The sequence below is a fragment of the Cumulibacter manganitolerans genome (genome assembly GCF_009602465.1).
GTDB lineage: Bacteria > Actinomycetota > Actinomycetes > Mycobacteriales > Antricoccaceae > Cumulibacter > Cumulibacter manganitolerans.
Genome location: NZ_WBKP01000024.1, coordinates 1 through 50,868, shown reverse-complemented (window position 1 = coordinate 50,868; position 50,868 = coordinate 1). Strand labels below are relative to the sequence as shown.

At 67.3% G+C, this 50,868-nt stretch carries 49 protein-coding genes and 1 other annotated feature; of the genes, 22 read left to right on the top strand and 27 right to left on the bottom strand.

The genetic code is table 11. From position 1 onward, the window contains the following. Positions 1-151: 151 nt before the first annotated feature. On the top strand, positions 152-892 hold the full coding sequence (locus F8A92_RS10455; protein WP_153505102.1) for a PDDEXK nuclease domain-containing protein: 741 nt from the start codon (positions 152-154) through the stop codon (positions 890-892). Here F8A92_RS10455 and F8A92_RS10450 read toward each other — a convergent pair. Next, entirely contained in the window at positions 830-1,723 is an 894-nt protein-coding gene (locus tag F8A92_RS10450) for a dihydrodipicolinate synthase family protein (protein WP_153505101.1), read from the bottom strand. The two genes, F8A92_RS10455 and F8A92_RS10450, sit on opposite strands and share 63 nt — an antisense overlap. A 98-nt stretch (positions 1,724-1,821) precedes the next feature. Then, entirely contained in the window at positions 1,822-2,769 is a 948-nt protein-coding gene (locus F8A92_RS10445) for a MerR family DNA-binding transcriptional regulator (RefSeq protein ID WP_153505100.1), read from the bottom strand. Positions 2,770-3,430: 661 nt separating this feature from the next. On the opposite strand from F8A92_RS10445, the gene F8A92_RS10440 reads away from it, so the two are divergent. From F8A92_RS10440 to F8A92_RS10430, 3 genes are all read left to right on the top strand, one after another. After that, positions 3,431-3,787: an ArsR/SmtB family transcription factor gene (locus tag F8A92_RS10440; RefSeq protein WP_153505099.1), complete on the top strand. Its 357-nt coding sequence runs from the start codon at positions 3,431-3,433 to the stop codon at positions 3,785-3,787. Continuing rightward, on the top strand, positions 3,784-4,860 hold the full coding sequence (locus tag F8A92_RS10435) for a cation diffusion facilitator family transporter (RefSeq protein WP_228389355.1): 1,077 nt from the start codon (positions 3,784-3,786) through the stop codon (positions 4,858-4,860). The genes F8A92_RS10440 and F8A92_RS10435 overlap by 4 nt, the downstream gene beginning before the upstream one ends. A gap of 125 nt (positions 4,861-4,985) precedes the next feature. Then, entirely contained in the window at positions 4,986-5,912 is a 927-nt protein-coding gene (locus tag F8A92_RS10430; protein WP_228389354.1) for a cytochrome c oxidase assembly protein, read from the top strand. Between the two features lie 337 nt (positions 5,913-6,249). On the opposite strand, the gene F8A92_RS10425 is transcribed toward F8A92_RS10430, so the two are convergent. The 6 genes from F8A92_RS10425 to F8A92_RS10400 form a co-directional block, all read right to left on the bottom strand. Continuing rightward, positions 6,250-6,576, bottom strand: a complete 327-nt coding sequence (locus F8A92_RS10425) for a hypothetical protein (protein ID WP_153505097.1) — start codon at positions 6,574-6,576, stop codon at positions 6,250-6,252. 55 nt (positions 6,577-6,631) lie between these two features. Continuing rightward, entirely contained in the window at positions 6,632-8,794 is a 2,163-nt protein-coding gene (locus F8A92_RS10420; RefSeq protein WP_153505096.1) for a heavy metal translocating P-type ATPase, read from the bottom strand. A 132-nt stretch (positions 8,795-8,926) separates the two neighbouring features. After that, the gene (locus F8A92_RS10415; protein WP_153505095.1) at positions 8,927-9,493 is read right to left on the bottom strand and encodes a DUF305 domain-containing protein; all 567 of its coding nucleotides are present in this window, start codon (positions 9,491-9,493) and stop codon (positions 8,927-8,929) included. A gap of 73 nt (positions 9,494-9,566) precedes the next feature. Beyond that, positions 9,567-10,304: a F510_1955 family glycosylhydrolase gene (locus tag F8A92_RS10410; RefSeq protein ID WP_228389353.1), complete on the bottom strand. Its 738-nt coding sequence runs from the start codon at positions 10,302-10,304 to the stop codon at positions 9,567-9,569. 119 nt (positions 10,305-10,423) lie between these two features. Beyond that, entirely contained in the window at positions 10,424-11,896 is a 1,473-nt protein-coding gene (locus F8A92_RS10405; RefSeq protein ID WP_194291445.1) for a multicopper oxidase family protein, read from the bottom strand. 9 nt (positions 11,897-11,905) lie between these two features. Continuing rightward, entirely contained in the window at positions 11,906-12,133 is a 228-nt protein-coding gene (locus F8A92_RS10400) for a hypothetical protein (protein WP_228389352.1), read from the bottom strand. A 145-nt stretch (positions 12,134-12,278) separates the two neighbouring features. Here F8A92_RS10400 and F8A92_RS10395 point away from each other — a divergent pair, with 145 nt between their 5' ends. From F8A92_RS10395 to F8A92_RS10370, 6 genes are all read left to right on the top strand, one after another. Continuing rightward, complete coding sequence (locus F8A92_RS10395) at positions 12,279-12,986, top strand: response regulator transcription factor (protein WP_228389351.1); 708 nt, start codon at positions 12,279-12,281, stop codon at positions 12,984-12,986. Between the two features lie 248 nt (positions 12,987-13,234). Next, the gene (locus F8A92_RS10390; RefSeq protein ID WP_228389350.1) at positions 13,235-14,110 is read left to right on the top strand and encodes a HAMP domain-containing sensor histidine kinase; all 876 of its coding nucleotides are present in this window, start codon (positions 13,235-13,237) and stop codon (positions 14,108-14,110) included. A gap of 267 nt (positions 14,111-14,377) precedes the next feature. Then, entirely contained in the window at positions 14,378-14,908 is a 531-nt protein-coding gene (locus F8A92_RS10385; RefSeq protein WP_194291444.1) for a TlpA family protein disulfide reductase, read from the top strand. Then, on the top strand, positions 14,905-15,678 hold the full coding sequence (locus F8A92_RS10380; protein ID WP_153505090.1) for a cytochrome c biogenesis CcdA family protein: 774 nt from the start codon (positions 14,905-14,907) through the stop codon (positions 15,676-15,678). Before F8A92_RS10385 ends, F8A92_RS10380 begins: the two co-directional genes overlap by 4 nt. A gap of 160 nt (positions 15,679-15,838) precedes the next feature. Further along, the gene (locus tag F8A92_RS10375; RefSeq protein ID WP_153505089.1) at positions 15,839-16,834 is read left to right on the top strand and encodes a prolipoprotein diacylglyceryl transferase family protein; all 996 of its coding nucleotides are present in this window, start codon (positions 15,839-15,841) and stop codon (positions 16,832-16,834) included. Between the two features lie 956 nt (positions 16,835-17,790). After that, positions 17,791-18,774 carry a M23 family metallopeptidase gene (locus F8A92_RS10370; protein ID WP_153505088.1) on the top strand — a complete coding sequence of 328 codons (984 nt, stop codon included), beginning with the start codon at positions 17,791-17,793 and terminating at the stop codon, positions 18,772-18,774. Between the two features lie 194 nt (positions 18,775-18,968). Here the strand turns inward: F8A92_RS10370 and F8A92_RS19345 are convergent, their stop codons facing one another. Continuing rightward, positions 18,969-19,034, bottom strand: coding sequence for a hypothetical protein (locus F8A92_RS19345; RefSeq protein ID WP_228389357.1), 66 nt, complete (start codon positions 19,032-19,034; stop codon positions 18,969-18,971). A 12-nt stretch (positions 19,035-19,046) separates the two neighbouring features. Between F8A92_RS19345 and F8A92_RS10365 the strand changes: the two genes are divergently transcribed. The 3 genes from F8A92_RS10365 (at position 19,047) to F8A92_RS10355 (ending at position 20,837) form a co-directional block, all read left to right on the top strand. Beyond that, a complete protein-coding gene (locus F8A92_RS10365) occupies positions 19,047-19,346 on the top strand; it encodes a hypothetical protein (protein ID WP_153505087.1) in 300 nt (99 codons plus the stop codon). Between the two features lie 535 nt (positions 19,347-19,881). Beyond that, complete coding sequence (gene cmtR / locus F8A92_RS10360; RefSeq protein WP_153505086.1) at positions 19,882-20,241, top strand: Cd(II)/Pb(II)-sensing metalloregulatory transcriptional regulator CmtR; 360 nt, start codon at positions 19,882-19,884, stop codon at positions 20,239-20,241. After that, a complete protein-coding gene (locus F8A92_RS10355) occupies positions 20,238-20,837 on the top strand; it encodes a cadmium resistance transporter (RefSeq protein ID WP_153505085.1) in 600 nt (199 codons plus the stop codon). Before cmtR ends, F8A92_RS10355 begins: the two co-directional genes overlap by 4 nt. A 353-nt stretch (positions 20,838-21,190) precedes the next feature. On the opposite strand, the gene F8A92_RS10350 is transcribed toward F8A92_RS10355, so the two are convergent. From F8A92_RS10350 to F8A92_RS10300, 11 genes are all read right to left on the bottom strand, one after another. Beyond that, a complete protein-coding gene (locus F8A92_RS10350) occupies positions 21,191-22,495 on the bottom strand; it encodes a cytochrome P450 (RefSeq protein ID WP_153505084.1) in 1,305 nt (434 codons plus the stop codon). Positions 22,496-22,498: 3 nt separating this feature from the next. Then, positions 22,499-22,828, bottom strand: coding sequence for a hypothetical protein (locus F8A92_RS10345; protein WP_153505083.1), 330 nt, complete (start codon positions 22,826-22,828; stop codon positions 22,499-22,501). Then, positions 22,796-22,924: a sequence feature (AL1L pseudoknot), on the bottom strand. (Overlaps the previous gene by 33 nt.) Then, positions 22,882-23,226 carry a transposase gene (locus tag F8A92_RS10340; protein ID WP_153505082.1) on the bottom strand — a complete coding sequence of 115 codons (345 nt, stop codon included), beginning with the start codon at positions 23,224-23,226 and terminating at the stop codon, positions 22,882-22,884. Its footprint overlaps the feature before it by 43 nt. Before the next feature lie 647 nt (positions 23,227-23,873). After that, the gene (locus tag F8A92_RS10335) at positions 23,874-24,644 is read right to left on the bottom strand and encodes a ZIP family metal transporter (RefSeq protein ID WP_153505081.1); all 771 of its coding nucleotides are present in this window, start codon (positions 24,642-24,644) and stop codon (positions 23,874-23,876) included. Between the two features lie 33 nt (positions 24,645-24,677). Then, positions 24,678-25,598: a cation diffusion facilitator family transporter gene (locus tag F8A92_RS10330; RefSeq protein WP_228389349.1), complete on the bottom strand. Its 921-nt coding sequence runs from the start codon at positions 25,596-25,598 to the stop codon at positions 24,678-24,680. Further along, a complete protein-coding gene (locus F8A92_RS10325) occupies positions 25,591-25,968 on the bottom strand; it encodes an ArsR/SmtB family transcription factor (protein ID WP_153505080.1) in 378 nt (125 codons plus the stop codon). The genes F8A92_RS10330 and F8A92_RS10325 overlap by 8 nt, the downstream gene beginning before the upstream one ends. Before the next feature lie 313 nt (positions 25,969-26,281). Next, positions 26,282-27,121: an undecaprenyl-diphosphate phosphatase gene (locus F8A92_RS10320; RefSeq protein ID WP_153505079.1), complete on the bottom strand. Its 840-nt coding sequence runs from the start codon at positions 27,119-27,121 to the stop codon at positions 26,282-26,284. 345 nt (positions 27,122-27,466) lie between these two features. Further along, entirely contained in the window at positions 27,467-27,964 is a 498-nt protein-coding gene (gene lspA / locus F8A92_RS10315; RefSeq protein ID WP_153505078.1) for a signal peptidase II, read from the bottom strand. Then, a complete protein-coding gene (locus tag F8A92_RS10310; RefSeq protein WP_153505077.1) occupies positions 27,961-29,925 on the bottom strand; it encodes a heavy metal translocating P-type ATPase in 1,965 nt (654 codons plus the stop codon). The genes lspA and F8A92_RS10310 overlap by 4 nt, the downstream gene beginning before the upstream one ends. Next, the gene (locus tag F8A92_RS10305) at positions 29,922-30,332 is read right to left on the bottom strand and encodes an ArsR/SmtB family transcription factor (RefSeq protein ID WP_153505076.1); all 411 of its coding nucleotides are present in this window, start codon (positions 30,330-30,332) and stop codon (positions 29,922-29,924) included. The genes F8A92_RS10310 and F8A92_RS10305 overlap by 4 nt, the downstream gene beginning before the upstream one ends. Before the next feature lie 405 nt (positions 30,333-30,737). After that, positions 30,738-31,091 carry a hypothetical protein gene (locus tag F8A92_RS10300; RefSeq protein ID WP_153505075.1) on the bottom strand — a complete coding sequence of 118 codons (354 nt, stop codon included), beginning with the start codon at positions 31,089-31,091 and terminating at the stop codon, positions 30,738-30,740. 200 nt (positions 31,092-31,291) lie between these two features. Between F8A92_RS10300 and mobF the strand changes: the two genes are divergently transcribed. The 9 genes from mobF to F8A92_RS10255 all read left to right on the top strand — a co-directional run bounded on the left by mobF (position 31,292) and on the right by F8A92_RS10255 (position 45,082). After that, on the top strand, positions 31,292-35,416 hold the full coding sequence (gene mobF / locus F8A92_RS10295; RefSeq protein ID WP_153505074.1) for a MobF family relaxase: 4,125 nt from the start codon (positions 31,292-31,294) through the stop codon (positions 35,414-35,416). Positions 35,417-35,773: 357 nt separating this feature from the next. Then, the gene (locus tag F8A92_RS10290) at positions 35,774-36,688 is read left to right on the top strand and encodes a LysR family transcriptional regulator (protein WP_153505073.1); all 915 of its coding nucleotides are present in this window, start codon (positions 35,774-35,776) and stop codon (positions 36,686-36,688) included. Further along, complete coding sequence (locus tag F8A92_RS10285; RefSeq protein ID WP_153505072.1) at positions 36,685-37,641, top strand: LysR family transcriptional regulator; 957 nt, start codon at positions 36,685-36,687, stop codon at positions 37,639-37,641. Before F8A92_RS10290 ends, F8A92_RS10285 begins: the two co-directional genes overlap by 4 nt. A gap of 92 nt (positions 37,642-37,733) precedes the next feature. After that, positions 37,734-38,966 (top strand): CaiB/BaiF CoA transferase family protein, encoded by a 1,233-nt coding sequence (locus F8A92_RS10280; protein WP_153505071.1) that lies wholly within the window; start codon positions 37,734-37,736, stop codon positions 38,964-38,966. Next, positions 38,918-39,952 carry a tripartite tricarboxylate transporter substrate binding protein gene (locus tag F8A92_RS10275; protein WP_153505070.1) on the top strand — a complete coding sequence of 345 codons (1,035 nt, stop codon included), beginning with the start codon at positions 38,918-38,920 and terminating at the stop codon, positions 39,950-39,952. Before F8A92_RS10280 ends, F8A92_RS10275 begins: the two co-directional genes overlap by 49 nt. After that, complete coding sequence (locus F8A92_RS10270; RefSeq protein WP_153505069.1) at positions 39,949-40,527, top strand: tripartite tricarboxylate transporter TctB family protein; 579 nt, start codon at positions 39,949-39,951, stop codon at positions 40,525-40,527. Before F8A92_RS10275 ends, F8A92_RS10270 begins: the two co-directional genes overlap by 4 nt. Continuing rightward, complete coding sequence (locus F8A92_RS10265) at positions 40,422-42,077, top strand: tripartite tricarboxylate transporter permease (RefSeq protein WP_228389356.1); 1,656 nt, start codon at positions 40,422-40,424, stop codon at positions 42,075-42,077. Before F8A92_RS10270 ends, F8A92_RS10265 begins: the two co-directional genes overlap by 106 nt. 3 nt (positions 42,078-42,080) lie before the next feature. Further along, on the top strand, positions 42,081-44,381 hold the full coding sequence (locus F8A92_RS10260) for an acyl-CoA dehydrogenase (RefSeq protein WP_153505068.1): 2,301 nt from the start codon (positions 42,081-42,083) through the stop codon (positions 44,379-44,381). Beyond that, positions 44,378-45,082, top strand: a complete 705-nt coding sequence (locus tag F8A92_RS10255; RefSeq protein ID WP_153505067.1) for an enoyl-CoA hydratase/isomerase family protein — start codon at positions 44,378-44,380, stop codon at positions 45,080-45,082. The genes F8A92_RS10260 and F8A92_RS10255 overlap by 4 nt, the downstream gene beginning before the upstream one ends. 116 nt (positions 45,083-45,198) lie before the next feature. Here the strand turns inward: F8A92_RS10255 and F8A92_RS10250 are convergent, their stop codons facing one another. From F8A92_RS10250 to F8A92_RS10225, 7 genes are all read right to left on the bottom strand, one after another. Beyond that, positions 45,199-45,516: a YegP family protein gene (locus F8A92_RS10250; protein WP_153505066.1), complete on the bottom strand. Its 318-nt coding sequence runs from the start codon at positions 45,514-45,516 to the stop codon at positions 45,199-45,201. A gap of 90 nt (positions 45,517-45,606) precedes the next feature. After that, positions 45,607-46,125, bottom strand: coding sequence for a hypothetical protein (locus F8A92_RS10245; RefSeq protein WP_153505065.1), 519 nt, complete (start codon positions 46,123-46,125; stop codon positions 45,607-45,609). A 202-nt stretch (positions 46,126-46,327) separates the two neighbouring features. Next, a complete protein-coding gene (locus tag F8A92_RS10240) occupies positions 46,328-46,897 on the bottom strand; it encodes a hypothetical protein (RefSeq protein ID WP_153505064.1) in 570 nt (189 codons plus the stop codon). Next, entirely contained in the window at positions 46,888-48,792 is a 1,905-nt protein-coding gene (locus tag F8A92_RS10235) for a type IV secretory system conjugative DNA transfer family protein (RefSeq protein ID WP_194291443.1), read from the bottom strand. The genes F8A92_RS10240 and F8A92_RS10235 overlap by 10 nt, the downstream gene beginning before the upstream one ends. A gap of 11 nt (positions 48,793-48,803) precedes the next feature. Next, a complete protein-coding gene (locus tag F8A92_RS18600) occupies positions 48,804-49,406 on the bottom strand; it encodes a hypothetical protein (protein ID WP_194291442.1) in 603 nt (200 codons plus the stop codon). Further along, positions 49,406-50,464 (bottom strand): transglycosylase SLT domain-containing protein, encoded by a 1,059-nt coding sequence (locus tag F8A92_RS10230; protein ID WP_153505062.1) that lies wholly within the window; start codon positions 50,462-50,464, stop codon positions 49,406-49,408. Before F8A92_RS10230 ends, F8A92_RS18600 begins: the two co-directional genes overlap by 1 nt. Further along, positions 50,464-50,769, bottom strand: coding sequence for a hypothetical protein (locus F8A92_RS10225; RefSeq protein WP_153505061.1), 306 nt, complete (start codon positions 50,767-50,769; stop codon positions 50,464-50,466). Before F8A92_RS10225 ends, F8A92_RS10230 begins: the two co-directional genes overlap by 1 nt. Positions 50,770-50,868: the final 99 nt, after the last annotated feature.

Below are 50,868 nucleotides of genomic sequence, written 5' to 3'. Positions count from 1 at the left end.
CGATCCCAGGCCGTCGACCCCACCGCCGATGCCGAGGAGGTGACCGAACCCGAGCTCCAGGCCCTCACGGCCTAACCAACACGCCCAACCGAGGGATCAACCTCGTACACCACCCCACGGGACTTGACCGTGAGTTTCGGAGATTGCGAGATTGCGAGACTGCGAGTCGGCGGCTCGGCGGCCAGCGGATGGACGTCGGCTTGCCGAGGTCCGCGCGGCGCAGCACCGCGCACATCGCGTGGTCAACACCGCGGTGCTGAATCTGTACTGGCGGATCGGACGAGCAATCCTGGATCGCCAGGGGGCCGAAGGCTGGGGTACGCGGGTGATTGACCGGCTCGCCGACGACCTGCGGGCGGAGTTCCCGCAGATGCGCGGGTTCTCTCGGTCGAGCCTGAAGTACATGCGCCAGGCGGCCGCCGCGTGGCCTTCGGGAATTGGCCAGCAAGCTGCTGGCCAATTGCCCTGGGGGCACGTCATGGTGTTGCTCGACCGCCTCGATGATCCGCAGATCCGCGACTGGTACGCCGCGGCCGCAGCCGAACGCGGCTGGTCTCGCAACATGCTGCTGAACCAGATCAAGAACCAGCTGCACCGCCGGTCGGGCTCCGCGCCCTCGAACTTCGTCGACCGGTTGCCGCCGGCGGAGTCCGATCTCGCACAGCAGCTCACCCGCGACCCGTATGTCTTTGATTTCCTCGACCTCACCGACTCGGCGAACGAACGCGACCTGGAGAGCGCGTTGATGGACCAGCTGCAGCGCACCCTGTCGGAGTTCGGTCGCGGCTTCAGCTTTGTCGGGCGGCAGGTTCTGTGTGGATCGCTGTCCTTAGGGCGTGAGCTCGAGCTCGTGGAGCACCGCGGCGACGCGGTCTCGGTGGTGCTGGCGTAGTCCGTGGACTGGCAGGGGCAGGCACCCGTGCGGTGCCAGATCGAGGTGTTCTGCGATTGCGGCGACGACGCGTAGGCTGCCGAACTCATCGAACAGTGACCACAGTGGTGCCAGTCGCTTGGACTGCGTTGATGCGCCGGTGGGGTCACCGGTTTGTGCGGCGCGGGTGATCTTCAGTGCGGGTTCGGGCAGGGTGCCGCCGAGGACGGAGTACCAGGCGTCGGCGCCCGCGGTCAGGCCGGCCGCTGCGTACGCGTCACCTGAGACCCCGATTGTGACGTGGTCGGGGATGACCGCCCGGATCGCGTCGACGCGTGCCCGAGCCTGACACGGGTCGGCCGGTACGGCGGGGATCTTGATCGACGCGATTCCAGGCAGCGCGGCGATCCGGCCGTAGAGGTCGGTGGTAAACGTGAAGCGGGTCGTGGTGGGGTTGTCGTAGACGATCACCGGCACTTCGGCGTGCTCGGCGACAGCGGTGAACAGGTCGAGCACTTCGGCTGCGCTCAGGGGTTGGTAAGTCATCGGGGCAAGCAGAACACCGGCGGCTCCCGCGTCCTGCGCGCTGCGTAGGTTCGCGAGGACCTGTGAAGTCCGCAGCGCCCCGATACCGACAACCACCGGGGTGTCGGCCGCATGCTCGACAGCGACACGAGCGACCCGGGCGCGCTCCTGAGCGCTCAGGTAGGCGTAGGAACCGGTCGAGCCCAACGTGGTGATCGAATCGACCCCGACGGCGGCGAGACGTTCAACAAGGCCCGCGAACGAGCTTTCGTCGACCGCGTCGTTGGTGAGCGGGGTGAGGGGAAAGGCACTGAGTCCAGTGAACATGCGTGTCTACTTCTGGTCGGGCCCGGCGGCGCGGGCCGCGGATATCGGAACGTACCAGCGAGGCGCGCCGGTGGGGTGGATCCTGCCGGTCTGATGATTCAGTGGTCGCGCGGATGCGCTTGAAGCCATCCAACGACCTGCTGGGCGTGGGTGTTCGGGGGGAATATCGGGTAGAACGCGTGCTCGATTGCCCCGTTCTGCACGACCAGCGTGAGCCGCGTGTAGAGGCGTTCGTGGCCTTCGGCGGCGAACGTGGGCAGGCGCAGGGCGTCGGCCACCGCCAGCGATTTGTCGGAGATCATCGAGAACGGCAGCGACAACCTCTGCACGACCTCAGCCTGATAGGCCGGGCTCTGACTCGACATCCCGTACACCTGGTCGGCGCCGGCTTCGCGAAGGTCACGGAAGTGGTCGCGGAAGTCGCAGGCCTCGGTCGAACAACCACGAGCACCGGGGATCGCATCCCATCCGTCGGGCAGGTCCACCCCCGGCCGGCCGGTCAGCGGGTACAGGTAGATCACGCTCCTGCCTGGCCCCAGCTCGTGGAGTCGCACCACGCCGCCATCACTGGTCGGCAGCTCGACCTCGGGCAGCCGCAGTCCCGGCAGGTGATCGGCCGCGCCGTCGTCGCCCGGGACGGGCAGCCCATCAGGCAGTGTGGTGTAGTCGGTCATCGTTGGCTCCTTGTCGAATGTTCGCCCCGCGCTCTGGTGCAGGCGCTGCTGCAGTTGACGACGTCGCGCGGTCAGCTCGAAGATCATGCGGTCCAGTTCCGCGATCGTGTCGCGATACACCGCCAGCGAGCTGACGCACTCGTCGCTGTGCTCGTGGCCCGCGTCCAGGCATTCGATGAACGCCCCGGCGCGGTGGGCGGTGATGCCGATCTCGCTGAGCGCGCGGATCTCGGCGACAGTGCGCAGCTGATCCTCATCGAAGCAGCGGTACCCGTTGTCGCTGCGCGACGGTGTGATGAGGCCGATCTGCTCGTAGTAACGGATCGCCTTGACCGAGACCCCAGCCCGGTCCGCGAGTTCTCCGATGCGCATGTCCCACCTCCGTCAGCAACGAACCTAAATCCTGCCCTCAGGGTCAAGGTCAAGTCTGCATCGACCTCGCGTGCGGGAGGCCTGCTGGCGCTGCAGCCGCGCCACGAGCGGAGGACCTCCATCCAGCTAGGCACATGGCTCGCGGTAACCGAGGTCCAGAAGATTGCGGTGGGAGAGCCCGACGCTACAATGACCATGTATAGTGAACGCGAATTTGTGGCCTCTGACCTGGGGTTTTGTCATAATATTAATTATCGGCGTTTGTCGATATTGTGATTTGCGGTCAGAGGCGGCCACGGCGGTGGGGTGCGGGAAGTCGGCGAATACTGCGGTTCAGCGGAGTGTCCAGCTAGGGGTGCTTGCGGTGGAGCTGCCGCGGGATGAATCCCTGAGGGAATCGGTAGCGATGGATCGACACAGGAGTTCCAGATCTCGTTGAACTTCCACCACGGCATTGTGGGCGCCGGCAGGCCACCTACCTCCAAAGGGTCGACCGCACCGCTAAGTCCTCGCAGCCACGGCAGTGAACGGCTCGTCGCTTCGATCTTTCGCCGACAAGGCTCGGCGAGCTATCGTGCCCAGCGCCTCGGCCGCGATCGCTGAATCCCTGGTGCCCGAGGTGGCGGATGCTAGGAGGTGTTGACCCGAGTAGCATTTGCGCATGCACGCAAATACGCAACCTCCGGTGTGGGACGACGACCTGGTCACGCTTGCGGTGGAAGTACTGCGGGTTCTGGCGGATCGGACTCGTCTTCAGCTGGCGGGATTGTTGCTCGATGAGGAGAAGTCGGTGACCGAGCTGGCCGGCGAGCTGGATCGGCCGATTCCGGCGGTCTCGCAGCATCTGGCGAAGATGCGGATGGCCAGGTTGGTGGTGACTCGCCGCGACGGTAGCTCGGTGTTGTACCGGGTGGAGAACGGTCATGTGCGCCAGCTCGTCGTGGACACCATCGGGCATGTCGAGCACTTGTTGGACGACGTGCCGCCGCATCACCGCGGGGTAGGTGTCGTGTCGTGAGCCATCGCCTGAATACCGACCCCTCCCGGGTCCGCGAGATCGGCACGCCCAGCGCCGCCGGTGCGCATAGCGATGATGGCCGGAGCGGACACGCCCATGAGCATGGCGAGTCCGCGCCTGGGCGGTGGGCACGGATGCGGCATGCGGTCAGTGAGCTGGTTGGCGGGCATTCGCATGATTCGGCTGATCAGGTCGATTCGGCGTTGGAAGCCGACGCGCGGGGGCGGCGGGCATTGTGGATCAGCCTGGCCGCGTTGGGGATCACTGCTGTTCTGCAGGCCGTAGTGGTGGTGTTTACTGCGTCCGTTGCGCTGCTGGGCGACACGTTGCACAACGTCGCGGATGCGGTGACCGCAGTGCCGATCCTGATTGCGTTCTGGTTGGCTCGGCGTCCAGCGAACGATCGGTTTACCTACGGGTACGGGCGCGCCGAAGACCTCGCGGGGATTTTCGTGGTTGCGATGATCGCGCTATCGAGCGTGCTCGCTGCGTGGCAGGCCATCAACCGGTTGATGAACCCGCGGGAAATGAGCTACGTGTGGGCGGTCGCGGCAGCTGGAGTCATCGGGTTTATCGGTAACGAGCTGGTTGCGCGGTACCGGATCCGGGTGGGTCGCCAGATCGGGTCGGCGGCGCTGGTTGCCGACGGCTTGCATGCGCGAACCGACGGATACACGTCGCTGGCCGTCGTGCTCGGCGCAATCGGGGTGGCGGTCGGGCTGCCGTGGGCCGATCCAGTGATCGGACTGGTAATCGCAGTAGTGATCCTGGGCGTGCTGCGCTCGGCGATCAAGCAGGTAGGGGCGCGGTTGATGGACGCGGTCGATCCGGAACTGGTGCGCGCCGCGCGCGAGGCGGTCACCACGGTCGAGGGTGTGCGCGAGGTACGTGAGCTGCGGCTGCGGTGGGTCGGGCACACGCTACGCGCTGAGGCCGATGTCGTGGTCGCAGCACAGCTGCCGGTTCGTGAGGGCCACGACATCGCGCACCACGCGGAAGAGCATCTGTTGGAGCGGTTGCCGCGGTTGACCAGCGCAGTGATCCACATCAGCCCCGCGGGGGCGCACGTCTAGATGCGGGTGCGCAGGAAGACTGCTGGAGCGGCCAAGTGCTGGGATCTAGTCGGATCGTGAGGGGCTGAGCGATGGGTCATTCAGGGCATTCGTTCCCGATGTGGATGCCGACGCAACCTCCGACGTTGGGACGGTTGCTGGCGTGGCATCCGCAGCCCATCCCGCTATTGGAGCTGCTGTGCATCGCGGCCTTGCTGGTGTATGTCGTCGGGGTGCTGCGCCTGCGGAGTAGCGGGGTGCAGTGGCCACTGCTGCGGACGATCGCTTTTGCCGGGGGTATCGCGAGCATGCTGCTGGTTGTCTCGACCGGCGTGGGCGGTTACTCGATGCAGCTGTTCAGCGTGCATATGGGGCAGCACATGGTGCTGAGCATGGTGGCGCCGATCTTTCTGCTGCTGGGCGCGCCGGTCACGCTCGCCCTTCGGGTGCTGCGACCGCGTGGTCGACCCCGCCGTGTTGTGCTCGCCGTCCTTCATTCGCGTTTCGCGAAGGTTGTCTCGAGCGGGCTGTTCAGCACGCCACTGTTCATCTTGAGTCTGTTCGGGCTCTATTTCACTCCGTTGTTCGATTTCTTGATGAGCTCGTGGTGGGGCCACTTCTACATGCTGGTGCACTTTGTCGCGGTCGGTCTGCTCTATTACTGGCCGATTCTCGGGGTGGATCCCAACCCGCGGAACCCGCAACCGCTGACCCGGCTCGGGCAGCTGGTCATCGCGATGCCGTTTCACGCGTTCTTTGGGATTGCGCTGATGTCTAGCCCGGTGGCGCTGACGTCCCTGACCGCGCCGGCAGGTTGGGGTATCGACCCGATCCGGGACCAGTACCTCGCCGGCGGTATCGCGTGGGCGACCGGTGAGATCCCGGCGCTGATCGTCGCGCTCGTGGTCGCGATCCAATGGGTCCGCTCCGATGCACGCCTCGCGCGCTCGTACGACCGGCAGGCCGCGCGCGACGGGGATGCGGAGCTACTTCAGTACAACAGGCGCCTCGCTCGACTCGCCGCGGCCGGCTCCGAACCCCGCGCGGATGCCACGACGAATCGACCGGCGTGAGCACTCAAACGCGCAGGGACCCAGCAAGCGCTCGGTGCACTCGTCTCTCGTGTAGTCCCTAGGCGGACGTGAATCGGTACGGCAACGGAGGCGGAAGGAAACTGGGGCGACGGCGACGGCGACGGTCGGTAGTGGTGGTGGCATGTCTATGTTTTGATTTCGACTCGAGCAGGACGTAGTCCATGCCGCCCTTGCGCTGCGGGTCTCAACATCTCGTTTTCCGCTACCGAGGCCGGGATACTCGCCCTCGCTCATTCAACGCCATGTAGCGCGTCAGCCAGCTGACGCAGCGCTGCCTGGCACGCTGCCGCACCCCTGCTCGAGAGCAGACCGCTAATCAGGCAGACGGATTACTGGAGATGCGCAAGCGGATGGCCTCTTCGAGCTGCGCCTGGGTTGGTGTTCCCGCGAGTCCGTGCTCTGTGGGATAGACCCGGCAGGCGAGAGCGCGGGTGTGCCCGTCTGGGGGGAACAAATCCTTCCCCTCGAGCACGATCGTCGGAGATCCAGCGAACGGTACCGCGCCCGCATCGGCTTCGGTGCGAATCGCCACGTACTCGATCGGTACGTCGTCGATGCCGATCGTCTCGAAGGCGTGCTTGGTCAGGGCCCCGACTTCCTGCCAGTTTGGGCATTCTTCGATGTACAGAACCTGTACTTTCATGTGCGCGATTCTCCGATCTTGGCCTGAGACCTTTGTCTAGGAACGGGCCGACTTGTCATTCTGAGCGCGCCGTCTGACTCAACGTGCGCTCAGCAGGCGGCGTCTCCTCGGGGCGAAGGTCGAGCCGCCGCAGCAGCTGCGCGTTGATCGCCACGATCACGGTCGAGATTGACATCAGGATCGCACCGATCGACATCGGCAGCACGAACCCGATCGGGGCGAGGACACCGGCAGCGAGCGGCACCGAGACGAGGTTGTATCCGGCAGCCCACCAGAGGTTCTGTTTCATCTTGCGGTAGCTGGCGCTCGACAGCTCCATTACCGAGAGCACCGAGCGGGGATCGTCGCTAGCCAGGATCACGCCTGCCGAGCCGATGGCCACGTCGGTGCCGGCGCCGATCGCGATACCGACGTCGGCCTGCGCTAGCGCGGGGGCGTCGTTCACGCCGTCGCCGACCATCGCCACAGTCCGCCCTTCGGATTGCAGCTGTTGCACCTTGGAGGCCTTGTCCGCTGGGCGGACCCCGGCGAAGTAACGATCGATGCCGAGCTCGGTGGCGACCGATGCGGCCACAGTCTCGGCGTCCCCGGTGATCATCACGACCTGGGCTCCGCGATCGTGCAGCTGGTGGATCGCGGCCTGAGACTCGGGCCGGATCTCGTCGGCGAGCCGCAGTGCGCCGGCAATCTGGCCGTCGATCAGCACGTGCAGAATGATCGCTCCCTGCTCCCGCCACTTCGCGGCGACAGGATGCTCACTGGCGTCCTCCTGCTCGAGCAGGTACGGTCCGCCAACCTGCACCGTGCGGCCGTCGACTTCTGCGCGGACGCCGACTGCCGGCGACGAGCTGAACCCGGACGCGGCAGGGATCACCAGATCGCGCTGCCGCGCTGCCGCGACGATCGCCCGAGCCAACGGGTGCTCCGAGTCGGCCTCTGCGGCGGCGGCAAGAGCCAGGAGCTCGTCTGCCTCCCGCTCGGCGGCAGCCTCGATCTCGATCACCGCGGGGGCGCCCTTGGTGAGCGTGCCGGTCTTATCGAACAGCACCGTATCGACCTTGCGCATGGTCTCCAGGGCGAGTCGGTCCTTCACCAGTACCCCGCCACGGGCCGCGCGTTCGGTCGCGATCGACACCACCAAAGGGATCGCGAGCCCGAGCGCGTGCGGGCAGGCGATCACCAGCACGGTGATCGTACGAACAACACCAGCATCGGGCAGCCCCACGAGCGACCACACTGCCGCCGTGATGACGGCTGCGGCGAGGGCATACCAGAACAACCACCCCGCTGCCCGGTCGGCGATCCGCTGCGCCCGCGAAGACGAGCTCTGTGCCTGCGCTACCAGCTTCTGAATGCCAGCCAGGGCGGTGTCCTCGCCAGTGGCCGTGATCTCCACGCGCACACCCGAGTCGGTCGCGACGGTGCCGGCGACAACAGGATCGTCCTCGGCGCGGCGCACTGGTTTGGACTCGCCGGTAATCATGGACTCGTCCATGCTGGCCGAGCCCTGCACGACCCGGCCATCGGCCGGCACCCGCCCGCCGGGACGCACCACGACCACATCGCCGACCCGCAATTCGGCGGGGTGGACGGTGACCGTCGTATCTCCGTCCACGCGCTCGGCCTCGTCGGGCAGCAGTGCGGCCAGGGAGTCCAGTGCTGATGTGGTCTGCGCGAGCGAACGCATCTCGACCCAATGCCCCAGGAGCATGATCACGATCAGCAGCGCCAGTTCCCACCAGAAATCAAGCTCGTGATGCAGCAGACCAAGACTCGCTCCCCACGAGGCGACGAACGCCACGGTGATCGCGAGACCGATCAACAGCATCATCCCGGGCGCGCGCGCCCGGATCTCGCTCACCGCGCCGCTCAGGAACGGCTGCCCGCCCCAGAGGTACATCACGGTGCCCAGCGCCGGCGAGATCCACACCGCCCAACCCGGCACCGAGTAGCCGACGAGCATCCCGAACATCGGCGAGAACGCGATCACCGGAACCGCGACCACCAGCATGACCCAGAACAGCCGCCGGAACTGGCCCACATGATCACCATGACCACCGTGACCGCCATGACCACCGTGCCTGCCGTGCGACGAGTCGACGGCCATGCTGGCACGGGCGTGGCCGTGTTCTACATGCTCATCGTGATGCGCGTGCCCGTCCTGGTGATGGACATGACCGCCCGAGGCGGTGCCGGCTGCCGTCGCAGATTCGTTCATCGCTCATCCTCACGCTTCGGTTTCGCCGTTCATCAACACCACGAAGTGTATACCCCCTAGGGGTATACGGCCTAACCTGGTTGGTGTCGGGTTCTCACTCGACGGAGCGCGCCGGTAGTGACCGGTAGTGCCCTATGAGGCGGCGAGTATCTGCTCCATCTGGTCGATCTCTTCTTGCTGGCTGCTGATGATCTGCTTGGCCATCTCGATGGCTTCGGGGTACTCGCCGTCTGACTGCTCGGTCTGAGCCATCTCGACCGCGCCCTTGTGATGCTCGATCATCATCTCCAGCCACATCGTGTCGAACTCGGTCCCGCTGGCCTGCTTCAGCATCTGCATGTCCTCCTCGCTCATCATTCCGGACATGTCGTGTCCGGAGTGGCCGCCGGTGGAGTCGCTGGGAACAGGTTCGTCCCACGCCGTCAGCCACTCAGTGAGCTGGTCGATCTCCGGCTGCTGCGCACCCTTGATCTGGTCAGCGAGTTCCTTCACCTGGGGGTCTTGTGCCTGCTCGAGGGCCATGTCGGCCATTTCGATGGCTTGTTGATGGTGCGGGATCATGCCCGTTGCGAACGTGACGTCGGCCGCGTTGTGCTTGTCGTTTGCGTTCGCGGCGGGCTCGTTCTCACTGCTGCACGCGGTGGTCACCAGCGCGCTGATCAGCAGAATGGCCAGGGCCGCGTATTTCTTCATGCTCATGAGCTTCTCCTCTATGTGTGCTGACTCTGGGTCGAGTTCGCGGTACCCGGTAACGCGATGGTGATGATGTCGCCTAGACGAGGGGCGAGGTGGTTGCACCGAGATCGGTCGTGCTCAGCACGCGGTTGCCTGAGCCCACGAGGACCTCGACGGTGGTGTCATCCACTCGGGTGGCCGATAGGGAGCTTGGGGTGGGAACCGGGGTGGTTCCCGCCGTCCATGTTGTGCCACCGTCGTCGCTTTGGTGCAACCGTCCGTCCTGGGCGAGGACGATGATCGTGGAGTCGTCGGCGTAGGTGACCAGCAGTGCCGGCGGCGCGGCCGGTAACGGGCTCCAGGTACTCAGATCGGTGCCGGACCGCAACACTGCAGTGCCGGTGGATGCGAGCACGGTGGAACCATCCGGGGAGATGGCCAGAGAGATCGGTTCTTGCGGTATCGCGTGTGTCGTCCATTCCTTGCCGTCGGCGCTTTGGCGCAGGGCCCCGTCGTAACCGACCACCTGGTCCTCGCCGACGGCGAGGGCGTGGAAGTCGGATTCACCGCCGCGCGAGAGGACGTCCCACGTGGCGCCGCCGTCGGTGGACTGAACCAGCCCAAGCGGCTGCGGCAGATCGGTCTGCATTCCGGGATGCCCAGATGCGTAGTACGTGCCATCGGGGGCGAGCGCGAACCCCATGAGATCAACGACGGGCCCGACGGAGGTCAGACCATCACCGGACTCCTTGAATAATCCATGATGGGTCGCGATCAGCAGCGTGCCGTCGGCGGGATCACGGACGGCGCCGTGGATGTGAGTGTCCGCGGGCATGGCGGTCGTGGCGGCCGAGGGTGCGGAGGCTGGGCGTTGTTCGGAGCAGCCGGTGCTCAGTGCGAGCGTTCCGATTAGTGCCAGGGAGATTGCTGCAGTCTGTAGTGGTCGCACGTTCCTCATCCGTAGTTCAGCAGGGTCATCATTCCGGCCTCTGCGTGGTAAATGTTGTGACAGTGCAGCGCCCAGTCGCCTGCGTTGTCGGCATCGAACTCGATCGCCTGAGACTGCATCGGTGCCAGGACCACGGTGTCCTTGCGTAGGCCGGTACTGGTGAGGGCGAACGTGTGCCCGTGTAGGTGGATCGGGTGCGCCATCATCGTCTTGTTGGCGATGTTGATCCTGACCCGCTCACCCTCGCCGACGATCAACGGCTTATTCTGCCCGAACGGTGCGCCATTCATACCCCACTGGTACGGCGTCATCTGCCCATCTAGGGATAGCTCGAGTTCACGATCCGGCGCTTGTGACGGCAGACGGGCCGAGTCCGCGGCGATGAGGTCAGAGCCGACCAGCACGTCCGCTGACAGCTCGACGGGACGGGACGCGGCGGTCGGCGCCTGTCCGGTGGCGGTGCGCACGGTCGCGAGGGCGGCCCCTTTCTTGTTGAACGGTTCGGCGTAGAGCGGGAACACCCCGTCGCCGAGGGTCACAATGGCGTCGTAACGTTCCCCCATGCCGATATAGAAGGCGGCGGTCTGGACTGGTTGGACGGGGAAGCCATCTGAGTGGGTGATCTGGAGAGTGTGCCCGCCGAGCGCCACCGCGAAGATCGTGTCCGAGGCCGCGTTGATCACTCGCATCCGCACCCGTTGACCGGGGGCCCCGTCAAAGGAGGTAGGGGCGGCGGGAGTGCGCCCATTGATCACGTAGTGCGGGTATGTCACGTCACCGGCCTCACCGAATGGGGCCGGCCCCATCGGCATCGATCCGTGGTCCATCCCGCCGGAGCCACCCTGGTCGCTGGTCAGGGTCGCAAGAACCTCGTCAGGAGTGGTTCCGGTGCCATCGATCCAGTCGTCCAGCACGATGATCCATTCCAGGTCGTACTGCCCTGGTTCGGCGGGGTCGTCGATGATCAGCGGCGCGTACAGCCCACGGTCGAGCTGGACGCCGGTATGCGGGTGGAAGAAGTAGGTGCCTGGGTCGGGGGCCTCGAACTCGTACACGTACTTTTCGCCCTTACCGATGGGATCCTGGGTCACTCCAGGAACGCCATCGGCGACGTTGCGAAGCCGGATCCCGTGCCAATGCACGGAGGTGTCCGCTGGCAGCTGGTTATCGACCGTCACGCGCAGCAGATCGCCGGCTGTCGCGCGAATCTGCGGGCCGGGCACGCTATCGGCGTAGGCCCACGTGTTGACGGTGGTGCCGCCGATATCCAGGGTTGTCGCCTGGGGAACCACGGTCGCGGACACGACGTTCTGACCCGGTTTGGGCGTGAGGGCCGGTGCCGCCCCGAACGGGCGGGAGGACACCGACGGTGAGGAAGCGGGCCCGGAACAGCCCGCCAGCACCGCCGCGCCGAGGACGCCAAGACCGCCGAGGAGAACCTGACGTCGAGACAGCGCAGGAAATGGAGTGTCAGTCACAGGCACTACTCAGCGCCGCGGCGCGTAGTCGGCGATTAGCCCGCGCCGGTCCAGGTAGTCATCGAGATCGATATCGCCGCGTGCTAGCCGCTCGTCCAGCAGACGCGCCGGATCGCTGCTGGTCACCGAGTCGTCACCATGTGCGGCGTGGGGGGCGCGATCGCGTGTGACACCGCGCACGAGAAGCCACGCGGCGAGCCAGAACCCGACGACGCAGACGACCATGAGCATCCACATCCACCCGCTGGTAGCTGCATGCATTCCCATCATGTCGACAAGACTGCACCGGCCAGTTCAAGACCACCCCGGGCAAACGGTCAAGATCTCATGAAGACCGGACGCGCAGCGGCCAGTTCGCGGGGAACTGAAGGAGGATGACGCCGTGACCACCCAAGGGTATTCGCCGAGCGTGCTGATCGTTGAGGACGAAGCGGACCTCGCCGAGATGATCAAGACGTATCTCCAACGCGCCGGCCTCGACGCGAACGTCGTGCACACCGGACCAGAGGGACTGCAGGCAGCGCAGCGGCTGCGTCCGGACGTCGTGATCCTCGACCTCGGCCTCCCCGGGCTGGATGGAGTGGAAGTGTGTCGTCAGATCCGTACCTTCTCTGACTGCTACGTGCTCATGGTGACCGCGCGTGATGATGAAGTGGACAAGATCATCGGGCTTTCGGTCGGCGCCGATGACTACATCACCAAACCGTTCAGCCTGCGCGAGCTCGTCGCCCGCGTCCAGGCGGTACTGCGCCGCCCCCGTCTGCAGCACCACGAACCGTCCGCCGCGCACATGCGTCAGTTCGGCGAGCTCATCGTCGATGTAGCGGGGCACCGAGTGCTGCTCAAGGGCACACCCGTCGCGCTGACCAGGACCGAGTTCGATCTGCTCGATACGCTCAGCGCCCAGCCGGCCGTGGTCCGCACCCGACGCCAGATACTTGACCAGATCTGGGACGAAAACTGGATCGGGGATGACCACATCGTCGACGTGCACATCGCGAACCTGCGCAAGAAGCTGGCTGACGACGCCGCCGATCCCCGATATATCGAGACGGTCCGCGGGGTCGGCTACCGCATGGTCGTGCGATGAACCGCCCACAACTGCTCAGCGGAATCGGTGGACGACTGTTCATCGCCCAGACCATCGTCCTACTCGCCGGAGTCTCGACCGCCGGCGCCGTTGCGGCGTTACTCGGGCCACAGCTCTTCCACGAGCACCTCGTGCAAGCCGGCCACCTCGAGGACGCCACACTCGGACACATCGACGAGGCCTACGCCTCCTCCAGCCTGGTCTCGCTGAGCACCGCGCTACTGACCGCGCTCATTCTCGCGGTCGCGGTGACCTGGTACGTCACCCAGCGCATCACCAAGCCCCTGCACGCGCTCAGCGATGCCGCGCACGCGGTCGCCCAGGGCGAGCACCACGTCCGCGTCGCCGACACCGGGCAGGGCGCGGAGATCGACACCCTCGGTCAGTCGTTCAACCACATGGCCCTGCAGCTGGAAACAACCGAAACCACCCGACGGCGGCTACTCACCGATATCGCGCACGAACTACGCACTCCTCTTGCCACCCTGGCCGCGCGCCTGGAAGGACTCGAGGACGGCGTGACCGAGTGGGACCCGCACGCCCTGCGCGTGTTCCGATCCCAAGTAGACCGGCTCACCCGCCTGGCCAGCGATCTCAGCGAGGTATCGCGCGCCGAGGAACACCGCCTCACCGTTCACCTCGAGGTCATCGACCTCAGCACCGTCGTGCGCGCGACCGCGGACGACGTGCGCGGCGCCTTCAAAGACAAGAACGTCGCCCTGGATGTGCACACGCCCGAGCACACCCACGAGCCACGCGTGATCGGCGATCCGGAACGACTCGGACAGCTGTTGGAGAATCTGCTATCCAACGCGCTGCGACACACGCCCCCGACCGGATCGGTAACCCTTAATGTGACGAGTTCTAACGAGCAGGTCACCACCACGGTTCACGACACCGGCGAAGGCATCCCAACCGATCACCTCGAGCACGTCTTCGAACGCTTCTACCGCGGCGACTCCGCCCGACACGCAGACGGTAGGGGGTCCGGCGTCGGGCTCACCATCGCACGCGGGATCGCCGAGTCGCACGGCGGCAGACTGCGGGCACTCGACTCCGGAGAAGGCGGAGCCACGTTCGTCCTTGAACTACCCAGGTGGGGAGGTGAACCTGCCCAACGTTAAAACTATTGCCTGCTCGCACCCGCGGACACGACCCCCACTCACCCCGCGTAGCCCGGGCACCCAGATGAAAGACCACGAGCCGCGAAGCCCGCAGAACAATGCCGCCAGCCGGCGCGTGGCAGTACACGTAGAAAGCCAATGACCACAGTGCCTCAACCCTTCAAGACGACCCTGCCGGTCGCCTGCCGTGCCGCGATCGGGACTGCAAACGCGCGCACGAGCCGAGCCGCGCGCCGACTAGCAACCACCGTCTCGGCGATCCTCGCGATGGCCCTTCTCGCCGGATGCGCCGCTAGCGCCAGCGCCCCACAGACCGGCAGTGAGTTCCGGTTCGTCGAAGGCACCCCGTCCGGGGAAGTCGTCGCCAAGGACGATCGTCAGGACGCGCCCAACATCACCGGAGAGCTGCTCACCGGCGAGCCCTACGCACTGGACGAACATGCCGGCAAGATCGTGGTGATGAACTTCTGGGCGTCCTGGTGCGCGCCGTGCCGCATCGAAGCACCGGACCTGCAACAGATCTACCAGACATACCAGCCACAAGGAGTGGAGATGCTCGGTGTGCTCGTACGCGACACCAAAGGACAAGGCCAGACATTCAGCCAGCAGGTCGGGATGACCTACCCGAGCCTCTACGACCCGAGCGCCAAGGTCGCCCTACAGCTGAACGGCTACCCGCTCGCCGCGATCCCGTCCACCGTCGTCATCGACGCCAACGGACAAGTCGCCGCCACGTACGTCTCGGTCGTAGACGTCGAGTCGCTGACCAGCACGATCGAGAAGCTGCTCGCAGAATGACCACCCTCGCCTCCTCAATCGACTCGACGGTCACCTCCGGCTCGCTGCTGCTGGCGAGCCTGCTGGCGATCGCCGCAGGCCTGGTCAGCTTCGCCTCACCCTGCGTGCTCCCACTCGTCCCCGGTTACCTGTCGTACGTGACATCAGTAGCAGGTGAGTCCGGCGCCAGCGCCACACCACAACGAAGCCCCGCCCGTAGACGGGTCATCCTCGGCGCCGCGCTGTTCGTCGCTGGGTTCGCCGCCGTATTCGTCTCTTACGGCGCTCTGTTCGGACAGGCCGGTTCGTGGTTGCGGCAGTACGAGGAAACGATCACCCAGGTGATGGGCGTGCTCATCATCATCATGGGAATCGCCTTCCTCGGCAAGCTGCCCTGGATGCAACGCGAATGGCGGTTCCACAAGCTACCCGCCGCCGGGCTGCTGGGCGCTCCGCTGCTCGGTGCGTTCTTCGCGATCGGCTGGATCCCCTGCATCGGGCCCACACTGACCGCGATCCTGACCCTCTCCTACCAGGAGGGCAGCGCCGGACGCGGCGCCTTCCTGACCGCGCTGTACAGCCTCGGCCTCGGTCTACCGTTCATCCTGATCGCCGCCGGATTCGGCTGGGCGATGAAGGCCTCCGGGTTGGCCCGCCGGCACGCCGGCACGCTGATGAAGATCGGCGGCGTGATGCTGATCCTGCTGGGCATCATCCTGCTGACCGGCTGGTGGACCAGCATCGTGGCCACCATCCAAGGCTGGTTCCCCGCGGAGTCCTTACTGCTATGAGCAGATCGACGTCCAACACACCCCAGCTGCGCACACTTCTTCATCACGCGCACGCCGGCGTACAGCTCGACCGCGGGCTGCACGCCGCTGATCATCGACGACAGTCTGCATCCGCCGGCGGCGCGCTGGTGCAGTCCCTACGAGAGGCAACCGTCCACGCATGACGCTTATGGCCACGATCCCCAGCCCGACCCGTAACCAGATCGACCTTTTTGGCCTTCCATTGCGGGCGTACGCGCTGTGCATCCTCGCCGGGATCGTGCTCGCGATCTGGTTGAGCTCGCGGCGTTGGCTCGCCCGCGGCGGCAAGCAGGGCGAGATCCTCGACCTGGCGCTGTGGGCCGTCCCTTTCGGCATCATCGGCGGGCGGCTCTACCACGTGCTCTCGTCACCGTCGGCGTACTTCGGCGAGAACGGTGACCCGATCAAGGCGCTCTACATCTGGGAAGGCGGCCTGGGTATCTGGGGCGCCATCGCCTTCGGCGCGCTCGGCGCCTGGATCGGCGCGCGGCGGATGGGCCTGCGGATGAGCTCGATCGCCGACACGCTCGCGCCCGGGCTGATCTTCGCGCAGGCGATCGGGCGGCTGGGCAACTGGTTCAACAACGAGCTGTACGGCGGCGAGTCCGACGGCTGGCTGGCGCTGGAGATCCACGAGCTCGATGCGAGCGGCAACGCCTACATCGACCCGGCAACCGGCGCGGCCAACGTCGTCGGCACCTTCCAGCCCACCTTCCTGTACGAACTGGTGTGGAACACGCTCCTCGGCGTGGCGCTGCTCTGGCTGGACAAGAGGTTCCGGATGGGGCGCGGACGGGTGTTCGCGGCGTACGTGGGCCTGTACTGCTTCGGCCGGTTCTTCATCGAGCAGATGCGCACCGACCCCGCCGAGCTGATTCTCGGCCAGCGGATCAACGTGTGGACGGCGCTGCTCGTCGGGCTCGGCGCCGCGGCGTACCTGATCCTGGTCAAGGGCACCCGAGAGGCGACGCCCTATACGGACGACCGCCCGGCGTTTGTGGACGCTGAGGGTGAACCCACCGGATACAAGCCGCCGCTCGCCGAGCACGCGCCGGATGAAACCGATATCACGGATGAGACCGACCGTGCAGCAGAGATCGACCAACTGGACGATCCGGCCAAGCACGAGAAGTAGATGCGCCGCATCAACTGGTTGTCATACTTTTCGCCCGAACTCAACGTTTCAGCCCCGACCGCGATACAGCAGCCTCGTAAGCGTCCTCAACAAAGGCCCTGGTTCGACGATTCCTCTCACAGGCGGTACCGAGCGGGCGAGGACCACGGACACACCGGTCAAAATGGCGCAGCACCGCCGTTGGATTAGACCAATCCAGACAGGAAGCCAAACAGTTGACCCATCACGTGAGCTCAAATACGGGGCACGTGTTCGGGCCGACGACATGGATTGGCCAGTAAGTCAGCGGACGGCCCGCGAGTGCGCTATGAGCACGGGGCGTTCTCGGCCGGCATCCACATGGGGAACGAATTCCCAAGCAGCGCCGGCCAAGACCCGCCGGCGCAAGGGTCCGAATGAGGGTCCCGTAATGCGCGACCGGAGCGGACGCAATTGTCTGCACAAAATGTGCTCGATGTCGCACTCGGCGTCCCGATCGCCGAGGAAACCGCTGGTCAGCGCGCACGACCGCACACTCGTAGCGTCGTCGATCTGCCCCTCGCGGAATGTTCTCTATGCCCAATCGCTGTAGGCGGGTTCCACTGACGCTACCGTGTTACCGGATCGTTACCAACTGGATGTCCGGCATTTCAGATGACGGCCTGACCTGCATGAAGGTCCGCACCCTGCGGGTTAACGCATCGGGGAGTGCCGCGCGTTGGTCTTTATCAGTTCGTTATCGCACGTCTCGCTGCAAGGCATCGAAGCAACCGTTAGGAATTACCCAAGTGCATCGTCGCAAGATGGTAATGGTGAGCGCTCTAGCCGCCGTCACGGTGGCCCTGGGCAGCCCGCTCAGCGCCAGCGCCTCACCAGAGTCCTCGAGCTCGTCTCCCTCCGCAACCGCTTCACCGTCGGCGACCGAATCCCCCGATGCGACTCAGAGCAGCGGCACCGGTGGGCAGTACCCCACCGAGATGAACCAGCTGCAGCAGGAGATCGAAAAGCTCAACGCCGCGATGCTCGCCACAGCGGACGCCGCCAACCAGGCCGTCGGTCAGGCCAGCGTCGCCAAGGAGACCGCGGCGCAGGCGAAGGCTGATCTGGACGCGGCGACGGCCGAGGCCGAGGCCGCCAAGCAGCAGGCCAACGACGTCGCCGCCGACATGTACAAGCAGGGCCCGATGTCCCTGATCGAGCAGACGCTGCTGTCGTCCAACGGTCCGCAGGAGTTCATCGACAAGGCAGTCTTCGGCGATACCGTTGCCGATTACCAGGTCGCCAACATCAACAAGATGCTGATCGCGCAGAAGAAGCAGGCGGAAGCCACCACCGCTGCCGAAGAGGCCGCCGCCGCCGCTCAGGCCAAGGCCGACGAGGCCCAGAAGATCTCGTCGGACAGCCAGGCCAAGCTCGCCGCCGCGCAGGTTCAGATGGATGCACTGAAGGCACAGGCCGCCGCGCAGGCCGCCGCGTCGGCCGCGTCGCAGGGCGCCGAGCCCGCGTCCGCGACGCAGGTCGCCGCGCCCCCTGCCGACGCTTCGTCCGGCGCCACCGGCCAGGTCACCGGCGAATGGGCGCTGCCGACATCCGGCACGTTCACCAGCGGATTCGGTGGCCGCTGGGGAACCTTCCACCAGGGCATCGACATCGCCGGCCCGATCGGCACCCCGATCTTCTCCGCCGGCGCCGGCACCGTCCTGCGCGCCGGACCGGCCACCGGCTTCGGGCTCGCGGTCTACATCCAGCACCCCAGCGGCGAGGTCACCGTCTACGGGCACATCAACGCGTACTACGTCTCCGCCGGCCAGCAGGTCACCGCCGGCCAACGCATCGCCGACATCGGCAACCGCGGCTACTCGACCGGCCCGCACCTGCACTTCGAGGTCCAGCAGGGCGCCTACGGCTCGCGCGTCAACCCGCAGGCCTGGCTGGCTGCCCGCGGCATCGCCGTCGGCTAGGGCTGGACTATTCGGGACTCCGGCCCGATAGCTTGTCTCGTCGGCTAATACGGCGCGTGGCAGCCGAGCACTCTAGTTCCACGAATTGCGAGCACGGCCACCAACGACAGGTATCTCGCTCGTGAACGCTGACGGCGACTCCCACGCTGCTGTGAGCAGTTAGATACGCGTGGGAACGTGTCGAGCCCGCACCGTCAGCCGATGGAAGCGAGTAGATCTGCGCAGGCCTGCTCGCACTGACGGCAGACCTCCGCGCACACCCGGCAGTGCTCGTGCTCGCCAGCGTGCTGCGCACACTCATCGCCGCAGTCCTTACAGGCGACGCGGCAGGCCTCAAGGACAAGCCGCGTGGCCTGCACGTTGTTGCCGGTTTGGCGCGAGAGCACCTGTCCGGTAGCAACGCAGATGTCCGCGCAGTCGAGGTTCTTGCGGATACACGACGTCAACTGGGCGACCATGTTCTCGGCAAGGCAAGCATCGGCGCACGCAGTACAGGTTTGGGCGCACTGAAAACAAGCCGCAATGCAGCCGGCAAGTTTCTGCTTGTCGATGTTGCCTATGTCTTGGGGTAGGTCTCGAGCATTGAAGCGGCCTGATGGCTCATGCCTTTCTCCTTCTCTTCATGCGCCAGTGACGGCGGATCGATCGGGTACCCGCGAGGGCATCAACCTAGGCGTACCCGACCGCGGCCATCGCTAAACGCAGCAAGAAGAGAAACGACACACACATACCGAGCAGCACAACTCCGCCGCCCAGGTTGACCTCGTAACGAAGGCTGAGACAGGGGTCGCCCCCGGGAAATAATATTTGGATAGTGGCACTATCCAAGTAACGGCTGTCGAGAGTGGTCGGTGGCCATCATTCGAACCGGCCGGCCGGCGTGGGCTCGTGCGTACCTCGACTCCTCAGAAAGCTGCTGGACAATCGCTCGCGTCCTTTAGCGAGCTGCAATGAGTACCCCGCTCGCTAATAGAGTCGCGTCGCCGCAGGCGCACCCAGCGGGCCGGATCGACGGTCCGGGCGACAAAAACGGCGAGGTCCACTATCGGATATGAGCCTAGCGGCGACCATCGCGCCCGGTTCAGCCGATGCTGTATTGTTCAGCATATGCTGATTAGTGCTACTCGTTTGGATGTGATGAATCGGTTGGGACGTGCGCTGACTGACCCAACCCGATCACGGCTCCTCATGACGTTGCTGGACCGGCCGGCCTATCCTGCCGAACTGGCGCGCGACCTCGGGTTGACGCGCTCGAACGTGTCGAACCATCTGGCGTGTCTGCGCAACTGCGGGATAGTGGTTGCCGAGCCTGAGGGTCGCCAAACGCGGTACGAGATCGCCGACCCGCACCTGACACGGGCGCTCAGCGCGCTGGTCGAGGTCACCCTCGCGGTGGATGAAAACGCTCCGTGCATCGATCCTGTCTGTTCGGTTCCCGGGTGCGGCAAAGCCGAGGCCGACGCGTGATCCTGTCCTCGGTCCTGCAGGCAATAGGCCTGTTCATAGCCACCAACATCGACGACATCATCGTGCTCTCGCTGTTCTTCGCCCGCGGCGCGGGACAACGCGGAACAACGTCCCGGATTATCGCAGGCCAGTACTTGGGCTTCGTAGGCATCCTCGGCGCGGCAGTGGTCGTGTCGTTAGGTGCAGGAGCGTTCCTCCCTCAGGAAACCATCCCGTACTTCGGGCTCATACCCCTGGTCCTAGGGCTGTGGGCCGCATGGGGAGCCTGGCAGGGAAACGATGACGATGACGACGACGCCGTGCTCGAGGGTAAGAACGTCGCCGTGTGGACCGTCGCCGCGGTCACCTTCGCCAACGGGGGAGACAACATCGGTGTCTACGTTCCGGTATTCCTCAGCGTGGGGCCTGGGGCGGTGGTCGCCTACTGCGTCGTCTTCCTCCTGCTGGTCGCAGTCCTCGTTATGCTGGCCAAGTTTGTCGCCACCCGCCGACCGATCGCCGAAGTCCTCGAACGCTGGGAACACGTCCTGTTTCCAGTCGTTCTGATCGGCCTCGGCATCGTTATCCTAGTCAGTGGCGGAGCCTTCGGCCTCTAACGGTTCGGTGGATGCGTGATGGACCCAACGTGGCTCGAAAAGCCCACCCGCATCGAACGATGCTCGGGGTCTCGGCTTCGCGGAAGTTCGATAGGGCGATGTGCAGCCGGCAGCCGTCGGCACTTTACGCATGGCTGGTTCGAGCGGTTTGCCGATGCCGAGCAGGCGGGACCAGCGCGAGGCTTTCGCCGCTGACCAGTACCGTGCGACGCGATTGCAGGGCCCGATTCAGTTCCCGGAGATTGGGCTAGGCGAAGGGCATCACAGCCCGGCCGGTTACCAGCAGCTGCGCGCCCCCTTCTACCTCGTCGTGCTCGAGCCCGAAGCACCCTCCTGAGCAACCGCGGTTAGCTTCAATGAGCGCCAGTGGCGAACCGCAACGCGAACGGGTCCAGCAGTCCAGGAACTCGGGCGTGGTCGATCTGCCGGTTCGGTGTGAACCTAAGCGCGCCGACGAGTCGCCCTAGCACCATGGCAGAGACCTGCAGCACCACGTCCCGTCCCGGGCACATAGCCGGTCCACCGCTGAACGGCACGAGCGGCCAGTCTGCGTTCGTTCGCGGACGCAGCCACTGCTCAGGGTCGAAGGAATGCGCGTTGGCCAACCGCTCGTCGTCGCGGTGGAAGAACGGCGCGAAGATGACGATCGACGCGCCGGCGGGCAGAGTTCCGTTGCGCCAGCGGGTTTCCCGGGTGGTGTCGCGCAAGATCAGCGGCGTCGTCGGCCACAGCCGAAGTGATTCCAGCATCGTGGCTCGCAGGTACTGCAGCTGGCTAGAACCTCGCAGGTCTTCGTTGGCCCGGCTGAGGGCTTCCGGGTTGTTGGTGAGCAGCGCAAGGGCCCTGATACTTGCCCAGCTTCCCGCATCGAACGCAAAAAGCCACTGCGGGATCTGTTGCTGCGGCACCACATCCGGCGCGTCCGGGATCTGCGATGCGATCGCCGCGAGGCTGCCAGGCTCGGCCAGGTCGAGATAATGCTGCACGCGGCCGAGGAAGCGAGCTCGCAGCTTGGGCCTGCGCGGGCTGAGATAGGAGAAGTTCGCCCATCGCCGCAGGGTGAGCAGGTCGTCGGTCACTTGCTCATCGTCACGAGCGCTGTTGCCGAGAACGACCCGGCGTACGAGCCGCTGCCACATGCGCACGTACACCGGCCAGTCGAGCATGCCCTCGAAGTCAACGTGGCCGAGCAGCGCATCGACCTCCTCGCTCACGATCTGGGCCATGTGCGAGCCGGTTTGCGGATGGACCTGCTCACCCGGTTTGAGCACCTTCTCGTTGAAGGGACGGCGTTGGGCACGGTCCTTCGGGTCGGACACCAGAACGCCCTCGGGCTGGAAATGACCCAGGGCGCCCCGCTTCTCCAGAGAGGCCGGCGTGAACGGATCTGGGGACTCGTCCAAGACCCGATGAACATCCGCAGGATCGAGGAGCAGCGCGAACCGTCGGCCCGCGAGGTTCAGAAGAACCGGGTCGGGCCCATACTTTTGCCGTAGCCGCTGCATCTCGGCTACAGCTTTCGAGTCGGCATCAAGACGTTCCATCAGCCCGACCGCCCATGGACGACGCACGATAGGGCCCTTGATGACCGGCGGCAGAACCACCGTCGTCAAGGAGCGAAGAAGATCTGCAGGACTGGCTGTGGGCAGTTGTGCCATCTGTTAATCATTACAGCGGAATTCCCACAAGGGGGCGCGGCCCGGCCGGATCAACCATCGATGACCGAAAGCCCAGGGGTGGACCGTGGAGGATTTGCCCTCGGCGGCGGCCTTGGCCGCTCTGCCCGCGGCCAGGAACTTCCTCGACGGGCCTTCGCGGCGCAAGTGCAGCCACATCTTGCGCGCCCCGTATCGGCGCACGAACCGCTTGGTGCGCGCCAGGCGGATCAGTTCGGTGACCTGCTCGTCACGCACTGCGCGCTTCGAGGGCGCGCGATCACGCGCGTCGTAGTAGGTGGAGGGGGCGATCGTGACTCCGTGCTCGCTCAGCACGCGACAGATCGGCTCGACCCCGAACACCTCGCGGTGCTCGTCGATGTAATCGACTAGAACCTGTGTGGGCGGTCGAGCTCCGCCGCGAAGAAAGCCGAGGCCGACTTCAAGATCTCATTCGCCCGTCGCAGCTCGGCATTCTCCCGTTTCAGCTCGCGGATCTCCGCGAGCTCCTGCGTGGTCTTGCCCGGCCGTGAGCCGGCATCGATCTCGCCCTGACGGATCCACCGCCGCAGGCTTTCCGGCGATTTGATACCCAACTTCTGGCTCACCGAGCGGATCGCCGTGAACTCGCTGTCGTAGCTGCCCTCTTCCAGAGCCTCAGCGACCATACGAATCGCACGCTCCCGCAGTTCGCGGGGATACTTCGTGGGACGTGCCATGACCTCATCCTCCATTAATGAAGTCTCCGGACATCCCGGGGCGGTTCAAACCGAGGGATCAACCTCGTACACCACCCCAGCGGACTTGACCGTACCTCGCGCCATCCTCGGCCGGACGCGTAACTGAACAGCCTTAATACCCGTGCGGCGCGTTGTGCCTGTCGGGGTGATCGCCGATCCTCGCCTGTGGCGGCAGTCCACAGTCCACCGAGCACGGTCAGATATGCAGATGCGAGTTGTACGGCGGTGGATCGATGAGGGGCTCACGCAGTCGCGGATGGGTGTGACGTCGACGTGGATGTGCGTCCGCGCAGACAGGACTGGTCTGAAAGACGCCGTCGCCTAAGCGCCAAGCCGGTCGGTCCCGAGGTGGCAACTCCCGGCTCATCAACTCCCGGTCGTGCCAGTTCAGTCGGGGAGGGTGACAGACGCCCGTCTGGCGGCGTCTTGTCGGGACCGATCACGTCCCGCAGAAGCGGTATGACCGCAAGGCGGCGCCCGGCGGCGATGCGGACCTCACCGCCTACAACGCGTACCTCCAGGCCCTTGCGCAAAGTTCCCAACCACGACTGTGTGACGCCGACCACGGCCGGGCACATAGTGTGAATGGCCAAAGGGGCACGGTTCCTCGTAGGTTGGCGGCGATTTGTCGCGAGGGTGGGCTAGGGACCGAGTTCGCCCAGGATGTAGATCGTGAGGAAGCCGGCGAAGAACATAGCACTGAGCAGGGTGGTCTCGGTCTGTTCGTGGGCTTCAACGAGGAGTTCCTCGACAGCGAGGTAGAGGAGTGCGGCGGCACCGAAGGCCAGCATGAAGGCGAGCACGGCGGGCCCGACGCCGCCGAGGGCGGCCGCGGCACCGACGGCACCCAGGGCAGTGCACAGCGTGAGCCCGACACAGATCAACGCGGACCGGCGCCGCGGGAGTCCCCGGTCGACCAGCTCAGCGGCGAGGGAGAGGCTGAGGAACAGGATTTCCAAAGTGAGCGCAATGGTGAGGATGACGCCCTGGGTAGAGCCGAGGCGGACACCGAGCCCGATCAGTACGCCGTCGATGACCAGGTCAATCGCTACCGCGGCCAAGAAGCCGACGGGCACACCCTGCGAGACCGGAATCAAGTCGGGACGCTCGGCGGTCGTCTGCGGTCGCCTTGAACCTTGACCTTGGTCCAACCGTCGACTGTATGCAGCCAGAGCGAGCACGAGTGCGACGCCGGTGGCGAACCCCGCCACCGCCCACCCCAGGTTGCCCTCGTGGCGCAAATCGGGCAGCAGCTCGCCGGCAAGTGCGGCCACCACGACGCCGGCGGCGAAGTGCTGGATGCCGCTGATCAGGCGTGGCCCGGGCACCTTCCAGACCGCGACCGTGGCGCCGGCGGCGCCGGCCATGACGGGAAAGGCGACCAGCGCCGCGGCTTGCGCTACCAGGCTCATCGTTCGCGCCCATGGGCGCGGGCGGCGGTGCTCTCAGATGGGGTTGACATGATCCTCGTGGCTGGCCGGCTCGCATTGGATGGTGGCGTGGGTGACATGGTATTCCTCGGCCAGCAGAGTGGTGACCCGGTCGAGGACGGCGTGCAGGTCGGCGTCCTCGGCCAGCACGACGTGGCCGCTGGCAGTCTCCAGTCCCGAGGTGACGGTCCAGATGTGCAGGTCGTGGACGCCGGCGACACCGGGGAGCCGGAGGATGCGGTCCTGGACCTCGTCGACGTCGAGACCGGCCGGGGCAACCTCCATCAGGATCCGCAGCGCCTGCGCGGTCAGCCGCCAGGTGCGGGGCAGGATGAACAACCCGATTCCGGCACCGATGAGCGGGTCGGCGTAGCGCCAGCCGGTGGTGAAGATGATGATGGCCGCCACGATCACCCCGACCGAGCCCAGCATGTCGGAAAAGACCTCCAGGTAGGCGCCCTTGACGTTCAGGGACTCCTTGGCCCCGGCCATCAACAGCCGGAAGCTGATCAGGTTCACGATCAGCCCGACGACCGCGACCATCAGCATCGGCAGCCCGGGCACCTCCGGGGGCGAGGTCAACCGCTGCCACGCCTCGAACAGCACGTAGCCGGCAACGCCGAACAGCAGCACCCCGTTGGCCAGCGCCGCGAGGACCTCCAGCCGGTAGGTGCCGAAGGTGCGCTGGGGATGAGCCGAGGCCTGCGCGAGGATGATCGCTGCCAACGCCATCCCCAGGCCGAGCAGGTCGGTGCCCATGTGGGCGGCGTCGGAGAGCAGCGCCAATGAACCGGTGGCCAGTCCCACCACGAGCTCGACGAGCATGTAGGCGGCGGTCAGCGCGAACGCGATCAGCAGCGGGGTGCGGTGGCGGGCCCCCGCCGTCGCGGCGCCCCCGTGCCCGTGACTGTGCCCGTGGCCCACGGGTTCACACACCCCGGGCGCCGGCGGTGTGCCCGAGGTGTTCCCGGGTGATGTCGAGCAGGAGCCGCACGTGGCTGTCGGCCAGGCGGTAGTGCACCATCCGGCCGTCGCGTCGATTGGTGACGAGTCCGGCGGTGCGCAGTAGCCGCAACGCATGGGAGAGCGCCGAGGATGACATCTCGACCATCTCGGCCACGTCGCAGAGCAGGGTCTCACCGGCGTCCAGGAGGGCGAACACCACCCGGACCCGTCCCGGATCGGCCAACAGCGCGAAGGTGTCCGCGATCCTTGCCGACTCCTCGGCGCAGACCAGCAGCGGCCAAGTGACCTGAAACCCGGTCCCGGCGACGTGTTCCGCGATGCAGGCGCCGGATCCGACCACGGGCGCCTGGTGAACCACACCCGCTCCTCACGCCAGGATGATTATCAAATTTACCTTAGTCGTCCCTGTCCGGAAGCTCGCGCCGTTTCCCGTGACCGGGCAAGTTGACCTGCAGTGCGAGGCCGGAGTCGCCCCGACAGGCACGATGGCCCTTGGCCCTGGGCGAACTCGCGAGCGTGCCCGCTACCCGGCCGCCCCCGTGGCTTGGCCAGTAACGGACCTTGCCGGGCCTCGGTGCGCGATCGCCGTCGCCGAAGTTGAGCCGTCCCGCACAACCCCACAGAGTTGAGCTGCCTGGGGTCCTCAAGGGTCCCTAGTTGGCGTTCGCGGCCGTGCCGGGATGGAGTCCTCCGATGCCGAGGAGCGCCAGGACGATGCTGCCCAGAAGGACGCGGTAGGCGACGAAGGCGGTGAATCGGTGGTCGGTGAGGTAACGCAGCAGCCAGGCGATGACGGCGTACCCGACGACGAACGAGACCAGGGTGGCCAGAGCGGTCGGCCCCCACGGTGGGGTGTTGGCGGTGCCGATCTTGGTCAATTCGAGGGTTCCCGAGGCGAGAACCGCCGGGATGGCAAGCAGGAAGGAGATCCGAGCGGCGGCCTCGCGGCGGTAGCCGAGCAGGAGCCCGGCGGTGATAGTGCCACCGGACCGCGAGACGCCGGGGATCAGGGCGAGCGCCTGGGCGAACCCGAAGGCAAGGGCATGGTAGGTGATCATTCGGTGGAGCGGCTGCTGATTCGTCGCGATTCTGTCGGCGAGACCGAGGATCAGGCCGAAGCCGATCAGGGTGGCGGCGACGATACGCAGGTCGCGGAAGGCGGTCTCGATCGGGTCTTGCAACGCGATGCCGAGGATCGCGATGGGCAAGGTGCCGAGCAAGATATACCAGCCCAAGCGGGCGCGCGGATCGGAGCGCAGGCTGGGGGCCCAGATGGCCCGCGTCCAGGTGGTGACGATGGCAGTGATCTCGACCCGGAAGTACACGAGGACGGCGGTCTCCGTGCCCAGTTGCGTGACGGCGGTGAACGCGGCTCCCGGGTCGGGCCAACCGGCGAGCTCAGCCACCAGGCGCAGGTGGGCCGAGGAAGAGATTGGCAGGAACTCGGTGAGCCCCTGCACCAGCCCAAGGACGATGGCGCTGAACCAGGACAAGATGCGGGGTCCTCTCTTGGCCTGGCGGCCACGAGCCGGTGGTTGATTTCAGCTCCGGTGCGATCGGGCCAGACGTGCGACCGTGCGGCCGTGGGAGATCGGGTGTCAGCCAGCCCGCTGTCGTTCGTTCCGGCTGCGAGGATCAGCAGTCCGGCGACCTCGGCGATCAGGACGTCGGCGAGGTTGAAGGTGGCGAACTAGCCGGTGTGAAAGTGGACCTGATCCCCCCAGAAATACGACCACCCGCCCAGATTGCCTTCGAGCCTCTCTCCAGTGGCGTGAGGGCGATCGCACCCTGGGCCGGCTTGGCTGGCGTTGAACGGTCAGGCTCGTGTGGCACCTGACTCATTCTCTTAGACCCGACTCGGTGGCGCCTGGTGGCTCGGTGCTTCGCCACAGTGCCATGACCAGTGCGGCGGCGCCTGTGGTGATGAAGACGTCGGCGAGGTTGAAGGTCGGAAACCAGCCGGTGTGCAGGTAGTCGGTCACGGCTCCGTCAGCGGCGCGGTCGAGCAGGTTGGCAGACGCTCCGCTCAGCACCGCGGCCAGGCCGATCCGCACAGGTAGCGTAGCGCTATTTGCGGTGCGCCAGATGAGCACCGCGAGGCCGGCGGTGACCAGTCCCGTGAGTGCAAGAATGACCCAGGCGGGCAGGATGTCGCCGAGACCGAAAGCCATTCCTGAGTTGAACACCAGGCGCAGATCAATCACGTGCAGACCCACCGTGCCGCCGCCGGCTAGCGCCTGCGCGGCCCACGCTTTCACGCTGAGGTCGAGCGTGATCAGTAATGCGACGCTGAGCGCCAGCGCGATGCGTGGGCGGGTCCATCTGCGCGCGGTCACGCGGCCGCCCGTGCCGCATCGGATCTGAGCAGGGCTTGGCCCGCACCCGTTGTGTCTTGGAGCGGTGAGGTGCGCCCGGCGCGCACACCGTTGGCGATCACGACGACCTCGGCCAGCTCGTGGACCAGCACCACCGCGGCCAGCCCGAGGATGCCGAGCAGCGCGAGCGGCATCAGGATGATGATCAGTCCGAGCGACAGACCGACGTTCTGCAGCATGATCCGGCGAGCGTGTCGGGCGTGGCTGAAGGCCAGCGGAAGGTGGCGCAGGTCCTCGCCCATCAGCGCGACGTCGGCGGTCTCGATCGCCACGTCGCTGCCCATCGCGCCCATGGCGATGCCTAGGTCGGCCGTGGCCAGGGCGGGTGCGTCGTTGACGCCGTCACCGACCATCGCGGTGGGTCGTTGGGTGCGCAGCTGGCGGATCAGCTGGGCCTTGTCCTCAGGGCGCAGCTCGGCGTGGACGTCGGTGATCGCGACGTCGCTGGCTAGCGCGGCGGCGGTGGCGTGGTTGTCACCGGTGAGCATGGCGACGTGATAGCCGTCCCGGCGCAGCTGTGCGATGACCTCGGCGGCTTCCGGTCGCAGCTCGTCACGGACCGCGATCGCGCCGATGACCTCGCCGTCGTGCTCGATCAGCACTGCGGTGGCGCCGGCTTGCTGCATCCGCGCGACGTCCGCGATCAGTGGGCCGGCGTCGAGCCAGCCAGGGCGCCCTAGCCGAATCCGACGTCCGTGCAGGCGACCGGTGAGCCCGGCTCCGGTGACTGCTTCCACATCCGCGGCTGCGGTGACGTCATCCGTGGCCGCCAGGATCGCCCGGGCGAGGGGGTGTTCGCTGCGCGCCTCCAGGGCCGCGGCCAGGCGCAGGACCTGCTCGCGGCTGACGCCGTCTGTGGTGACGACGTCGATGACGACGGGCCGGTTCGCGGTGAGGGTGCCGGTCTTGTCCAGCGCCACGCCGCGGACCTGGCCGAGGGCTTCGAGTGCCGCGCCTCCCTTGACCAGCACGCCCAGCTTGCTGGCCGCACCGACCGCGGAGACCACAGCGACCGGGACCGAGATCGCCAGGGCGCACGGTGAGGCGGCCACCAGGACCACGAGGGCACGCTCAATCCAGGTCGACGGGTCACCCAGCAGGCTGCCGATCACCGCGATCAGCGCAGCGGCGATCATGACGCCGGGCACCAGAGGTTTGGCGATCCGGTCCGCGAGGCGCTGTGAGGCGCCCTTGCGGGTTTGTTCGGCCTCCACGATCCGCACGATCCGGGCCAGGGAGTTGTCTTCGGCGGTAGTGGTGACCTCGACCTCGAGCACACCGGTGCCATTAATCGACCCGGCGAACACCTCGCTCGATGGCCCTGCCTCCACCGGCATGGATTCTCCGGTGATCGCCGAGACGTCGAGGGTGGTGCGGCCCTCCCGGATGATCCCGTCGGTGGCGACCCGCTCCCCCGGCTTGAGCAGCATCCGGTCACCGATCCGCAGCCCGGCCGGGTCCACCTCGATCTCGGTACCGCCGCGCAGCACCGTGGCCCGTTCGGGGACCAGCGACAGCAGGGCCCGCAGACCACGGCGGGTGCGGGCCAAGGAGTACTCCTCCAGGCCCTCGCTGATGGAGAAAAGGAAGGCCAGCATCGCGGCCTCGCCGACCTCGCCAAGGACGACCGCGCCGACCGCGGCGATCGTCATCAGCGTGCCGACCCCGATCTTGCCGCGGGCCAGCCGTTTCAGCGTGGCGGGCACGAACGTGTACGCACCGGCCAACAACGCCGCCGCTTCCAGCGTGAGCTGTACCGGGCGAGCGGCGTCAGCCCAGCCGGCGACTAGCGCGGCAAGCAGGAACACCCCAGAGACCGCCGCGAACTGGAACTCCCTGACCTGCCACAGCCGTTCCGGCGCACCATCACCGGACTGCTCCCCCGTGGCCGGCCCGTCGTCACAACCGCACGCGTCACTCATCGAGCGTTCCCCGTGCGGTGGGCAACTGCCTGCTTCGCTGAGGCAGCGGAGGCGGCATCGGCGCCGTAGGCCGGGCACAACGCGACCGCGTTACCGGTCGCAGCCAGAAGAGTTTCCGCCGAGGACAGCACATCCATCAGCTCGGGGCACGTCAGCGAGTAGAACACCTGCCTACCCTCAGGTCGCCCCCGCACCAGATCACAGTCCCGCAGACACGCCACATGCGCCGACACCGTCGACTGCGCCAAACCGGTCTCGGCCACAAGATCAGCCACCCGCGCTTCTCCCGCAGCGAGTCGGCGCACGATCGCCAGCCGGGTCCTGTCGGACAAGCTGTGGAACAACGCGACCGCAGGATCGAAGTCCACAACAGCTAATGCGACACACCCATCCGCATTCATCGTCATGCGGCGATAATAGCAGATCCAAGCCAGGCGCGAACGGCGCCGCTCACCCGTGCAGCACCCTTGAGCCCGGGATTCCGGGTTCGAAACACGCCGCGCTCTACTCGTTCCCAATAGGTAGACCTGATCAGCATTCGCCTGAACAAGCGCATCTAGGTCGGCCAAGGCCCAGCGGATCAATGTTTTCGATGAACTCGCGACCGCTAGAAACGGCGTCACATGCGACGCCTTCGAAGTGGAGTCCAGCGGCCGTCAGGCATCGGTGGCCTCGCAGCTTAAAGGTGGACCCGTGTATCGCGCCGCCACATGCCTACGCGATGGCAACGCATCGACTGCTGGCAGTACCGCTGCTGCGCAGTAACAATGGTCTGCGAGCCGTCTTACAGTCATCCACAACACGCCGTCGGCTCAAGTACTTGATGGTGCCTGCTCAGGCATGGCTGCTGCCCGTGTCTGTGGGGATGACGAGGGGCGCCGGCTGCGGATCAGGCGCGGGTCGATGTCGAGCAGCTGCGCGATTTCCTTCTTCGACTTCCCGAGCGACCGTAGGTCGTCGACGGCAGCGCTGAGACCGCTTTCGGCGGCGCGCTGTTGCGCATCGAGCGTGGTGAGTAGCTCGTCGCGTTCACGCTGCACCTTCTCGAGGTTCTCGACGGCCTTGATGCCGTCTTCAACGGCAGAAGTGAGCCGGTCAATCTGCGCCTGCAGGTGGTCATTGACGCGTTGCCGGGCCGCCACTGCTGCGCTCCGATGGGTCGCCACTCGGGAATCCTCCTCTGGTGTTGGCCACAATATGTTCCCTGTTGTGCCTCGTTGTCTCAGCTACTTAACAAGGCCTGCTCGTACGTCTTCGGTTCGCCAACCAATTCGCACTGTCGACAACTTCAACTCTACCTGTAAGCCCTTTGAAGCCATTCAGCCCGTCACACCTTAGGCATTCCAATGTGGGATAGGCTGCGGGCGTGACGGCGACCCTGCATCGGATCGGCGCTGGCGACGGGTATCGCTACTACACGGCGATGGTGGCTAGCGCGGATGAGCCGCGGGAGCCCGGCGAGCGGCTGGGTGAGTACTACGTGCGCAGCGGCAACCCGGCCGGGGTGTGGATGGGTGCCGGGCTGGCGGCCGTGGGCGTGTCTGGTGAGGTGCGGGAGTCGCAGCTGGCGAACCTGCTCGGGCTCGGATTGCACCCGGACACGGGTGAGCAGCTGGGTTCGCGGTACCGGATCTTCGCGACCGTGGACGAGCGGATCGCGGCACGGCTGGCGAAGATGGGCCCGCTGTCCCCCGCCGACGAAGCGGCGGTGCGGGCGGAGGAAGAGCGCCGCGGTGAGCGGCAGGCGGTGGCCGGGTTCGACAGCACCTTCTCCCCCGTCAAGAGCGTGTCGGTGGCGTGGGCCTTAGCGACTCCCGGGGTCGCCGCCGAGATCGAGGCGGCGCATGAGGTGGCCGTTGCGAGCACGTTGGCGTGGATCGAGCGGGAGGCGATCACGGCCCGCACCGGTGCCGACGGTGTCGGGCACGTGAACGTGAGCGGGTTGGTCGCGGCGGCGTTCACGCACCGCACCAGCCGCGCCGGCGACCCGGACCTGCACACCCACCTAGTCATGTCGAACAAGGTCCTCGCGACCCTGCCGGACGGGTCGCAGCGGTGGCTGACCCTGGACTCCCGGGGCCTGTACAAGGCGAACGTGGCGTTCTCCGAGCGGTACAACCGGGTCCTGGAGGACGAGCTGCACAGCCGCCTCGGGTGGTCGTTTCGGGTCCGGTCGGACCAGCCGGCGGACGCGGTCGCGCCGATCCGCGAGCTCGCGCAGGTGCCCGAGGCGCTGATTGTCGCGTTCAGCCAGCGACGCCAGCAGATCGAGGCCGACTACGCCGCCCGGGTACGCGACTACCGCAACGCACATGGGCACGAGCCACCGAAGGCGGTGCAGTACGAGCTGGCGCAGGCCGCCTGCCTGGCGCAGCGGCCCGAGAAGGACAAGGGCAGCACCGAGGCGAGCGAACGCGCGGAGTGGGAACGGGTCGCCGCGAGCATCCTCACCCCCGCCGAACGTGCGCAGCTCGCGGCGGACCTGGCCCCCCGCACGCTAGGGGCGACCGTCGACCGTCTGGGTGAGGTGGAGATTGCGCGGATCGCCGGCGAGGTGGTCGCCGAGCTGCAGGAGCGCCGCTCGGACTGGACCGAGCGGCACATCGCCGCCGCCGCGCAGCGGCACACCGCGACCATCCGGCTCCCCTCGCCACAGGCCCGCGATGAGCTGATCGCGGCGATCACGGCCGCCGCGGGGCGCCTGGAGGACGTCGTGGAGGTCTCCGTGCCCGAGCGCGTCCGCACGCCGGGGGAGCTGCGGCGCGCGGACGGTGCGCCGATCTGGGAGGCCCCCGCCTCGCGACGCGCCTCCACCCGCACCCTGCTGGCGGCCGAGGCGCGGCTGCTGGACGCCGCCCGCGAACACACCCCCGCCCGGCTCCCGACCGCGTCGGTAGACCTGGTGCTGGGTGATCACGACCTCGCGAGTGACCAGCTGGCGGTGGTGCGACAGCTCGCCGAGGGCGAGCGGCGCGTGCAGCTGCTCGTCGGCCCGGCGGGGACCGGGAAGACCACGACCATGAGAGCGCTGGTGGACGTGTGGCAGCGGGCCGGTGGCCGGCCTGTGCGCGGCCTCGCCCCGACCGCGGCCGCGGCGTCGGTGCTGCGCACCGAGACCGGGATGGACCAGGCCGCCACCATCGACTACTGGGCCACGCTGCGGCGCGCCGGGCAGCCGGCCGCGCAGTTCCAGCCCGGTGAGCTCGTGATCGTGGACGAGGCCGGCATGGCCGGCACCCTGAACCTGGACCGCGTGGTGCAGGCCGCGACGCGCGACGGCGCGCACGTGGTGCTGGTCGGTGACCCGCGGCAGCTGGCCGCGATCGCCTCCGGCGGCGGCCTCCGGTTGATCCAGAACGAGGTCGGCGCGGCCCAGCTGTCCACGGTGTGGCGGTTCGCCGACGTCGACCCCGTGACCGGGAAGCGGGTGCTGCGCGAGTGGGAGGCCGAGGCCAGCCTCGCACTGCGCGCCGGGGACGCCGAAGCCATCGAGGCGTACGTCGAGCACGACCGGGTCCGCTCCGGCAGCCGCGAGGCGATGCTCGAGGACATCTACACCGCCTGGCAGCGCGACCAAGCCGGGGACGTGGAGTCGGTCATGATCGCCACCGACAACCAGACCGTGCAGGCACTGTCCGAGAGGGTGCGCGCGGACCGGATCGCCGCCGGCCACGTCACCGGGCCGGGCGTGGTGCTGCGTAACGGCAGCCGTGCCAGCGTCGGCGACATCATCGTCACCCGCCGCAACGACCGCACCCTGCGGGTCGGCGGGGACTTCGTGAAGAACGGCGACCTCTGGACCATCACTGAGCTCGGGTCGGACGGCGGGCTGGCGGTCACCGGCCGGCACGGAGTGTGCGTGCTGCCCGGCGGGTACGTGCAGGCGAACGTCGAGCTCGGGTACGCGATGACCGCGCACCGCGCCCAAGGCCTCACGGTCGACCACGTGCACGCCCTGGTCGATGACACCCTCACCCGCGAGGTGCTGTACGTCGCGGCCACGCGCGGGCGGCGCCGCAACCAGCTCTACACCGTCACCGAGCACCTGCTCGATGCCGAGGCCGAACGCCCCGCGGACCCGAACCAGCCGGCACGGGCTGTGCTGCGCGCGGTGCTGGAGCACTCGGATGCTGCCGTGTCGGCGACCGAGTCCATCCGCGAAGAGGACGAGCGGGCCGCCAGCATCACCACCCAGCTGCAGCGATGGCGGTACGTGCGCGAGCACGCCGGCACCGACGGCGCCCTCCTCGACGCGGCGCTGCCGGCGCATGTTGCCGCCGACGTGCGCGGCGACGACGCCTGGCCCTACCTGCGCGAGGTCCTGCACTGGCGCGGGGAGCAGGCTGCCGAGGACCTGCGCCGCGCCTACCAGTCCCGCCCCATGGCCGGCGCGGACTCCCCCGCCCGCGTACTTGCCGCCCGACTGGCGGAGCAGCCACAACCATCAGCAGAGGCAGGCGACTGGCTGCCGGCCGGCGGCGTCGACGCCTACAGCGATGCCCTCCTCGCAGCAGCACGTGACCGCGCCGCGGAGCTCGGCGCCCGAGCAGCCGTGGGGAGGCCCGCGTGGTCCAGCGCGCTCGGCGACCTCCCGCAGGAGCCTGACGCTCGAGCGGACTGGCAGCACCGCGCTGGCATGATCGCGGCCTACCGCGAAGCACACGACATCACCTCACGCGAACCGCTCGGCCCCGAACCAGCCAACCCCCTGAACAGGGAGCAGTGGAACCGCGCCCGCACCGCGCTACCTCAGCCCCAGCCCGAACAGCCCGAGGCCGGACGGCCGTACGGGGACCTCTCCGTCGAGGACCTGCAGACACGGCTGGTCGACACTGAGCGGCTCGCGGCGCGTGCCGAACGCCGGTTCCAGGCGGCGCGCTCCGCGGAGCAGGCTGCCGGCGCGGGTAATGAGGGGCCGCGCGCGCAGGAGGTCGACCGGGACGTCGCGACGTGGACGGCGACCCTGGAACGCCTAGACCAGGCCGAGGAACGGGCCGCGGCCGCTCGGCAGGCCGCAGACGAAGCGGCAGAGCTCTCCACTCGCCTCGAGCAGCTCGAGGCACACACGCCGCGGCGGCGGGAACGCGAACAATGGGCGCACGCCGTCACCGCGGCACGAGCCGAGCGGGACAAGGCGCAGCAGCGCGCCCAGGCAATGACCGCAGACGCTGGCCACGCCGCGGCAGGACTACCCGACGCACAGCACTGGCCACAAGTGCGCGCGCACGCATCCGCCGGACTGCACGACGCCCCAGCGCGGCGCGAGCGAGCCGTCACCGAGGACCGAGCCGAACGCGAAAGCGCTGCCCGGAGCATCGCGGTCCTGACCCGCCAGATCGAGATGTTGCAGCAGCAGCACCGCGACCTGCGCATGGAGAGCGAGCGGCGGGCCGACGGCTACGGCACAACCTCGACGGCGCCGGCCCACATGAACGACCCAGACGGTCCGCGGTACGAGACCGAGCGGGATCACGACTACGAACGCGGCTAACCACTCCCCCAACTAACAGCACCGTCTTGACGTCGTCGACGACCGGGCCGTCGCCGTAGTCGTACTGCAGCCACCTCCCGGCTCGGTGATCCAGGGCCCGCGCCCGGGCAATTTCGTCGTGGCCGCCGACACTCTTTGCTTAGCAAGCAGCATTCGTACCGCTTTGAAAGGGCCTTTTCTGCGCCTCCGGTCGTTACACCGGCGTAAACCCGATCTACTGCAATTGCGGTGTGACGTCCACGAAGGGGGTCCGACACATGGAGGGCCGCGGGCCTGGCTCGCGCGGCGAGCGGCGGGGGCGCCGCCACGAACATCAGAGGGTATGTGCCGCAAGCGTCCTACGACTAGGGTTTCCGTGTGCCCGTCTCTCCGGTCTCGTCGACGTCGCTGACTCGTGCGGAGATCGATTACTTTGTCGAGCTCGAAGCCCACCAGTCCTTCACATCAGCGGCCCACGCGCTGGGTATTTCACAACCGGCCCTGACCCTGGCGATCAGCAAGCTCGAGGCGAAGCTGGGACTACGGCTGTTCAGCCGCACAGCCGGTGGGGTCCTGTTGACAGCGTCGGGGGAGGAGCTGCTTCCGGCGGCGCGACGTGCCCGGCAAGCGGTGCGGGCGCTTGAGCAGTCGGCGTATCGGGTCGGTGAAGCGCGGCTCGGCACCTTGCGCACCGTGTGCCGGCCAACCTTGATGCGTGAGCCCGTGGCCCGGTTGGTGAGCGCGATGCACCGCAGCCATCCTGAGATAGGGATCGAGATGGAGCCGCTCGGGATCGGTGCCGACGCCTTCGACGTCATTCGCGGAGGACTCGCGGATGTGGCGGTCACGACCGAGGACGACAACCTCGACGGTGTCGAGGTAACCCTCTTGGGCGATATCGAGTTGGTCGCGATCGTCCCGCCGAGAGCGACCCTGCCGCTGAGGCCGACGGTCGATGACCTTGCGGCCCTCGGTCTGCTCAGCATGACCGGCTTCGGCGTCATCAGCCGAGCGATAGCGCGTCGTATTGGCCCGGAGGCCGTCGCGGAGGCCACCATCTTGCGGGCGGGATATCACGGCCTGCTTATTCGTCTCGCTCTGCGGGGCAGGGGCGTGCTTTTCGTGCCACGGCGAGTCGGCGACGGCTACCGCGCCTCGGGTGCCCGGGTGGTTAGGCCTCTGGACCCGCCGGTGCTCACAGTCGTGGTGGCCACGGAGCGCGACGGCCGCTCTCCCACGGCGCGTGAATTCATCGCGATCGCTCAACGTGAGTTCGAGGCGACGTCCCCGTGAGGGCCGCAGGGATTGAGCGCAGGCACCTGGCTGCGCTGGTCGCGTTGCTGGAGCACGAAGGGTTTGCGGCTGCCGCATCGGCAATGTACGTGACACCCTCGACGTTCGCCGCCACGATCCGGCAGGTCGAGCGGCTCGCCGGCGCCCGGCTCGTCGAACGCGTTCGACAGGGGGCGCGACTGAATGCGCGCGGGCGCGAGATGGCCGACACCGCGGCGGAGGCGCTGCGCGCAATGGACGGAGTGCTCGACGACGCTCGAAGGTCGTCGGTCGCGGAATCGGGCTCGCTTTTCGTGCAGACGACACCGACCCTGGCCGAGGGCCTCGGCGCAGAGCTGCTGGCCGGGCTGATGACTCGACATCCGGCGCTGCGGATGTCAGTGCGCGCCCCCCGGCGTCCGATTGTCGCCGACGTCGCCTACTCCGTCGCAGCGGCGGAGTCCGATTTCGGCATGACGGAGTACATGACGCGCCCGCTGGAGGGGACCGTCCAGGTACCGCTCGGGGTGGCCGACATCGCCTACGCCTTTCCCGCGTATGCCGAGGTCGACGCGGAAACCGCGACCCTCGCTCACCTCGAGCAGTTCGGGCTCATCGTCGTGCCCTATTTCGAATCCAGTGACGTCTACGCCGTGCTGCGCTCCAGGACGGCCCTCGTGAGCAGGTTCATCCGCGCCCGGGTGTCCGATCGGTATGCCTTCGCCGACCTCGCTCTGGGGGGTGTCGGCGGGTTTCTGTGCGAGTACATGCATCGCGAGGAGCTCATGGCCCTCGGCCTCAAGGTTGCGTTGTTCGACGAGCCGTTCGTACGACGGTTCGTGACGGTAGCCCGCGCCGACGACCGCCGGCCTCTCATCGCCACCGTTCTGGCTCAGTCGGTGGAGGTCGCCGCCAGGAGCTACGCCGCTCGTCCGCGCCTCCACGCAGGCACTATAAGGGGAGCAAATAGCTGATGGCTTGACCTGTGATTGACGCATATTCGTGACGCTGGACATACTCGCCCACCAAGTCCACCCGCCACGGAGCGCGCACAGGAGCACACTGCATGTCGACTGTTCAACCCCGCCTTACCGAGCACGACGCAAGGAACGCCGACTCGTCTGGATCGCTACCGCTGGCGGGTTTCCGGATCGTCGAGTTCGGTCAGTACATCGCAGTGCCGGGCGCTGCGCAGGTCCTGCTCGATCAGGGCGCAACCGTCGTCAAGGTCGAGCCGCCAGGCGGTGAGGCCTGCCGCAACCTCGCCGGCCTCGGTCCGGCGATGTTCAACGCCTACAACCGCGGCAAACGGATGGTGGAGCTCGACCTCGCGGCCGAGGCTGATCGTCCCAGGGCACTCGCGTTGGTCTCGGATGCCGACGTGGTGCTGAGCAATCTCAAACCGGGAGCACTCGAGCGGTACGGGCTGTCCCCGCGCGAGATCCACCGACGCAACCCGTCGGCGGTCATCCTTACCCTCAGTGGGTTCGGGGAAGAGGGTCATCTGAGCCGTCGCCCAGGCCTCGACATCGCCGCGCAGGCTGAATCCGGAATCATGTGGGTGACCGGTTCCGCCGGTGATGAGCCGCAGCGCGTGGGATTCACGGTCGTCGACGCGGCGTCGGCGATGGCCGCGGCACAGGCCGTCACCGCGGCCTTGTTGCAGCGCAGCCGTACCGGTCGCGGAACCCACATCCGCATTTCCCTATGGGACGTAGCCTTACATCTGCAGGCTGCGGGCTGGATGGACTGGCTCCTCACGGGCGATGAGCCCGTTCGAAAGGGCAACGGTCAGCCGAGCGCTGCACCGGCCGCTGACGTCGTCCGGGTCCGTGATGGCTACGTGGTGATCTCCGCGTACATGCCGCGTCCGTGGCAGGCACTCTGCGACGCGATCGATAGGCCGGACATCGCGGCGGATCCGCGGTTTGCCACATCGACCGACCGGGCGCGACATCGGCCGGCCCTGCATGCCGCACTAGCGGCCGCGCTCGCCGAGCTCGACCGCGAAGAGGTCGTCAACAGACTCTCGTCGGTCGGTGTGGTGGTCGGCTCGATCCGTGACTACCCGGACGCTTTTCGGGCCCGGACCAGCAGCCCAGGATCGGTGTTCCTGAAGGCACCGGGGGACGGACCCGTGACCCACCTCGTCGGCAGCCCGTTCATGTGGGACGGCGTAGCTCCGCATCCGCATCCGCCTCGGCCACTGGGCGCCGATACAGCGCTCCTCGACCTGGATCCATCGGAGTTGTGGCGCGAAGCCGCCGCACCCCTCGTCACCAAGAAGGAAGAATCATGAACTCGACAACCATCCGGCGGGCAAGTGCCGCCGTCATCGTCACCACCACGGGCCTAATGAGCGCCTGCGGCGCTCCCAGTAGCTCGGAAAGCAGTACCGACTCCTACCCGCAGAAGACCATCGACGTCATCGTGCCGTACCCGGCAGGTGGCGGGTCGGACATCATCGCTCGCGCGATCGTCGATCAGGTCAACAAGCAGGGTGACCTCGGGCAGCAGCTGCAGGTCGTCAACAAGGGTGGCGGTGCAGGCCTGGTCGGAATGACCGAGATGGTCAACGCCAAGAGTGACGGATACACAATCTCCATCTCACCTGCCGGACCGGTCTCGCTCACTCCTGCCATGTCGAAGGTCTCCTACGACCCGGTCACCGACATCACTTACATAGCGGGCGTGACCTCCGGTGGCCCGCTGGTCGCCGTTCCCGCATCGTCGCCGTATCAGACGATCGAAGAGCTCCTGGCCGACGCCAAGACGAAGCCGGGGCAGATCACCATGGGAGGCGGCCCACCGGCCTATGAGATCCCGATCACCATGCTCGAGGAGAAAGCGGGCGTCAAGTTCTCGCACGTGGCATACGACGGTGACGCGGCCACGACGACGGCAATTCTGGGCGGCAACCTCGACGCCACGCTGACCCAGAACGCGGCAGCGCTCCCCCAGGTAAAGGCCGGCACGATGCGAGTTCTAGCGACCGTGGGGTCCGACCGTTCGCCCTTCCTCCCAGATGTGCCGACCGCGAGCGAGTCCGGAATCGACGTCGAGTGGGAGTCCCGCTACGGCGTCTACGCACCCGCCGGCGTACCCGACGCGATCGTCGAGACCCTGGCGAAGCAGGTCAAGAAGGCACTGGCTTCCCCGGAGCTGAAGCAGACGGCGACGTCGACCGGTCTTGACCTGGTGTTCCGCTCGGGACCGGAGCAGAAGAAGGTCGCCCAAGAGCAACTGAAGGCGGTCGCGAAGCTCAAGAAGGCCGGACTCCTATGAGCACCGTCGCCCCCGACGTTCACGGCAGCACTCGACGCGCGGAGGCCTCGCTCACGCTCGCGCTCACGGTGCTGGGCGTCGGCATGATCGTCGGCGCGCTCGATTATGGCGTCGGCTCGCTCGCCGCTCCCGGCAGTGGCTTCGTGCCCCTGCTGATCGGCATCGGTCTGGTGTTCTTCGCCGCGTCCCTTCTGCTGTCCGGCCTCCGCGCCCGGAGGTCGGCGCACGTCGACACCGGCGCGGTAGGGAGCGAGGTCGTTGTTCCCGATCTCGCCGGGGCGCATGACCAGCTGCTGACCGAGGCGGCGGAGGACAGCGCCACGCTTACCGCGCGGCTCTCGCCGTCGCTCGCGATAGCCGCGTGCATCGGCTGCTTTGCGTTCGTGCTGCTGGCTACGAGCGTCGTCGGGCTTCTCGTCACGGCCGCGGTCGTAGTCGGCGTGCTGGCCTACATAATGCGCACCAGTTGGTGGGCGTCGCTCTTGGTGGGCATCGGCTTCTATGTCGCGGGCTACCTGGTCTTCGCCATGTGGCTCTCCATTCCGTTGCCCTTCGGCTCAATGACGGCGGGATAGCCATGCTGACCGATTTGGTAAACGGCTTCGAGCAGTTCTTCACATGGCAGTATCTCCTGCTCGGACTCGGCGGAGTCGTGCTCGGGAGCCTCGTCGGGGTGCTGCCCGGGATCGGACCGCTCGGCGCCATGGCGATGCTGTTGGGGCTCACACCTCAGTTGGGTGCTACCGGCTCGCTGATCTTGTTCGCCGGCATCTACTACGGCGCCGCGTACGGAGGATCGACGACGTCGATTCTGCTGAACCTGCCCGGGGAGTCCGCCTCGGTAATGACCACCGTCGACGGCTATCAGATGACGAAACGTGGGCGGGGCGGGGCCGCCTTGTCTATCGCCGCGATCGGCTCGTTCGTCGCTGGAACAGTGGCCGTCGTCGGGCTGATGTTCGTCGCGCCCGCGCTCGGCAGGGTCGCGGTTCAGCTCGGCCCACCGGAGTACCTCGCGCTGACGGTCGCCGGATTGGTGATGCTCAGCGTGCTGACCCCGGGTCACATGGTCAAGTCGGTGCTGATGGTCGTGCTCGGCGTAGCCATCTCACTCGTCGGAGTAGACCCGCTCGGCTCGGTGCCGCGGTTCACCTTCGGCTCCACCGAGCTCTCCGGAGGAATCAGCTTCGTCGCAGTGGCAATGGGGATGTTCGGCATTGCGGAGGTGCTCGACCAGATGCTCGACAAGTGGTCGACCAGTCGGGTGAAGGCCCCGAAGCTACGCGAGCTTCTTCCGACTCGTGCCGAGGCTCGTCGCTCCGTTCCCGCGATTGCACGAGGAACCGGAATCGGATTCGGTCTCGGGCTCGTCCCCGGCCCGGCTGCCGTCATCTCCACGTTCGCCTCGTACGTCATCGAGCGCCGCTTCTCGAAGCATCGCAACGAATTCGGCAAGGGCGCGATCGAAGGGGTGGCCGGTCCTGAGTCGGCGAACAACGCAGCCGCCGGCGCTGCGTTCATTCCGCTGCTGGTGCTCGGCATCCCCTTCGCGCCGGTCATGGCGATGATGCTGTCGGCGCTCCTACTCAACAACATCGTGCCGGGACCGACGTTCATCCAGGACCAGCCAGGAGTGTTCTGGACGGTCATCGCAGCGATGTACGTCGCCAACGTGCTGCTTCTCCTGCTGAACCTGCCGCTCGTGGGGTTGTTCACCAGGGTGCTATCGGTGCCCCCGGGAATTCTGATGTCGATCGTCATCGGCGTCTGCATCGTCGGCGTGTACTCGGAGAACAACAGCATGTTCGATGTCGGCATCATGTTCGTCTCCGGGCTCCTCGGCCTGTGGTTTCGGCGGGCCGATATCAACCCGGCGCCGCTCGTCCTCGCGGTGGTGCTCGGCCCGACGCTCGAGTCGTCGCTGCGGCAGTCACTCGGGCTCGCCCACGGCGATCTCACCTACTTCCTGGGCCGGCCGGTGCTCGTCGTGCTCGTCAGCCTCGTCGTCCTCGGCCTGGTCGCCCGCGCGGTGCTGCGGCACCGCGCCACCTCACGTCCGCAACTGGAAATCGACGAAACGCCCAGTGAGCAGCTCACTACCTCAACTACCTCGAAGGAGGGCTAAGCAGTGCCCCTCTGCTTTTCTCGTGACCAACAGGATTTCGCTCGATCGGTACGTGCCGTCCTCGAACGCGTCGATCGCCCGTACACCTCCGATGACCAGCTCGTCGAGCACGACGCTTGGCAGTCCGTAACGACGGAGCTGTCACTGTTGTCAATAGCGGTCCCGGAAGAGATGGGTGGCCTGGGCGGCGACTGGGGGGACGTTGCCGCAGCGATGAGCGAGCTCGGACGATGCCCAGTGATCGGCGGGATGCCTGCCGCGCAAGCCGGTATCGCTGCGCTGACAGCTGCTCGGTCCGTAGCGGTCACCCAACTGCTCGGAGAAATCATCGCTGCGCAGCAGGCTGTGGTGCCGACCTGGCTTTACACCGACCGCGTCTGGGTCTCCGAGACACCAGGCAGGGCGATGCTGAGCAGATCGGTCCTGCCATCGCGCAGGTTCGATGGCCGGACCGACTCCGACGTCATAATCGGGCATCCCGTCGCCGGGCACGTGCGCTTGCTGATCCCGGTGGAGACGGCCGCAGGGCTGGAGATCTGGCTGAGCGATGCACTGAGCGCCGACGAGCTCCAGGTCGCCACCGTTCCGTCGCTCGACACGACGACTCAGCTCGGTATTGCACCGGAGGTCGAACTGAAGGCGGAGGCTGTCATCGGTGGTGACGAGGCCGGCGATACCGTCACGCGGTCGAGAGCGGTCGCGCTGGCGCTCGCCACGATGGAGGCCCTCGGGTCGTGCGACCACCTGCTGAGGACTGCCGTCGACTACCTCAAGGTCCGTGAGCAGTTCGGGCAGGTGCTGGCCGGAATGCAGGCGCTGAAGTTCACTGCCGCCGATCTGTTCCGGGAGATTGAACCCGCGCGGTCGCTCGCGTTCGCCGCCGTCGACTCACTCCAAGGCGCCGATCTGACGGCCATGGAGGAGACGGCCACGGCGGCCAAGATCGTCGCGGACCGTCTTCACGCCCGCGTGGCGCTGGAGGTGATCCAGCTGCACGGCGGCATTGGCTTCACATGGGAGCTGGGTCTGCATCGGCACTACAAGCGGGCGGTCGCAAACCGGGTCCTCGGTGGCGACGACCGCCGGCGACGGGCGCAGCTTGCCACAGAGATACAGAACCGGAGCACCACACTGAAGCACCAGTGGAGCGCCGCGGATGACGCGGCGGCGGCAATTCGCAGCGAGGTTCGGGAGTGGATCACACAGAACCGGTCACACGCCCCTGCGGCGCTCACCGCGCACGAGCCGATGTCGTACCGGCACAGCGCGCAAGATCGAGACTGGATCGATCGGGTGCGCGACGGCGGGTGGCTCTGCCTGTCGTGGCCGAAGGAGTATGGCGGCCGAGCGCTTGACGAGCTGGAGTGCATTGCCGTGAATGAGGAGTTCGCAGCAGCCGGCATCCCCCGCCCGACCATGGGAATGGGCGAGACGCTGCTCGCGCCCGCCCTGCTATCGCACGGAAGCGCCGATCAGAAAGCGCGCCTGCTCCCGCGCATCCTCTCCGGTGAGGACGTCTATTGCCAGGGCTTCTCCGAGCCCGAGCATGGCTCCGATCTTGCCAGCCTGGAGACTCGCGGGGTTCAGGAAGGGGCTGGCCTAGTCGTCAACGGAACGAAGGTGTGGCAATCAGGAGCGCACCGCGCTAACAAGATCTTCCTCCTTTGCCGGACCGACGTCGATGCGGCGCCGCACCGCGGTATCACCTACTGCATTGCAGACATGGACGCCAACGGAGTCCAGGTGACTCCGCTGCGGATGATGCCTGGCGACTACGGATTCAACGAGGTGCGGTTCGAAAACACGGTGGTACCGCTGGACGACGTCGTCGGTGAGCTGAACGGAGGCTGGCACGTGGCAATGACGACGTTGGGCGCTGAGCGGGCCGGCGAGATCACGTCGCAGCACCTCGGATATCTGCGTGAGTTCGACATGCTCGTCGAGCGCCTGGATGAACTGGGCCGGCTCGAGGAGGGTTCACCTGACCTCGTCGAGCTGTGGCTCGAGATCGCCAAGATGAAGTACAACGGCCGCCGAGTGGTCGACCAGATTCGGAGCGGCGAGCCGGCCGACGATCTGCTCAGTGTTGACAAGCTGAACTGGTCGGAATACCACGTGCGGTTCGGCCTGGACGCCGCTCGTCTACTGGGTGTCGACGGCATCGTGCGGCCGACGGGTGACGGCTACCAGCTGACGACCCTGCAACGAGTGATGCTCGAGTCGCCTGGACGACGCATAGCCCGCGGAACCAATCAGATCCAGCGCAGGATTATCGCCGAGCGACGGATGGGAATGCCCAGATGACCAAGCCGCAGGTGCTCGCCGTCCGCAACGGCCCGGTTGCCGAGATCACTTTGAATCGCCCGGAACGGCGGAATGCCTTGACGGCGGGCCTGGTTACCGAGCTGCACGCTGAAGTCGGCTCCGCGAACCGCGCTGACGAAGTCGGCGCGATCCTGATCCACGGAGCGGGCGGAAGCCTTTGCTCCGGTCTCGATCTCAAGGACCCGGGCGTGGCGGAGATCGCGCCGGCGTGGCAGTCCTTTCACCGGTCGATCGCCGCCATGCACACTCCCCTCGTGATCGCACTGGAGGGAGCCGCGATCAACGCCGGGGCGGCGCTAACTTTCGCTGGCGACATCGTCATCGCGGGACGGAGCGCCTTCCTCGAGGTGATGGAGGCACGGATCGGAATGATGCCGCCCGTGAACCTGGCGTGGCTGCTGTACAGGCACTCCGTCGCTCTCGGCAGTCGGCTCGCTCTGACGTGCGAGCGGGTAACCGGACCGGACCTGGAACGGCTCGGCATCGCTCAGCGCGTGGTCGAAGACGACGCGGTGCTGAATGCCGCGAGGGCAATGGCGCGGCAGATTGCCGACTATCCCAAACAGTCCGGGGCCGGCGTTCTCGGGATGCTTTACCGCGGCTCGACTGCGCAGGGAAGGTCGTTTGATGATCTACTCGACGCCCTGAACGGGCCAGTGGTCAACGATTCCGGTGAGTGAACGCGAACGCGAACTCATTGCCGGTGTCGTCGATCGCCTCCCGCTCGTGAAACGCCGGGGCGGTTCACCCACATGAGGAGCCACCAAGCCCCGAACTATGTAGGGGCCACGAGCTGTCAAACACCCGAAGCGCTCTCTGCGTCCTGGCGAACGTTCTCTGCGGCGCGCTCGGCGTTGTTGCGACTGGCGAACGCTTCCCCTGAGGCTGCCACCTTGTCGCTCGAACGCCAAGCCCTCCATCGCCACTGAGACCCACCGTCCTGGTAGATCTCGTACCGAGCGTTCGCCGCGCCCGCCTTGAAGGAGGCCGCCGCGCGCTCGGCGTTTGACTGGCTCGCAAATGTCTCACCGGCCCAGGCAACCTGCTCGTTGTTGCCGCCGTGAAGCCACCATGCGTAGGCGCCGCCCTCCGTGGGCCCAACATGAAACTTCATCACCGTCTTCCCTGTTGAGTGCTCGGACAAACGGTATGCGGAAGCTCCGACAGTTTTCAAATCTCTTCGCTGCGGTCTGTTGCGCGGCGACTAGCCATATCGACGTCGACGAAGCTGCAGTAACCATCGCCACGCACCCAGGGCGGTCATACCGACCGCGCAGACGAGGCTAACGAGCTTGCCTCCATCCGGGATCGGGGAATTCCAGGCACCGAGCGCCAGCACCCAAAGCACCAAGGCCACAATCGTGCTGCGCAGCGGCCTCCCTACCTTCCCGACCCCGACACGTGCGTCGCGGATCTCGGCTGCAGTCGCCCTCCGGGCGTATACCCACTCCTCGCGATTCTTCTTGAGAAACAGCCGAGGCCCGTTATCGGGGTTCGCCCAGACCAGAATCCCGGTCCTGTTGGTCAGGTTCACATGGAGTTGGCGGCTTCCTCCAAACCATTGGCGAAACACGAATGTGTGCGGCCCGGGAGGCAACTCCAAATCAAGATCCGGCCGGCGAAGCGTCAAGTTCTGCGCCTGTAGTTGTCCGTCGATGACTACCTTGATCCCCACCGCACCCGAGGTCCAGTCGGGAATCCTATGGATCATCAGCCGGGCCATTAGTGATCAAACTCCTGTTCTCGAGTCATGCTTCAGTAGCCCTCGGCATTCGGGCGCGACGCCTGCTATGGATCCTGAGGAACCATGTGTCGGTATCGGGCCCGGCAGAGCCCGGACCATTCGGACAATAGCCATTGCGCAGGCGCGGGAGACGCATGTGCCGAACTCAGCTCGTCGGTGAGGCCACCTGATTCGGTGTCCTTCACGGGTCGTCAGGCGATCCGAGGCGCCCGTGGCTCGAGCCGACTGCTGCATCGTCGGCCGTGTCGTCACTGCCTTCCGCGGGCGCTGAGCGGGTGGTTGCAAGCGACTGCGCGATCCCACCGTCGAGAGCACGGAGGGTGTCGCCGGCCGAGTCATGGACCCTGTTGACGCGCTCAGCGACGTCTTTGTCCCAACCGGCGTCGTGCGTGCCAGCCTGGCACTTCTCGGCGTGGGGGCCGAGCCACCGGCTGATGCGGTCCTGGAACGGCGGCAGCACGCGGTCGTAGAAGTACGTCGCGTCACTCGGGGTGGCTGTGGGATGGTGGAAGACGGCCATCCAGTGGCTGTAGGTGGCGGCGATCTCGCGGGCGAGGCCGCGGTGGATGGGCCAGCACTGCGGGATGAGGTGGCTGGAGCGGACGACGAAGTTCTCGTTGTAGTCCAGCACCCACGCCACGAGTGCACGCGACTGCGCAGCGGTCAGCTCAGGGGTGAGCGAGTCCCACGACCACGGGCAGTCGTACCGGTCTTCTGACTTCAGGCGCTGCTGGATGTGCTCTAGAACCATGACTGCTCACTCCCCCGCGCGCTCGTATCGTCCGCCTCGGGCCGGGTAGTGCGGGCCTGGTAGGCGGCGGTGTGCTGCTGGTACTCCCGCTGCCGCTGGTCGGCGGCGTGCACGCGCGCGGCCGCCGTGGCCTGCTGCACCTGTTGTTCTTCCTGGCGGATGGCGCGGGCGAGGCGGCGGTTCTCGCGGAAGCTGGGGGTGTGCATGTACGCCAGGGGTAGCCCGGAAACGCGCAGTACGGAGTCGCCGTCGCGGAGCTGCTGCTGGTCGGCGGCGTTGAGGGCGTCTTGGTGCTGCTCGCTGTCGGTGAAGTGCGGGCCCTGCAGCATCGACCCGCCGACGCTGACGGTCGGCACGAGCGCGGGCCCGGCCTGCGACGTGATGGTCTGCGCGGCGGACTTGTCGTAGCCGCCGAAGATCGACACCTGCACGGCACCGGACTCGAGGGATTCCGAGCTCGGCCCGTACAGCTCGACCTCTTGGCGCATGGTCTGCAGGGCGTAGATGAGGCCGATGCCGGCGGCCCGGTCGCGGGAGGCGATCGCGGGCAGGCTGGGGAGTGGGACGAGCCAGCGCAGCTCGTCGAGGACCGCGACCGCGGGCGGGGCGAGGCGCCCGCCCGGTTTCGAGGCGGCGAGGGCGCGGGCTTGGTAGAACCATTCCTCGGCGAACAGGGTGAGCACGGGCGCGGCGGCGCCGGCGGTGTCCTCGCTGGCGAGCAGGTAGATGGTCTCGTGCTCGGCGATCGCGCGGCGAATATCGAGACTGTCTTGGGGTGCGCCGACGAACCGTTGCCCGATCGCGGAGGCGAACGGGCCGAGGGCGAGGACGATGAACCGCTCCACGGAGCTGGTGGTGCGCTCGGCGCGGTCGTCGAGGTGCTTGGTCAGCGCCAGCAGGGCCCGCTGCTCGGCGGCGGGGTGCTGGCGCAGGATGTCGAACGGTTCGGGGGAGCGGATGTTCTCCTGCCAGCGCAGCACGTCGCTGATGCCGAGGCCGGCGAGGGCGGCGGCGTGCAGCCAGGCCTCGATGACCTGGCGGGCGGATTGGCGCCAGAACGCGTCGTCGTGGTCTTCGCGGTTGCCGTCCTCGCTGCCGGCGACCAGGGCCGCGGCGCGGCGGGTCGCGACCGAGAGGTCTTCGCATCCGTTGATCGGGTTCCAGGTGACCTCCGGGAACCCTTCGGCGATCCGGTCGGCGGGCGCGCTGAAGTCGACGACGCGGACCGTGCCGCGCTGCTGGCGGGCGGTGACGGTCTGCTCGAACAGGTCGGCCTTGACCGAGCCGATGAGTGCGGCGCCGGGGACGCCGCGGGCGATCGGCACCAGCAGCCGGGAGGTCTTGCCCCAGCCGGGCCGGGCGATGATGCGGACCCGTTTCTCGAAGTCGACCCATAGGTCCTGCTTTGAGCCGGCGAGCCGGCCGAGGTAGTACCCGAACTCCGCGCCCGCGCCGCGGCGGCTGGTGAGGTGGGGGCGGGTGTAGCGGCCGTTCTTGCGGACCTGCGCCAGGGACAGCTCCTTGGCGGCGGTCTGCGCGCTGAGCAGCACCTTGCGGCGGGGGTCGGCGCGGCCGCGCCGCACGAGCGGGCGGACCACCAGAATGATCCACACCAGCAGGATCGCGGCGGCCGCGGCGATCCACCAGCCGCGGGGGCCGCCGCCGGCGATGCTGACCAGCTGCGCGCCGTCGTCGCCGCGCAGCACGCCGCGGAACGCCTCGGGGTGCAGCCGCGGGTAGGCGGGCCGGAACCCGTCGCCGTCGATCAGGGCGGCCAGTCCCCCACCGACCGACCACGCGAGCACCGCGCCGAGGACCAGCAGGGCGGCGCCGCCGATCGCCGCGGCGCGCTGGCGGCGCGTCCGGTATGTGCTCTGCTGCTCGGTCGAGCTCACGGTGGGTTCTCCTATCCGCCGACGTCGGAGACGTCGAGCGTCGAGACGAGCCAGCGGCCGTCGGGCTGCTGGCTCACGGTCACGTACAGGTACCGGGTGCGCGGGTCGTGGATCGTCTGGCCGCCGTCGCCGTGCCACGTCCAGGTGGCGTCGTACACGCGGTAGACCGTCGTGGCGGTGTCCGGTGGTGCGGCGTGGTTGTCCTGCGCGGTGCGCACGTCGGGCACGGCGTAGGCGTGCAGGTCGCGGGCCTGCGCCCACCGCGCATCCGTCGAGGGGTGCGCGTCCGGGCCGGCCGGCGCGTACGCCGCGGCCAGCTGCGGCGTCATCAGCGCGGTCACCGACCGGGCCGCGTCGAACTCCGAGTCGTGCAGCGTGGTGTCCCAGGTGACCGACGCGACCGCGACCGCCTCGGCCACCACCTCCGGGTTGCTGGTATCCACGCTCGCCGGATCGATCGGCGCCGGCTTCGTCACCGGCGGCTGCGGCGTGCTCGAGGCCTGCGCGGATGAGGAGGAGCGCGCCGGCGGTGGCGCGTCGCTGCCGGCGGTGCACGCGCCCAGGACGAGGACGCTGCCGAGCGCAGCCGCGACCGCTGCCCATGGAGTGCGCATCAGAAGCTCATCCCCTTCCCGGTGAGGATCGGCAGCGGGTCGATGGCGCACCCGCACGACGTGGCGTACGCGTTCTGCGGGCTGCCCGGCGTGTAGATCTCGAAGTGCAGGTGCGGTCCGGTGGAGTCCCCGGTGGAGCCCATGTCGCACAGCTTCGAGCCCGCCGGAGCGGTGCTGCCGGTGGTGAGGGTGGTGGAGCCGGCGGCGCAGTGCCCGAACCGCATCTGCAGGTCGGTGCCGTCGGTGGTGCGCCCCACCACGGACGTGCCGTACCCGTCACCGTGATCACCGGCCCACGTGATCAGCAGCTCGGTCGGGGCGGTGACCTGGCCGCCGGCGACCGCGAGGTCGATGCCCCAGTGCATGACACCCCAGCGCATGCTGAACGTGCTGGTCAGGATCCCGCCGGGCAGCGGGCTCGCCCACTGCCCCGGCCCCACCTGCACGACCACCTCGCCGCCGGCCTGCTGGGTGCAGTCACCGGCGTACGTCTGCTGCGCCAGCGCCGGGATCTTCGCCACGTACGCCTGGGTCTCGGCGAACGGCGGCACCCCGTGGTACTCGGTGATCCGCCCGGGCCCGGCGTTGTACGCCGCGAGGGCCAGCACCACTTTGTCGGCACCGGTGGATGTCGCGACGCTGCTGACGGCCTGCAGGAGTGCGGCCATGTACTTGCCTTGGGCGGCGATCGCGGCCTTCGGGTCCGTCGGCGAGCCTTGACCGTACGCCTGCCAGGTGCCGGGCAGGAACTGTGCCAGCCCGCGCGCGCCCTTGGTGCTGGCGGCGTTCGGGTTCCAGCCCGACTCGACCTCCAGCTGCGCGGCCAGGATCGGGCCGGGCACGCCGGAGGTCTGCGCGGCGGCCAGGATGTCGGCCTCCCACCCGTTCGGCACGGTGCCCGCGCGCAGCCCGGACCCGGCCACGCACGCGCTGGTGCCGGGCTGTTTCGCGCTGGAGGCGGCGTCGCTGTCGCCGCCGGTGACCGCGAACATCATGCCCAGCAGCAGCGCCGACAGCACGCCGATCGCCGCCACCGCGAGCTTCACCGACGCGGGCATCAGCCCGTCACCGTCCACGCGCCGCCGTCCGCGGCCAGCGCGACGGTGCCGCTCCAGCGGTAGGCCCGCATGCCCTCGGCGTCGGCGGGGTCCGGGTAGACCTGCACGGCCGTGACCGCGACACTCGCCGAGGCCGCGTCCGCGTGCAGCACCGCCGCGTTCAGCTGCAGGCAGTGCACCCGCTGCGCGGTGCCGTGCTGCCAGGCCGCGGCCGCGCCCGGCGTCGCGACCGGCGCGAGCCGCGCGCGGTACTGCTGCTCGCTCTCCCCCGCCCGCCACGCGCACGCCTGCGCCGCGAACTGCATGGCGGCGGCGGCCGGGTCAAAAGGGGGGGGGGGGGGGGGGGGGGGGGGGGGGGGGGGGGGGGGGGGGGGGGGGGGGGGGGGGGGGGGGGGGGGGGGGGG

Bases quoted from the DNA above. Each gene is read 5' to 3' on its own strand.
- F8A92_RS10450 (WP_153505101.1), bottom strand. From the start codon at position 1,723: ATGTTCACTGGACTCAGTGCCTTTCCCCTCACCCCGCTCACCAACGAC.
- F8A92_RS10445 (WP_153505100.1), bottom strand. From the start codon at position 2,769: ATGCGCATCGGAGAACTCGCGGACCGGGCTGGGGTCTCGGTCAAGGCG.
- F8A92_RS10440 (WP_153505099.1), top strand. From the start codon at position 3,431: ATGCACGCAAATACGCAACCTCCGGTGTGGGACGACGACCTGGTCACG.
- F8A92_RS10425 (WP_153505097.1), bottom strand. From the start codon at position 6,576: ATGAAAGTACAGGTTCTGTACATCGAAGAATGCCCAAACTGGCAGGAA.
- F8A92_RS10420 (WP_153505096.1), bottom strand. From the start codon at position 8,794: ATGAACGAATCTGCGACGGCAGCCGGCACCGCCTCGGGCGGTCATGTC.
- F8A92_RS10415 (WP_153505095.1), bottom strand. From the start codon at position 9,493: ATGAGCATGAAGAAATACGCGGCCCTGGCCATTCTGCTGATCAGCGCG.
- F8A92_RS10410 (WP_228389353.1), bottom strand. From the start codon at position 10,304: ATGCCCGCGGACACTCACATCCACGGCGCCGTCCGTGATCCCGCCGAC.
- F8A92_RS10400 (WP_228389352.1), bottom strand. From the start codon at position 12,133: ATGTGGATGCTCATGGTCGTCTGCGTCGTCGGGTTCTGGCTCGCCGCG.
- F8A92_RS10385 (WP_194291444.1), top strand. From the start codon at position 14,378: ATGGCCCTTCTCGCCGGATGCGCCGCTAGCGCCAGCGCCCCACAGACC.
- F8A92_RS10380 (WP_153505090.1), top strand. From the start codon at position 14,905: ATGACCACCCTCGCCTCCTCAATCGACTCGACGGTCACCTCCGGCTCG.
- F8A92_RS10375 (WP_153505089.1), top strand. From the start codon at position 15,839: ATGACGCTTATGGCCACGATCCCCAGCCCGACCCGTAACCAGATCGAC.
- F8A92_RS10370 (WP_153505088.1), top strand. From the start codon at position 17,791: ATGAACCAGCTGCAGCAGGAGATCGAAAAGCTCAACGCCGCGATGCTC.
- cmtR (WP_153505086.1), top strand. From the start codon at position 19,882: ATGCTGATTAGTGCTACTCGTTTGGATGTGATGAATCGGTTGGGACGT.
- F8A92_RS10350 (WP_153505084.1), bottom strand. From the start codon at position 22,495: ATGGCACAACTGCCCACAGCCAGTCCTGCAGATCTTCTTCGCTCCTTG.
- F8A92_RS10340 (WP_153505082.1), bottom strand. From the start codon at position 23,226: ATGGAGGATGAGGTCATGGCACGTCCCACGAAGTATCCCCGCGAACTG.
- F8A92_RS10335 (WP_153505081.1), bottom strand. From the start codon at position 24,644: ATGAGCCTGGTAGCGCAAGCCGCGGCGCTGGTCGCCTTTCCCGTCATG.
- F8A92_RS10310 (WP_153505077.1), bottom strand. From the start codon at position 29,925: ATGAGTGACGCGTGCGGTTGTGACGACGGGCCGGCCACGGGGGAGCAG.
- F8A92_RS10305 (WP_153505076.1), bottom strand. From the start codon at position 30,332: ATGACGATGAATGCGGATGGGTGTGTCGCATTAGCTGTTGTGGACTTC.
- F8A92_RS10280 (WP_153505071.1), top strand. From the start codon at position 37,734: ATGTCGACTGTTCAACCCCGCCTTACCGAGCACGACGCAAGGAACGCC.
- F8A92_RS10270 (WP_153505069.1), top strand. From the start codon at position 39,949: ATGAGCACCGTCGCCCCCGACGTTCACGGCAGCACTCGACGCGCGGAG.
- F8A92_RS10255 (WP_153505067.1), top strand. From the start codon at position 44,378: ATGACCAAGCCGCAGGTGCTCGCCGTCCGCAACGGCCCGGTTGCCGAG.
- F8A92_RS10250 (WP_153505066.1), bottom strand. From the start codon at position 45,516: ATGAAGTTTCATGTTGGGCCCACGGAGGGCGGCGCCTACGCATGGTGG.
- F8A92_RS10245 (WP_153505065.1), bottom strand. From the start codon at position 46,125: ATGGCCCGGCTGATGATCCATAGGATTCCCGACTGGACCTCGGGTGCG.
- F8A92_RS10240 (WP_153505064.1), bottom strand. From the start codon at position 46,897: ATGGTTCTAGAGCACATCCAGCAGCGCCTGAAGTCAGAAGACCGGTAC.
- F8A92_RS18600 (WP_194291442.1), bottom strand. From the start codon at position 49,406: ATGCGCACTCCATGGGCAGCGGTCGCGGCTGCGCTCGGCAGCGTCCTC.
- F8A92_RS10230 (WP_153505062.1), bottom strand. From the start codon at position 50,464: ATGCCCGCGTCGGTGAAGCTCGCGGTGGCGGCGATCGGCGTGCTGTCG.
- F8A92_RS10225 (WP_153505061.1), bottom strand. From the start codon at position 50,769: ATGCAGTTCGCGGCGCAGGCGTGCGCGTGGCGGGCGGGGGAGAGCGAG.